Source organism: Thermosinus carboxydivorans Nor1 (genome assembly GCF_000169155.1).
Classification (GTDB): domain Bacteria; phylum Bacillota; class Negativicutes; order Sporomusales; family Thermosinaceae; genus Thermosinus; species Thermosinus carboxydivorans.
In genome coordinates this window covers 115068-172738 of the sequence record NZ_AAWL01000004.1, presented here as the reverse complement: position 1 = coordinate 172738, position 57671 = coordinate 115068, and the positions used below count along the sequence as shown (strand labels likewise).

Below are 57671 nucleotides of genomic sequence, written 5' to 3'. Positions count from 1 at the left end.
TCCACCCTAATACCGCGGTTGGCCAATACACCGTAAGCGCTCGCAATTTCCAGCGGTGTTACGCCACGGGTAAGGCCGCCTAAGGCCATCGCCAGGTTGCGGTCGTTGGGATTGCCATGCAAGACTAATGTAGAAATCCCCATCTGCTGGGCATAATACAGGGGTTTATCTACGCCGACCTGATGTGCCAGTTTGACGGCTACCACATTGAGTGATTGCTCAAGGGCGGTGCGCAATGAAACAGGTCCGTGGAACTTGCCGTCATAATTTACGGGAGACCAATTGCCAAAGGAAATAGGGCTATCATCTATAATCGAAGCGGCTGTAAAGCCATTTTCGAGGGCTGCTAGGTATACAAAAGGCTTAAAAGCTGAACCGGGTTGACGTTCTGCCATGATGGCCCGGTTAAATTGGTCGTTGCCCCTGCCGCCGACCATTGCTTTGATGTAGCCTGTGTGCGGATCTATCGCCACCAGCGCTCCCTGGGGCTGTTTAATTCCGTTTTTATCCGTATATGCGGTAGGAAGTTGTGCCATGGCGCGCTCTGCGGCTTGCTGCATATCCAGGTCGAGACTGGTATAAATTTTTAAACCGTCTTTATATACGGCATCGGCGCCGTATTTATCGATCAATTGCTGGACAACATAGTCAACAAAATAGGATGCTGTTGGTCTGTCTTTCGCGGAAGGTGATGCTAATTTAATTTCTTCTTTCTTAGCCTTTTCCTCTGTGGCTTCGTCAATGTATCCATACTTGACCATCTGGTTGAGGACAGTAAGTTGCCGTTCTTTGGCCGCTTTAAAGTTATTAGCCGGCGAGTAGTAATTGGGGCTTTTCGGAATACCGGCTAGCATTGCACATTCCGCTAAAGAGAGGTTCTCAACATTTTTGCCGAAATATACCTGCGCGGCAGCCTGGACGCCATATGCACCTTGTCCGAAATAAATCTGGTTAAGATACATTTCCAAAATCTCGGTTTTACTGTATTGTCGCTCAATTTGCAGTGCGAGTACGGCTTCCTGGATTTTCCGCTTTAGGGTACGTTCTTGCGACAGAAGGGCATTTTTGGCCAGTTGTTGCGTGATTGTGCTGCCACCTTCTGATACGCCCCGATCGGTAATATTCGCCCAAATGGCCCGTAAAATTCCCCGGGGATCAATGCCAATATGCTGGTAAAACCGGGCATCTTCAGCGGCGATGAAGGCGTTTTGCAAGTCTTTAGGAATTTTATTAATAGATACGGGAAGGCGGTTCTCGACAGAGTGGATAGTTGCGATCAATTTTCCGTTGCTATCGAAAACCTGCGACGATGCGGCAGGACGAATTTCCCCTTTCAGGCTTGGCATAGTATGAATACTTGCCGTTACAAAGCCTAGTCCTGCGCCTGCGACCATAACAGCAAAAACAATCAGCGCAATGGCGATCAGCCTTCCGATTTTGCCGCGGCGGCGTCGGTCGTGCTGACCTTGCTCGTTATGTTTTTTACTCATAATGCCTCCTTAACTTGCCAGCATACAAATTATTATATCATAAACAGCACCTTAAGCATAATTAGGTTAATTTGCAAATTACTTAATGTTATGTTATAATGCGGCTGAATGATACCAAAATAAGGTAAAAAGTTCATTTTGGCGTTTTGGGGAGGAAGGATATGCTACCTGTTGAACAACAGTTAAGAATAATTAAACGCGGGGTCGCCGAAATCCTGCCAGAACCGCTGTTGGTAGAAAAACTGAAGCGTTCTGTCAGCACGGGTGTACCTCTTAGGGTAAAGCTTGGGTTAGACCCTACCGCGCCGGATATTCATCTCGGACATACGGTGGTGCTCCGTAAGCTCAAGCAGTTTCAGGACCTGGGGCACCACATTATTATTATCATCGGCGATTTTACTGGTCGAATAGGCGACCCGACCGGTAAATCGGAGACTCGCAAACAGCTTACTGAAGAAGAAATTCGCATTAACGCCCGCACTTACGAGGAGCAAATTTTCCGGATTCTTGACAAAGAAAAAACAGAAGTAGTATTTAACAGCTCTTGGTTAGCGCCGCTGTCCTTTGCTGACGTTATCAAACTGGCCGCGCAATATACCGTTGCCCGGATGCTGGAAAGGGAGGATTTTTCCAAGCGGTTTAAAGAGGGGCGGCCAATCAGTATTCATGAGTTCTTTTATCCTCTTATGCAGGGCTATGACTCAGTAGCGCTAAAGGCGGACATTGAGTTTGGCGGCACTGACCAAAAATTTAACCTGCTGATGGGACGGCACCTGCAGGAACAGTTTGGCCAGGAACCGCAGGTGGCGATTATGATGCCTATCTTGGAGGGGCTTGATGGCGTCAATAAAATGAGCAAAAGCCTGGGTAACTATATTGGTATAAATGAACCGCCTGGTGAAATTTACGGGAAAGCCATGTCTATCCCCGATGACCTGATGGTCCGTTATTATGAACTGGTTACCGATGTAAGCCTGGAAGAATTGGAAGCTATCCGGCATGGCCTGAAGACAGGTGGGCTTCACCCCCGCGATGCCAAGATGCGTTTGGCTCATACACTGGTTAGGTTATATCATGGTATAGAAGCGGCTGACAATGCTCAAGCGGAATTTATTCGCGTTTTTCAGCAGCGTGACATTCCTACGAATATGCCGGAGATCAGCTTACCGGCCAGTGATGCTCCCGTGTGGCTGCCCAAGTTGCTCGTCCAACTTGGTCTGGCTGTCAGCAATAGCGAAGCCAAACGCGCCATTCAGCAGGGAGCGGTCAAAATTAACGGCGAAAAAATTACCAATGTAGATGAAGAAGTAACAATTGCCGATGGTATGGTAGTCCAAGTCGGCAAACGAAAATTTGCTAAGATAGTCTTATCAAAATAGCTTTCAACGACGAAAGGCTAGACCGATGTATAGCGGTCTAGCCTTTCTAATTTTTAAAATACGGCAAGGTCTTCGTCGCGGATGTCACAAATGAACATATGTCCGGGAGCGTGTGTAATCATTAATTCGGGCTTGACCGTCATGGCTACGGCCTGAGGGGTAACTCCACACGCCCAGAATACAGGAACTTCTCCAGGCTTTATGGTTACAGCATCGCCAAAATCGGGTGTACTAAGGTCTTTAATCCCTATGGCCGCCGGATCTCCAATATGAACGGGAGCGCCATGCACGGCGGGAAATCGTGATGTTACCTGCACTGCTTTGACTACTTGCTCTTGCGGGATGGGGCGCATGCTGACTACCATGGGACCGCGGAATACTCCCGCCGGGATGCATTGTCTATTTGTAATATACATGGGAACATTACAGTTTTCTTCAATATGTCGGACAGGTATTCCGGCATCCAACAGTCCTGTTTCAAACGTAAAACTGCAGCCTAGCAGAAAAGCAACAAGGTCTTTATTCCAATACCTCTCGAGATCCAGGACTTCTTCAACAAGCTGGCCTTTTACATAGACCCGGTACTTGGGGATATCATAGCGCAAATCGGAACCGGGTGCAACCAATGCCGGTTCAGGCGAACCTACTTCAGTAACATCGAGGATGGGGCAAGGTTTGGGATTGCGCTGGGCAAAAAGGAGAAAATCAAAAGCCAGGTCTTTGGGAAGAACGACTAGATTAGCCTGAGCGTATCCTTTGGCCATACCGGAAGTTGGCTGGACAAGCTGGTTTTGCCTGATCATGGCTTTAACGGCTTTCGGATGCATTTGTGACAAATCCAAACAAATCACCTTTCCTATTAAGAATTTTTATCTATTTATTATACAAAAAATGTTGCAATACCTTCCGTTAAAGAAGGATTTTTAACCAATTAATGGAACATTTATTATCGTATAAATACATTTGTTCCTGTTATAACAAAACTTTTTTGTATTATTGGGGAGGGGTTTAATGAAAAATCTGCTTGAGTTGACAGTCATTTATAAAAGTGGTGGCTGCGACAAAGTAGGAATGGTAGTTGAGAACATTTATAACGGTGGGTACGCTGGCCGCAATCAGGAACATGTAAGGGAGCATATTGAAGAATTGGCCAAGGTCGGCGTCCCCGCTCCGACTACTACGCCTACGCTTTATCCTTTAGCGAATTATAATTTAACAACGGGCGGACCGAATTCAAGTGCATAACAAGCGAAAACTTCTGGGGAAGTCGAATATGTTTTGCTGTGGCAGGCCGGCAGGACATATGTTACTGTTGGCAGCGATCATACTGACAGGGATTTGGAAAATTTCAGCGTTGCCAAATCCAAACAGGCTTGTCCCAACATCATAGCCAAAGAAGTGTGGCTGTACGAGGATGTAAAGGATCACTGGGATCAAATTCAGTTAAAATGTTGGGCGACAAAAGATGGCCAGCGGGTTCTTTATCAGGATGCCACGCTTGGCGCCCTCATGCGCTGGGAAGAATGGGAACCTATTTTTACAAAGTTGGGTATTACCAAACTGAACAACAGCGTCTTTTTCTCCGGGACGATTAATACGGTCGGCAAAGCGCTTATTTTTGCCGATAAATACGAACTGGAAATGATTGACCCGGTATTGGGCCGAGCACTTAGGCATGAATATACCGTGCAGGTATTGCCTGAGGGAATTAAGTAAATCTGTTTAGGCAAGCACAGACGGGATAAGTTTTTGAGGAGGTATATAATGGCAGAACCAGTAGTCACCAAACCGGCTTCCAAATCAAATTGGTCCGTATTGCTAGGGGCAGCATTTATCATGGCTACTTCGGCTATCGGCCCGGGTTTTTTGACCCAAACCACGGTGTTTACGGAAAAGTTTCGCGCTGACTTCGCCTTTGCCATTTTGGCGTCAATTATCATTGACATCGGGGCTCAGATGAACGTGTGGCGCGTCATTACGATGAGCCGCATGCGCGGCCAGGATGTGGCTAATAAGGTTTTTCCCGGTCTTGGTCATTTTATTGCACTGTTAATTGTCATGGGTGGTCTGGCTTTCAACATCGGCAATATTGCCGGTTGCGGTATGGGTTTTAACGTTCTGTTTGGCGTTACAGAGCAGACGGGGGCGATAATATCCTGTATAATAGCCTTGGCGATTTTTGCTTCTAAAGAAGCCGGCGCCGCCATGGACATGGTAGCCAAAGCCCTGGGGGCTGTCATGATCTTGCTTACGGCATATGTCATGCTCATTTCTAATCCACCGGTTGGGCAGGCGGTAGTTAAGGCTGTCTTCCCGTCCGACTACGGCAGCCTGCTGCTGCCGATGATTACCCTTGTCGGCGGTACCGTGGGCGGCTATATTACCTTTGCCGGCGGGCACCGGCTGCTTGACGCGGGCATTGTTGGCCATGAGAATCTTAAGGAAGTTAATAAAAGTTCCGTAACCGGCATTTTAATTACCGGTGTCATGCGCGTGATCTTGTTCCTGGCGGTTCTTGGCGTCGTTTCGGCCGGCGCTACCCTGGCCAAAAACAATCCTCCCGCTTCGGTATTCCAAATTGCCGCCGGTAATTTGGGCTATAAGTTCTTTGGCATCGTCCTTTGGTCAGCAGCCATTACCTCTGTTGTTGGCTGCGCCTACACGAGTGTTTCCTTCCTGCGGTCCATGTTTAAGGTGGTCGATAAATATAATTCCTATTTCATAATGTTATTTATCGTTTTTTCCACCCTTGTCTTTGTGTTTGTGGGCAGACCGGTAACAGTATTAGTCATTGTCGGCTCGCTTAATGGTCTTATTTTGCCGATTACACTTGGATCAATGTTGCTTGCTGCCCGTAATAAGAAGATTGTTGGCGATTACGAGCATCCGACCTGGCTGCTTGTGTTCGGAATTTTGGCTGCTCTCGTCTCGGCTTATGCCGGTGCCATGTCGCTTCAGGGTATTGCCGCACTTTGGAATAAATAAAAAATGAACGGAGGCGCCATGTAATTTACATGGTGCCTCACTCTTGAGGAGGTGCTACCTATGGACGGGGTAAGAATACTACCGGCTGGCGAGCAGGCTATAGTCGTTGAGTTCGGCCAGGCCATCGACCCCGACATCAACCGGCGGGTGCATCAACTTGGCCGCCAGCTTGCCGGACAGAAATTGCCGGGCATCATCGAAGTCGTACCCACCTATCGGTCGTTGTTAATTTATTTTGATCCATTAATTATTACGCGGCAAACGGTAGCCGAACAGGCAATGGCTTTGCTTGCCAGTGGAAACACTGCGGAAACAGGCGACAGTAAGGCGCGCATCATTCATATTCCGGTATGTTATGGCGGGGAGTTTGGTCCGGACATAGGGTTTGTGGCTAACCATAACGGTCTGACAGAAGCTGAAGTAATTGAGATTCATACTTCTGTTCCATACCTTATCTATATGCTGGGCTTCACTCCGGGATTTCCGTATTTGGGCGGAATGTCGCCGCGTATTGCCACACCCCGGTTGGAAAAGCCCCGGACAAGAATACCGGCCGGTTCTGTCGGTATTGCAGGAACGCAAACAGGTTTCTATCCCATAGAAAGCCCTGGTGGTTGGCAGTTAATCGGACGGACGCCCGTAAAAGCATTTGATCCGCAAGCGGCTACTCCGTTCTTGTTTGCTGCTGGTGATTATCTTAAGTTCTATGCCGTATCGGCCGAAGAATATGAGACGATCGCCAAAGATGTTGCGGCTGGTCGTTATGCACCAACAATTACCGAAATGGCGGTAGAAGGAGGGATTAAGTCGTGATTACCGTTCTTAATCCCGGGCTGTTTACGACCGTACAGGACTACGGACGTTGGGGGTATCAGGCTTTTGGGATGCCTGTCGCCGGCGCCATGGACCGGTATGCCTTTAGGCTTGCCAATATTCTGGCCGGTAATGCCGACAATGCTGCTGTATTGGAAATGACCCTGCGTGGAGGAAGCTTCCGGTTTGAACAGGACTGTCTGGTGGCGGTGTGCGGCGCTGATATGCAAGGTATGCTGAACGGGCAAAAGATTCGCAACTGGTCTTCCTTTTGGGTACCGGCTGGGAGCGAGTTGACTTTTGATTATGCCGTAACGGGCTGTCGTGCTTATCTGGCCGTTCATGGCGGTATTGACATACCTATTGTGCTTGGTAGTAGGTCTACTTACACGCGGGCCGGTGTTGGCGGCTATCAAGGCCGGCAATTGCAGACCGGAGATCAACTGCCGGTTGGCTGTGAGGGGAAGTATCTCGCTGTGCCGCGCCATCTCCCCGAACAATTTATTCCCCAATACGGCAATCACGTCCAGCTGCGCGTACTTTTGGGGCCGCAGGATGACCTTTTTACCACCAAAGGAATTGATACACTGTTCACGGCCGTTTATACCATATCGTCTGAGGCTGACCGGATGGGATACCGGTTAGAAGGAGAAAAAATTGAACACAGCGGCAAACCGGATATCGTTTCCGATGCGTTATGTCTGGGAGCTATTCAGGTGCCGGGGCACGGGATGCCCATTGTTATGATGGCCGACCGCCAGACAACGGGAGGATATGCCAAGATTGGCACGGTTATCGGACCTGATTTGCCCAAACTGGCGCAGGCAAAACCGGGCGATACGGTTTCGTTTGTCCGCTGTACCGATGAAGAAGCGGTTGCGGCCCTGCGGGTCGAACAACAGACTTACGCTCAGATTCAGGCTATTTGGGCGGCTGATTATGCATCCCGACCAACAAGGGTATTTAACGTCAAGATAGGCGAGCAGACCTATCGGGTAGAAATTACGGAGGTGTAGCGATATGATGACAATTGACTTAAACTGTGATATGGGGGAAAGCTTTGGCGTTTATAAACTGGGCTATGATGAAGAAGCAATGCCATATGTGACATCAATTAACGTCGCCTGCGGCTTCCACGCTTCAGATCCGATTAATATGCTTAAGACGGTGCGGTTGGCGAAGAAATATGATGTGGCCGTCGGAGCACATCCGTCTTTTCCAGACTTGGTAGGCTTCGGGCGCCGGGTTATGGCTGCTTCTATCGAAGAAATCAAAGCCGATGTTATGTACCAAATTGGCGCTTTGTGGGCGTTTTGTAAGGCTGAAGGTGTTAAATTGCAACATGTTAAACCTCACGGTGCGCTGTATAACGTTGCCGAAAAAGATGTGACCACGGCGGTTGCAATTGCGGAAGCCATTAAGGCCGTTGATCCTGACCTTTATATGGTTTGCTTAGGCAATTCCGCAATGGTAGAGGCTGCCAAAAAAGTAGGCGTCAAATATGTCGAGGAAGCCTTCGCAGACCGGGCGTATACGAGTCAGGGCACCCTAGTGCCGCGCAAGCAAGCGGGTGCCGTCATCCACGATGTCAATGCCGTCGCCGACAGAGTGTTGTCGATGGTGAAAAATAAGACGGTTACTGCCATCGACGGTACTGTTGTCCCAATTTCGGCACAAACGATTTGCGTCCACGGCGATACGCCGGGCGCGGTTGAAATGATAAAAGCGATCCGGGCAAAACTGGAACAAGAAAACATAATATTGAAAGCCTTTGGCCGGTAAAAAAATGCTAGACCGCGAATAAGCGGTCTAGCATTTTTAATGTCATTCATCGTTATTGTCAAGCAGTGCTTTTTTATCCACGGCTTCGTCCGCCACAGACGCCATTTGGGCTTCGGCCATAGTGATCAACTCTTTTACCATATTTCCGCCAATTTTTCCGCCCATATGGCCGCCGATTTTACCTACTTCTTTGGTGGTCATGTTTTCCCAGCCAACCTGCTCTATCTTGTCTTTTAGGCCTAGTTCTTCAGCTACTTCGTATTTTTTTTGATTTAGTACGCTATCATAGTTTTTCGCGGTTACTTGTTGTTCCATTTCACCGCCAAGCGTTTCGTTGGCCACTTTAATTTTCAGTTTTTCCAGGGCGTTCTTGGCTTTCGGTTCCAGAATCCTATGATCGTTTGCCATGGCCATCTACTCCTGTGTTGTTGTTTAAAACTAGTTTTTGCATTTTAGAAAAAATTAGACTGGAAAATTTCGAAAGCACGCCGCTGTATTGGCGCATATAATAATAAGCAACATTATTTGGGAGGGAGAACAATGAGGTTCTCCGTGCGGAAAAAATTTTCTGCGCCTTTGTTTGCTATTGTGGGTTTGTTGTTGTTCAGCTTGGCGGTCTATGTATTTTGGCGGGTCGAAGTTCATTTGAAACCAACGTTGATGGCGATTGCGGAAGCAAGGGCTACAGCTATTGCAACACAAACTATTAATAACGTCATCAACGATAAAGTAAGTCGCACCATTGATCCTCAAACTCTCGTAACAGTTCGTTTTGACAGTAAAGGACGCGTTGTTTTGATCCAGCCCAATACAATGGAATTTAATAAACTGGCCGCTGATACTACCATAAAAGTACAAGATGCTTTACATATTATTACGGAAGAAAAAATCTATATTCCCATTGGTCAGGTTTTAGGCAGTCAAATTTTGGCAAGCTGGGGGCCTAAAATTCTTGTTACAATTATCCCCGTTGGTACAGTACAGGTCAAAGTCGTCGACAAGTTTGAACAAGCCGGTATAAATCAGACGCGCCATATGGTTTATCTCATGGCCACTACCCAAATTCATATTGTTGTTCCTTTGGTTAGCAAAAGTATCAGTGTTCATACGCAGGTGCCGGTGGCTGAATATGTCGTAGTTGGCGAAGTACCTAATACTTATGTCCAGTTTCCTTTCCCTCTGCCGAATGACGCACACGGCGGAAACGGCAATGACCATAGTTAATGGCCATGGTTCATAGCCATAATTGACAGAAAGACTCCATGGAGCTTTACTGCAACCTAACATTGGATTTTAGTATCCACCTATTACCATACCGAACACAGAAGTTAAGCCTACAAACGCCGAAAGTACTTGGCTGGAGACGGCCTGGGGGGGGATAGGTAGAAGCCGGTTAACAAAGAGCGCCTGTAGCAGGGTGCTCTTTTTATATGGTGAAGTTATATGGGGAAGCTAAAGGCTGAACAAAAGTCAGACTTTACACATCATGACACCAGCAATAGGTGCCTTTTTTTTATTAGGCTGTTTCACCGCAGGGGAGAGCGGTTTTTAGACTTGAAGCTTTAAAATTTGGCAGGCGAAGCAGGGTTATTTTTAATGATAATTTGCAGAGAATAGAATTAGGTCGATTTCTTATGAAAGGGGGCAGCACATTGTCAACGTATAAAGGCAGGCTGACCTATGCCAAAGGTACTTATGTGGAATTTGTAGTTGCTCCTAATCAGGATGTTGACTTTGGCGATATTTTAGTGGTGCAAGGCAAAAACAGTGACCGTTTTTATATTCGCGCCTATGATTTCAAGGTGAAGTCCCGTTGGTCAGGGTTAAATGGCGTTGGCTATTTAATGAGCAAGTTGGACGAGAATGGACAGGTTGAAAACCAAGAAGAACTAGATTTTTATCTCGGCGGCAATCATGCGGTTAAAATTGGCATGGCAGAACAACTTTGCTACGTGGATTCCCAAGGGAATCTTCATAATCCGAAAACCTGTCCGGACTTTTTTTGCGAAGTCCGTGGGCTTAGCTCGGACGACGCGGCATTATTGTCGGAAATGAAAGGCGATTTGGAATTGGGTTTTTTAAAGAGTGGCCGAGGCGTGTTAGAACTCCCGGTTGGCATCTATGGATCTAAAGCGATTACAGAACATGTCGGTATTTTTGGGACGACGGGCTCCGGTAAGAGCAATCTTGTAAAAGTATTGGCCAGTTCGATGATTAATAATGGCAACTATGGCATGCTGATTTTTGATGTCCATAATGAATACTTTCGTGATTTGAGTCAGCATCCTAAGGCGGCTGAGCGGTTGGTTGTGTATAATACTTGTCCGTATGATAGTCATACGCGCAAACTAGCCGTAAATGCCCAAGAAATTGACCCTGAAGATATTATAGCCTGTGCCACTTTTACCGAACCCCAGCTTGACGCCATATATAAACTATATTCCGTTTGGCAGGAGAACTGGATACAGTATCTTCTTCAATACGATGTTGCGGAAATTATTGATGAGCTAGCGGGATGTACTGGACAAAAGTTTCAGTCCCGCACGATCAGCAAGATTAAGAGCATTTGCTGGAACTTGCAACAGGAATTGAATATCCAGGAATATCAGCAATCGGCAATTTACCAGCTGCTAGGGGAACTTGAACAAGGGAAAGTTGTACTGGTAGAGCTTAAAAATATTTCGCCTGTAGGGGAGCAGGCTGTGTCTACCCTATTGTCCAAGAAACTGCTGCAGAATTATGCTTTAAAACCCGATAACCAAAGAGCTGGATTGAAACCTATTATGATCGTGTTGGAAGAAGCCCATCGTTTCCTGGGTAAGAAGGAACACAATAGTAACAACGTTTTTGCCCGGCTAGTTAGCGAGGCCCGAAAATTTAATTTGGGCTTGTGCGTTGTCGATCAGCAGCCGCGCCTTTTAGCCGATAAGGTACTTTCGCAACTAAATACACTATTTATATTGGGCTTGGCATCTAAAGCCGATCGGAGCAAACTAGAATCGATGTGCCGTAAAGATATTCTGCAACAACGTAATGAAATCAAAAATCTTGATTGTGGAGAAATGATTTTAGCAACTAACTATATGCGGTTTGCAGCGCCGGTCAAAGTGCATAAGTTTGAGGACTTTCTGGCGCGTTGCCAATCGGCTGGCCCGGTTTTCATTGTCCCCAATAGCTAAACCGCCTTAACAACGTAGGACATAGGTCCTGCGCTTTTTTATGTTCTGGTCTAAACCCCTTGTTTGTGCATACATTTTGATATAAGGGGGAGTGTGCCATGCGCAGCAAGAAGAGAAGTTTGCAGACATTGGCAAGATTATTGGAAATACCGCAGGATATCATTCTTGATTTGCCGCGTATTACCATGTTGGGCAACAAACAGTTGTTGGTAGAAAACCACAAAGGCATTATCGAATACACTCCTACGACCGTTCGCGTGAAATTGAACCAGGGGGAACTCATTGTGCACGGCACCAATCTTACTTTAGGCAATTTGCAGGCAGAGCAGATTTTGGTAGAAGGCACGGTAGGGGTGGTCAGGTATGACGTATAAAATCGCTAACTACCTTAGTGGCACTGTTCGTGTTCGCATCCAGGGGACAATGCCGGAGAAGTTTATTAATTTGTGCTTGGCACAGCATATTTTTTTATGGGGGATCGCTACGAAAAACGACGAAATGTTCGCGTTTATGCGGCTGTCCGATTTTTTTTGCATCAGAGCGCTTGCAAGAAAAAGCCGTGTTCGTGTTCGCGTGGTGAGTCGTTATGGTTGGCCATTTATTGCCGATAGATTCAAGCGCCGTAAAATGCTCGTGGTTGGTGCGGTTCTGTATTTATTTTTACTAAACTTTCTTGTAAGTTTTATTTGGTTTGTGGATATTACAGGTATGAAAACCCTGAGCAGTTACCGCATCAAAGCTATTGTAAATAGTAACGGGCTGAGGCCCGGTGTACTTAAAGAAAAGGTAGATGTCAAGGCACTGGAAAACGCTATTTTGTTTGCTTTGCCTGAGGTCGCATGGGTGGGCATTCATGTCGCGGGAACACGTGTAGTTATTGAGGTGGTGGAAAAAACGCTGCCGCGCATAGAAGATAAGGCTCCCGCCCATATTGTTGCTGCCAAGGACGGGGTGATTACCGAAATAATCGCCCTTGCGGGTCAATTGGCTGTGAAAAAAGGTGATACCGTTAAAAAGGGTGATTTGCTGATTAAAGGGTTTGCCCCCGACAACACTGCACCGGTAATCCCGGGTCAGACACCAATTGTTTCCATTCCTTCGCAACTCATAAGAGCACAAGGAATTGTTAGAGCACGAGTATGGTACGAAGGCTACGGCGAGGCAAGTACCGTGCAGGTCGTTCGCCAGCGGACGGGAAAGCAAGATATGGCAATTACTGTGACTATTGGCAGTCGCCATATCCTCTTGAAACGTATTTCGGAACCGCCTTTTGAAAACTATGAAACAGAGGAAGTACATAAAAAGCTGGTCTGGTGGAGGAATAGCGAGCTGGCTGTCGAATCAACTATAAAAATCTACTATGAATTAGGGACGAGTTGGCGGGAAATAACTGTAGAACAGGCGCGCGACGATGCTACTAGCAAGGCATGGCACGGCGTTCAGCGGCTAATTCCGGAAAATGCACAAATTTTGTCCCGCAATGTAGAAACTTTAAAAACGGAAGAACCTAATTTGGTCCGGGTGAAAGTTAGCGTAGAAACCGTTGAGGATATTGGGCAAAGTGTTGCTATAGTCCGATAGATATTATTAAGGAGGCTAATCTTATTGGAAATCCAACCGGATATGGAGAAACGGCTTAGTTTGAGCGATACCCAGGAAGCTATTGCGATTTTGGGACGCAATGACGAACACCTTCGCATTATTACCGAGCAGTTTTCCAGCCGTATTGTGGCTCGGGGGAATGAAATCGTTATTACTGGGGAAACCGGCGAAGTTGAGCAATTGGATAAACTATTCCGGGAGCTGTTGTTCTTATACCGCGAAGGCAATGCGATTACGACCCATGATGTGCGTTACAGCATTCGCCTGGTAAAAGAAGGTCGGGAAAAGTCGCTCCACGAGATGTATGCCGAAACAGTTTTAGTCACTGCCCGGGGGCGCCAAATTAAACCGAAAACGATAGGACAACACCGATATCTGCAAGCCATTCGCCAGAATTATATTACATTAGGTATAGGACCTGCCGGGACGGGGAAAACTTATTTAGCCGTAGCTATGGCAGTTTTTTCCTTGCGTAACAAGGAGGTAGAGCGGATCATCCTGACACGTCCGGCGGTTGAGGCCGGTGAAAAGTTAGGCTTTTTACCTGGTGATTTGCAGGAAAAAGTCAACCCGTACCTTCGGCCGCTTTACGATGCCCTTTATGATATTCTCGGCATTGATACATTTCAAAAATATATGACTAAAAACATCATTGAGGTTGCGCCTTTAGCCTATATGCGCGGACGCACCCTGGATGATTCCTTTATCATCCTTGATGAAGCTCAAAATACGACTCCAGAGCAAATGAAGATGTTTCTAACCAGAATGGGATTTGGGTCCAAAATCGTTGTTACCGGGGATATTACTCAGGTTGACCTGCCGCCTGGCCTTTGCTCCGGCTTGAAGCACGCGCAGACTGTTTTAAGCGGGATTCCTGGCATCGAAATCGTGCATTTGAACGAAAACGACGTGGTCAGGCATGAAATCGTAGGCCGTATTATTCGGGCCTATGAGCGCTACGAGCAGGAAAAGTGAGTTGAATATTATGTTATTAGTAAATAAACGATTGCGGGAGCTATTTGTCCATCCGACAAGCATATATGCTAAGCCAGTTGTTCGTCGGATAATCCTGGGGCTGGCTTTCTTTTCCCTTTTTATGCTTATTTTATCGGCTGATTTTATTCCAGATAAGGTATCGTTACAGGTTGGACAGGTAAGCGACCGCGATGTCATTGCTCCGCGCACCATATCGTATGTCGATCCCGTCAAAACTAGACAACTAGAAGCGGAAGTACTGGCAAGCGTGCCAAATGTGTATGATTTAGATGTATCAGTCATGGCCAAGGCCGAGGAAAACTTGGCAGGTATATTTCGGGCCGCCCGTACGGTTATGGCGGATAAAAATTTAAACACTGCTGACCAGCGGGCTGACAAGTTGCATACGTTTTTGCCGGTACCATTATCAACCAGTGCTGTTACCGGCCTAGTTAGTCTTGATGAGACCGGCCTAGCAAAAACGGAGGAATATACACGCAATATTCTTCGCAAATATTTTCAGCGCGGTATTCGCGAAGACGATTTGGATATGGCGCGCAAACAAGTCGCTCTCGACGCCGAAGAATTGGGTTTGGGCGCCAATGCTGAAGCGGCTGTCGCCAGCATTGCCCAAACGCTGCTTCGTCCAAATTACATCCTGAACGTCCGGGAAACGGACAAGCGTAAGCAGGCGGCACTAGCCAGTATTGAGCCGGTGCGGGTAACAGTGAAAAAGGGCCAAGTTTTAGTCCGGCAGGGAGATATTGTAACTAGTGAACAAATTCATGCCATGGAAGAACTTGGCCTATACGCAGGGCATGTAAATGAGCTTCGGATTTTTGGTTTAGCTATATTTGTTATTACCGTGATGGTTATCGTTTTAGGCTATCTTTATAAATTTGCTCCGCGTATTTATCAAAACGATTTATATCTTGTTTTGCTAGGATTGATTGTTTTAGTTTCGCTTCTGCTGGGGAAAGCAGCCCATTATTACTCTGATTTTGCTGCACCATTGGCGGCAGGCGCTCTGTTGACGGCGATACTGATTGATACCAGATTGGGATTAATGGTCAGCATTGCTTTGTCCATGTTGTTCGGGGTAATTGTTGATCACGATTTGCGGGCCGTAGCCGTTGCGTTGATAGGTAGTATGGCGGGTGTTTACAGCGTATCAAAAATGCCCCATGGTTATAGCCTTGCCAGAACTGGACTGTGGATAGCCGCGATTAATTTTTTGGTTGTCAGCTCAACCGGCTTTATTCAACAGGTGGATAATATTCATGTGCTGACCCAGGGCCTTTTGGGCGTGATCAGCGGTATCGCTTCGGCTGTTATTACCACTGGACTATTGCCGTATTTGGAACATACCTTTAATATAACAACACCGATAAAACTCCTGGATCTGGCACGGCCTAACCATCCGCTCCTGCAGCGGCTACTACTTGATGCGCCGGGTACATATCATCACAGTATTCTCGTGGGAAATTTAGCCGAAACGGCGGCTGACCTGGTAGGAGCCGATGCGGTATTAGCCCGTGTTGGAGCTTATTACCATGATATTGGGAAAATCCGGCGGCCGTACTTCTTTGTTGAAAATCAGGTAGGGGCCGAAAACCCTCACGACAAGATTGCACCTACCCTAAGTACCCTCATTGTTACTTCTCACATCAAAGATGGTGTTGAACTATGTCGCGATTATAAGTTGCCACAGTGTGTCATTGATATTGTGCAGCAACACCATGGAACAACGCTGGTATCTTATTTTTATAAACGAGCTACGGAAAATGAGCACGGCGATTGTATTATCGAGGCTGATTTCCGGTATGAAGGACCGCGGCCGCAGACTAAGGAAGCAGCGCTGGTTATGCTTGCCGATGCTTGTGAGGCGGCGGTACGCTCTCTTTCAAAACCTAATGTCAACCGGATTGAGGCGACGGTCCGCAAGATCATCCGCGAGCGGCTTTATGACGGGCAACTTGATGAATGCAATCTTACCCTTAGAGAACTTAACGTTATCGGTGATGTTTTTATCCGCGTACTGTCTAGTGTTTTTCACAAGCGTATCGAGTACTCGGATGTAAAGGGACTTAGAGAGGAGAAAACTAAGAATGGAAATAATAATAAGCAATCTTCAAGAGAAGATGAGCTTTACCCCGCAGATGGAGCAAACGGTAATAGCTGTATTAAATAAAGCGGCTGAGGTTTATGGTCTCAGCGAGCAGACTGAGGTTAGCATTGTTTTGGTCGATGATGAATACATCTTCGAGCTAAATCGACAATACCGGGACAAAGACGTACCAACGGACGTATTGTCTTTTGCCCTTAACGAAGGGGATGAGCCCGCTATCATTAATGACCCGGCTGCGATGCTGCTTGGTGATATTGTGATTTCTTTGGAGACTGCTGCCCGCCAGGCGGAGGAATTTGGCCATGGTTTGGAGCGAGAATTGGCATATTTAACCCTTCACGGGATGCTCCATTTGCTGGGATATGATCATGAAACCGAAGAGGAGCGGGTAAAAATGCGGAATGAGGAAGAATATATCCTTTCACAGCTAGGCATTACCCGTGATTGACTTATGCGTAGCAAATCGCTTTTTGCTTCGTTTCGATATGCATTGGCCGGCGTATTATACTGTCTTGCCACTCAGCGCAACATGCGGATCCATTTTATTGCCGGGGCAGTGGTTTTGCTTTTGGCTTGGCGGCTTCAGTTTAGTGGTACGGAGATGATTTTACTGCTGTTGACGGTTGTTGCCGTATTGGTAGCAGAAATGTTTAACACTGCGGTGGAAAAAGTGGTTGATTTAGCTTCACCGCACCGCCATCCTTTGGCCAAGATGGCCAAGGATGTGGCCGCTGGCGCCGTTTTAGTAACGGCGCTTGCTTCGGTAGCAGTGGGATTTATCTTGTTTTATCCCAGATTATTCCGGTGAAGGAGGGGATACGCATGGATGAACTGATTGCAGCGGCCCAAAAAGCGCGGGAGCTGGCCTATACTCCCTATTCCCGGTTCCAGGTGGGCGCAGCGCTACTAACTAAAAGCGGTCGTGTGTATACGGGGTGTAATGTCGAAAATGCTTCTTATAGTTTGACCATTTGTGCCGAACGGACGGCTATATTCAAGGCTGTTTCCGAAGGGGAGCGTGACTTTATAGCGTTAGCAGTTGTTGCTAATGCGCCTGAGCCACTTGCTCCCTGTGGGGCATGCCGGCAAGTTATGGTTGAATTTGCTATAAACAGAGTGATTTTGTGCAATACTGACGGGCAACGGCGTGAACTGACGTTAGACGAACTGTTGCCTTATGCTTTTAATGAACGGTTTTTGATAGGAGATGATTCTTAATGCAAAAAGCTGGGGAGTATAAATCCGGTTTTGTCGCGGTAATTGGTCGGCCCAATGTCGGCAAATCTACTCTGGTGAATAGCCTGGTAGGCCAAAAAATCGCCATAATGTCGGATAAACCACAGACCACCCGTAACCGGATTTTATGTGTCCTTACCCTTGACGACGCGCAAATTTTGTTTATCGATACGCCAGGTATTCATAAGCCTAAACATCGCCTCGGCGAATATATGGTTCAAGCGGCGGAAACGACGCTCCGTGAGGTAGATGTCATTTTGTTTGTCGTAGATGCTACCGCTGAAAAAGGAGCGGGAGAACAATATATTTTGGAACGCCTGGCAAAGGTAGCGACACCGGTAATCCTGGTTGTGAACAAAGTGGATCAAATTCCCAAACCGCAGGTATTGCCGATTATTGACCAATATGCACGGTCGCGGGATTTTGCCGCGGTAGTGCCGATTTCCGCCCTGCAAAAAGTCAATTTAGACCGCCTGCTTGATGAAGTGAAAAAGCATCTTGCGCCTGGACCAAAGTATTATCCTGACGATATGGTCACCGACCAGCCCGAACGGCTAATTATCGCCGAGCTTATTCGGGAAAAGGCGCTGCATTTGACGCGGGAAGAAATTCCGCACGCAATTGCCGTAGACATTGAAGAAATAGTAAAACGGCCTAACGGGGACTTGTACATCCGGGCGGTCATTTATGTTGAGCGGGATTCCCAAAAAGGCATTATTATCGGCGCCGGGGGAAATATGTTGAAGGAAATTGGCCGTTTAGCGCGTGTCGATATCGAAAATCTCTTGGGTTCCAAAAGCTATTTGGATTTGTGGGTAAAGGTAAAAAGAGACTGGCGCAATCGAGAAAGTGTTCTGCGTTCTCTTGGTTATGAATAATAAACGCCGCCGTCTACCGCAGCGACGGCGCCGCAATTTTATTAAAATTTGCCTAAGAAAAAACATCTGCCCTCCGGGGCAGTTTTTTACTTTATTTTCGCTTTTTATGATTGGCGGCCTTTATTGACCGGCATATATTCTAGGTGGTATTATTTGTTAAGAGGGGTGAAACATGAAGTGGATTTCTAAGAATTTCATTCGCGGACTGATTGTCGTGGTTCCCATCGCCATTACAATTCTGGTCGTGTTGCAAATATTTAATTTAGCGGAAAAACTGCTTGGCCGGCATCTGCCAATCCATTTTCCCGGTCTGCCGCTCATTGCCGTTTTTTTATTGATAGTTCTTGTCGGTTGGTTATCGTCCTACTGGGCTTTAAAACGGCTCCTGGAATTAGGTGATCGCCTGCTGGGGGCTATCCCTATCGTGAAGTTTATATACAACAGCGTGAAGCAACTATCGACGGCAATGCTGGAGTCGCAGCAGCTTTTTAAGCAGGCTGTTCTTGTGCCCTATCCTCATCCTGGCGTTAAGGCTTTGGGTTTTATCATGCCAGAACTGTCTGAACCGCTCGTAGAAAAAGTCGGTACTGACAATGTCTGTGTTTTTGTGCCTATGAGCCTTAATCTGACTTCGGGTTTTAATATAATCGTGCCGAAGCGGGATATAATACTTTTAGACATAACAAGCGAAAGCGCTTTACAATATATATTAACCGCCGGCGCTGTCATGCCACGCCGGCCAGAAAACTAAATAGGGAGAGATGCGCTATCGAGTCGCCTTTATATAGTGCTATGAAATTACTGGCTGCTATTCTTCTGGTGCTCATTAACGGATTTTTTGTGGCAGCCGAGTTTTCGCTGGTAAAAATTCGGAAAACCCGCTTGGAAGAGCTTGCCCATCAAGGAAACGGGCGGGCAAAATTAGCGTTAAAAGTCGTTTCGGGATTTGACACTTATCTTGGCGCTACGCAACTGGGGATTACGCTGGCGTCACTTGCGCTTGGCTGGCTGGGGGAACCGGCAGTGGCTTCGCTGTTAGAACCTTTGGTATTTCGCTATTTCCCTGGTTCAACTTGGCTTTTGCATACGATAACCATCATGCTAGGGTTTACCATTATAACGTTTCTTCACATCGTACTAGGAGAGCTTGTGCCCAAATCGCTTGCTATTCAAAAGGTGGAGAGCATAGCTCTGTTTTCTGTTTGGCCGCTCTATATTTTTCATAAAATCGGCTATCCTATTATTATCCTGTTTAATAAAGCAGCCAAAGGCATTCTTGCCGTTATGGGCATCAGGGCGGCTAACGAGGCTGATTTGGCGCACTCGGAAGAAGAATTGCGCATGATCGTAAGTGCAAGTCACCGGGGCGGCGTCCTTGACCAAATGGAAAGCGAATTGATTGATAATGTCTTTGATTTCGCCGACCGGTTGGCACGCGAAGTAATGGTGCCGCGGCAGGACATGGTTTGCCTGTTTGTCGATGATACTTTTGAAGAAAACATGCGTATCGTGCGCGAAACAGGTCATACACGCTATCCTTTGTGCGTGGAAGACAAGGATCATGTCATTGGTATGGTGCATATTCGCGATCTTATGGATCTGGATATGAGCAGTACTGAGGAGAAGGACCTCAGGTCGATCATGCGGGAAATTCTCGTGGTTCCAGAAGGAATGTCGGTGGCCAAACTGCTCCAGTTTATGCGCCGCAAGCGTACCCATATGGCTGTTGTTATCGACGAATATGGCGGTACGGCTGGCTTAGTGGCGCTTGAGGATGTAATTGAAGAAATTGTCGGTGATATTCAAGATGAACATGATGACGAGGAGGATGTGGAAGTTCGTCGTTTGCCCCGATGGCACCTATGAATTTGACGGGCGGGTTTTTGTTGGACGATGTGACCGAGTTATTAAACATCCGCTTGGAAGAGCACGAAGAAGATACCATAGGGGGCTACATTTTCGGCATGTTGGGCCGCCGCCCGGAGGTAGGAGACAAAATCAATATAGGCGATTATAAGTTCGAAGTTCTGCAAGTAAACGGTTTTCGCGTTGTCCGCGTAAAGGCCGTGCCGCTCGATACCCAACAAATGGCTGTGGCTGATTAATTTTTTAGGAAAGGATGATGTCGAGTGTTGTTGCAGGAAGTAATGTGGGAAATCTTCCGGACTACCGGAGATATACGGGCATACTTAGTTTACCGCGAATGTCAGTCCCGTAGCACGTTAAATCCTGAAACATCACGCGACTAAAAAGATGACGCAAGAATATTCCGTTGAGGCCATCCTATTGACCGTCCGTGACTGCGGAACGGCCGACCGGATGGTCACGCTGTTTTCCCGGCAATATGGCAAAATAGCGGCAGTTGCATTTGGAGCTCGGCGACCGAAAAGCAGTTTCGCCGGATGCCTTCAGCCTTTTTCGCATGTTGACTTGTTATTAGTTCGCAACCGGGGAGGTGAATGCATTCGGCAGTGTGAAATAATTCGTGGGCACCGAAAACTGCGGGAAGAACTGCCGCGCATGGTTTACACCGCTCTTGTTGCTGAAATTGTAACCGAACTTTGGCCGGAGCACCAACCAGACCCAGAGGTTTTTGAACTACTGCTTGATGTATTGTCCGCTTTGGAAGAGCGTAATCCCCGGGTAGCCGCCATTGCCGCCGCCTGGCAGCTTTTGGCCTTGGCTGGGTTTGCTCCCGAGTATCGGCGATGTGTTGCCTGCGGTTCGGGTGTTTCCTTGCCCGCCCATTTCAATATTGGGGCCGGAGGGGTAATGTGTCCGGCCTGTGGCGGCTCACAGGCCAGCTTTACGGAAGGACAGGCTGATTTGCTAACCAAGTTTCTTACATTGGATTTTAGAAACCCCGGCCGGTTTACCGTAAATGCTGCTGCCTTGGCGGACTTGGAAAAATTGCTTGGGCAGTGCCTGGTTTATCACCTGGAAAAGGAATTAAAGACATGGAACTTTATTCGGCGGTTTGAACGACCAGGCACCGGATAAAATACCGGCTTCGGCAAAAAATAAACCAAACGAAAGAGGAGGTGTGTTGCGTGGAAATTACGCTTGAAAAAATTGACATCATTCGTGAACGGACTGGCGTTTCTTACCGCGAAGCCAAAGAAGTCCTGGAACGCAATGGTGGTAATGTCATCGAGGCTTTGATTGAATTGGAAAGCAAAAAAGAAAACACCTGGGCGGAGGAGTTTTCCGTCCGCTCGGCGGAAGTCATTGACAAAGTAAAAGAATAATTCATGAAGGCAATGTAACTAAAATTCGGATTAAGCATGACGGTCGCACGCTTGTTGATATTCCTGTTACTTTGGGGACCATCGGTGCTGTTGTTCTGCCGCAGCTTGCCGCTTTAGGCGTTCTCGTTGCCGTATTTAAGCGGTGTACCATTGAAGTTGTTCGCAACGATACTGATAGGGAGGCTACCGCTTCTTCCCGAACCGAAGCGCAGGACAATACTAATACTCAGACCGAACGTATCGATAAAGGTTTACTGTAAAATTTGACAAATCTTGTCGCTTTTGTTATAGTGAATATAAAAAATTACGGCAATGCGGGACACAAGTAGTTTTACACATGCAGCGAGCCGGGGAGGGTGTGAGCCTGGCGCCGTAAAACGAAGGCAGTCCCAAGCTGCGAGAGGAAATTCCGGTTTACTGCGGAAGAGTAAAGCTCGCCATAAAACCAAGGTGGGCCGATTCGGCCAATCAGGGTGGAACCGCGGGAAGATAAGCCTCCCGTCCCTGTAACAAAAACTGTTACTGCGGATGGTGAGGCTTTTTATTTTTACATAAAGAAGGAGGGCGTACGATGACGTTTCAAGACATTATATTAACCTTGCAAAACTTCTGGGCTGAGCAAAAGTGCATAATTCAACAACCTTATGATGTGGAAAAGGGGGCAGGAACCATGAATCCCGCCACCTTTCTTCGTGCACTCGGCCCTGAGCCATGGAATGTAGCGTATGTGGAACCGTCGCGCCGGCCGACTGATGGGCGTTACGGCGATAATCCTAACCGATTGTTTCAGCATCACCAGTACCAGGTTATCATGAAGCCGTCGCCGGCCAATATCCAGGAGTTATATCTTGAAAGCCTGGCCCGCCTCGGCATCGATCCGGACAAGCATGACATCCGCTTTGTCGAAGATAACTGGGAATCGCCCACCCTTGGAGCTTGGGGGCTGGGCTGGGAGGTTTGGCTTGACGGCATGGAAATTACCCAATTCACTTATTTCCAGCAAGTGGGAAGCATTGATGTCAAGCCGGTCTCGGTAGAAATTACGTATGGGCTTGAGCGTTTGGCCATGTATATCCAGGGCAAAGAAAATGTATTTGACATTGAATGGGTTGACGGCATTACTTATGGCGATGTCTTTCATCGCAATGAAGTTGAACACTCCCATTACAACTTTGAGCTTGCTGATACCAGTATGTTATTTCAGTTATTTGAGATGTACGAAAAAGAAGCAATTCGCATTATTGAAAAGGGCTTTGTACTGCCAGCTTACGACTATGTTCTGAAATGTTCGCATACATTTAACCTTTTAGATGCGCGCGGGGCAATCAGCGTCAGTGAACGGACGAGTTTTATCGGCCGGGTACGCAATATGGCGCGATTGTGCGCGCAGGCCTATCTGGAGCAGCGTGAAAAATTAGGTTATCCGCTCCTCAAAGGAGGATGTAATAATGGCTAAAGATTTATTATTGGAAATTGGCACCGAGGAAATACCTGCTAAATTTATGCCCGGCGCATTGGCACAACTGGAAAGCATCGCGAAAAGTAAACTGGAAACATATCGTGTTAGTTTTAGTAATGTCCGGGTGGTTGGTACCCCTCGCCGGCTGGCGCTGATCGTGTATCAGGTCGAGGAAAAACAAACTGACCGCAAGAGTGAGAACAAAGGGCCATCCCTGAAAATTGCTTATGACGAAAAAGGTCTACCTACGAAAGCGGCCTTGGGATTTGCTCGCAGTCAGGGCGTAGACGTCAGTCAATTAGTCGCCAAGGATGGCTATGTTTACGCGATTGTCGAGGAAGCAGGTCGTCCTGTTCAAGAAATCCTGCCAATTTTGCTGCCCGAAATTATTTTAGCGTTAAGTTTTCCCAAGAACATGCGCTGGGGCGATTTGGATGTGCGGTTTGCCCGGCCCATTCGCTGGCTGGTAGCGCTTTATGGTAATGAAGTAGTTCCCTTTACCTTAGCCGGGGTCGCGTCCGGCAATATGACGCAAGGGCACCGCTTTTTGAGCAAAGGGCCGGTAGTAATCTCTTCGCCGGATGACTATTTCGCCAAACTGGCCGAACATCATGTCATGGTTGATCAAGACGTGCGGCGGCGTGTTATTCGCGAGCAAGTCGAAAGCATTGCCGTTGACCAGGGAGGTGTAGTCAGTATCGATGAGGAACTGCTGGAAGAAGTAGTTTACCTGGTGGAATACCCTACTGCCCTTTATGGCCGGTTTGAAGAGAAATATTTATCCTTGCCGCCGGAGGTCGTTATTACGCCTATGCGAGAGCATCAGCGTTACTTCCCGGTCTTCGGCAAGGATGGAAAACTGTTACCGGTCTTTATAACCGTTCGTAACGGTGGTGCCGAGTATATTGATATTGTCCGTCATGGCAATGAGCGGGTGCTTAAAGCCCGTCTCGCCGACGCTCAATTTTTCTTTACTGAGGATCAAAAGACACCGCTTGCCGAGCGGGTGGAAAAACTCAAGACTATCGTTTTCCAGGAAGGTCTTGGCACCTTGTATGACAAAACATTACGGCTTGCGCGGTTGGCTGCCGTCATTGCCCGGAAAGCCGGCCTGCCGGAAAGCGAAATTCCAACCATTGAACGCAGTGCCTATCTGGCAAAGGCTGACCTTGTTACCGGCATGGTGTACGAATTTACCGAACTACAGGGCATTATGGGGCGGGAATACGCGCGGCTAAGCGGTGAGCCTGAGGCGGTCGCGCAGGCGATATTTGAACACTATTTACCCCGCTTTGCTGGCGATAAACTGCCGCAAAGCCCGGCCGGCAGGGTAGTTGGTATTGCCGATAAACTGGATAACATTGTCGCCACCTTTAGCCGTGGTCTCATTCCCACCGGTTCGCAGGATCCCTATGCGCTAAGGCGGCAGGCGTTGGGGATTGTAAATATTTTAATTGATGCAAAGTATCACTTGTCGCTGACCGAAATGGTGCAGCATACAATGGATCTGCTGGGCATTCATGACCCTGACCGGCGGACTAAACTAATCGACGAGATTGGCGATTTCTTCCGCTTGCGGATCAAGAACATTCTCACCGAGGAAGGTATGCGTCATGACATGATTGACGCCGTCATCGCTGCCGGCACTGATAACCTGTATGATACATGGCTGCGGGCCAAAGCGTTGGCGTTCGAAGGCGGCACCATGGCCATGCAACGGGCCGTTCAGGCCTTTACTCGTGCTGGTAATTTGGCGAAAAACGCAATAACGGAAACAATTGATCCGTCATTGTTTTCTACTGAAGCCGAACACAATCTCTATCAAGCATACCTGAGCGCCCGCCAAACGGTGGCAGAAAAGCTGCACGTTCGCGACTATGTTGGCGTACTTAAGGTCATGGCCGAAATGGCCGGCCCGATTGATGCATTCTTTGGGGCTGTGATGGTAATGGTTGAAGACATGGCAGTGCGCAACAACCGTTTGGCCTTGTTGAAAGCAATTACCGGTTTGACGGCAAACGTAGCCGATCTTAGCAAAATTGTTTAGAGCCATATTTTCAAAAACCTGTGCCTTCGGGTACAGGTTTTTGTATTACTATGCCGGCAAAATGGGAAGTTAAAAATAAAAATTATTGTCATGGCTGGCAAAGAAGGAAACGCATTTTAAATATAGTATATACTATATAAGGGGTTTTACTTTTAAAGTATAGCATAATTGGGAGGGTCTTATGGTAAATAAGGAAGAAAAATTAGTATTGTGGTTTGATGAGATTGGCAAAGAAGATGTAGCAATTGTCGGTGGCAAATCAGCTTCGTTGGGTGAGTTGACATCGCGCACTAAAGTGCCAGTACCTTTTGGCTTTGCCACAACGGCAGCGGCATACCGCTATTTTATTAAGCATAGTGGATTGGAAGCAAAAGTTGCTGAACTTTTGGGACAACTTGATGATGTTGAGGATAGCCGCAAATTGCGGGAAGTAAGTGCCGCTATCCGCAAGGCTATTATGGATGCCCCTATGCCTACTGAATTGGTCGGGGAAATTACGGCCGCCTATCTGGAATTAGGCAAGCGGGCAGGAGAGGTTGACCCCTTTGTTGCGGTGCGTTCCAGTGCAACCGCTGAAGACCTCCCTGACGCCAGTTTTGCCGGCCAGCAAGAAAGTTATCTCAATGTACGAGGCGCTGAACAGGTCGTGGAAAAGGTGAAGGAGTGCTATGCGTCCACTTTTACTGATCGGGCTGTGTATTATCGCGTGAAAAAGAATTTTGCCCATTTGGACGTAGCTCTTAGCGCCGTGGTGCAGATGATGGTCTTTTCCAGAGCGTCTGGTGTTATGTTTACCGTGGACGTAGCGACTGGGAATGATACCCATATTCTCATTGAAGGGGCCTGGGGATTGGGAGAATATATTGTTCAAGGCGTCGTTACTCCCGATAATTTTTTAGTGCGTAAGCAAGATTTGGCTATCGAAAAAAGTAATGTCCACGAAAAGCCGATTATGCTGGTGCGAAACCCGGTCGGTGGTTGCGAGGAGAAGCCTGTACCGCCTGAGATGGTCAATGCCCCTGTTCTCACCGACAGCCAAATCCGGGAATTGGCCCGGTATGCACTAGATATTGAGAAGCATTACGGTTCCTACATGGATATTGAATGGGGTATTGACGAGCGTAATAATAAAATTTGGATTTTACAGGCTCGCCCTGAGACCGTATGGTCGCGTCGAAATAAAGAAAAAGGTGCTGGCGTTGAACCAGCTCATGCAGTAGACGGCGCTAACCGTAAAATACTGACCAAAGGTCTGCCTGCCAGCCCGGGCCGGGTAGTGGGTAAAGCTCATGTCATTCTGGATCCTTCTATGATTGACACTTTCCGGGAGGGCGAAATTCTCATTACCGAAATGACGGCGCCCGACTGGGTCCCGGCTATGAAAAAAGCTCGCGCGATTATTACTAATGCCGGCGGTATGACTTGTCACGCTTCCATTGTCAGCCGTGAACTCGGTATTCCCTGTATAGTAGGGACCAAAAGCCGCGGGAATCCTGCTACGGCAGTCATTCCAGACGGGGCCGAAATTACTGTCGATGCCACTAATGGCATAGTATATGCCGGTACCATCAGTGACTTAGTCGCCTCCCAAACGGCGGTGGAGAGCATCCAAGCCATAACGGCTGCCGAAACTTTCCCTGTTACCGGTACGAAAGTATACATGAATCTTGGCGATCCCGATTTAGCCGAGCGTTATGCCATGTTGCCATGTGACGGTATTGGCTTGATGCGGGAGGAATTTATCTGGACGACCTATATTCACGAACACCCGCTGTATTTGATCGAAACTGGCCGCCCGGACAGGGTTGTGGACGGTTTGGCCGACGGTATGCGCAAGGTGTGCCAGGCGATGGCGCCCAGGCCGGTTGTGCTCAGGTTTAGCGATTTCAAGTCCAGTGAGTATCGCGAACTAAAAGGCGGCGACCGCTATGAGCCTTATGAACCCAGTGCCCTGCTGGGCTGGCGCGGTGCTTCGCGCTACTATGACCCCAAATATATTGAGGCGTTTAAGCTGGAAATTAAAGCGGTGCGCAAAGTGCGGGAAGAATACGGATTTAAGAATTTGTATGTTATGATACCTTTCTGTCGCACAGTTGAAGAGGCTGCCAAAGTGACGACCTTAATGGCCGCGGAAGGATTAAGACGCGGGCCGGATTTTAAAGTATGGCTTATGGCGGAAATCCCCACCAATATTATCCTTGCCGATCAATTCAATCAATTTGTCGACGGTTATTCTATCGGCTCTAACGACCTGACGATGCTTCTGCTTGGCTGTGACCGCGATAACGAAACAGTTGCTCATATTTTCGACGAGAGGGACTTGGCGGTGAAACGGGCAATCCGCCACCTGATTGAAGTAGCTCACCGTGACGGCAAAACGGTATCTATTTGTGGGCAGGCGCCCAGCGTGTATCCTGATTTTACTGAGTTTTTGGTTAAAAGCGGTATTGATTCTATTTCCGTTAATCCGGATGCGGTTAAAGCGACTAAAAAATTGGTGGCGCAGGTCGAGCAGCGGCTTATACTGGATAAACTGACCGGTCGTGGTTTGGTTGATAAAGAGGATTATACCTGGTAAATCAAACTTTATGTTGGCACGAAAAAGGAATTAGCCTACTTTTAGCGTATATATCCGAAATATCAGTAAGAAGGGGGGGTTCATCATCGCTTTAACACCCCGGCAAGAAAAGATTGCGGAAATTGTGCGCACCGAGGGACCCATTACCGGGGAACAAATCGCTGAACGCCTGAACGTTACCCGGGCGGCTTTGCGACCCGATCTGGCAATTTTGGTAATGGCCGGCATCATCGATGCACGTCCCAAAGTTGGATATTACTATACCGGTAAAAATGCCTTTAATATGCTAGTCGAGGAAATCAGTCGCATTAAGGTTCGGGACGTCCAGTCCGTACCTGTTGTCGTTCCTACCAATACAAGCGCCTACGATGTAATTGTCACCATGTTCCTGGAAGATGTGGGAACAGTATATGTGGTCGAGCAGGGCGGAATATTGGCAGGAGTGGTTTCCCGCAAAGACTTACTAAAAATTGCCATGGGTAGTGGCGATTTACACAAAGTGCCGGTCAAAGTTATTATGACGCCGATGACCAAGATTATTGTGACCACTGCGGATGAATCCGTGCTGGAGGCCGCGAAAAAGATTATTGACAACGAGGTTGACAGCTTGCCGGTCGTCCGTCCTTTGGCGGCGGATAAGACATATGAAGTGGTGGGACGCCTGACGAAAACGAATATTACCAGGCTATTTGTTGAACTCGGCGAAGGTAAAAGGAGGTAATGACTATTACGTCTTTACCAGTTATTTATGCGATTTCCGATTCAATTGGGGAAACGGCTGAAATGGTGGCCCGGGCGACTGCCAGTCAATTTAATTCCGGTAAGTTTGACATTATCCGTGTTCCCTATATCAACTCGGTGGAGCAAATTGAGGAGGTAGTGAGGGAAGCATCAACACAGCGCAGCGTCATCTGCCATACGCTTGTATCACCCGACCTGCGGGAAGCGTTAAAGGTGCAGGCAGAGCGCTTTGGAATTACAACTGTCGACATTATGGGGCCCATGATTACAGCCGTCCAAAAAATTGCGGGAACCGAACCCAAACTCAAACCGGGACTGGTGCATAAGCTGGACCAGGAGTATTTTAAACGGGTTGAGGCGGTAGAGTTTGCCGTAAAATATGATGATGGCAAAAACCCTTGGGGTTTGCACAAAGCCGACATGGTGATTATCGGTGTATCGCGCACGTCCAAGACACCGCTTAGCATGTATTTGGCCCACAAAAAACTAAAAGTGGCCAATGTACCGCTTGTGCCGGAAGTGCCGCCGCCGGAGGAATTATTTCAAATTCCGCCGCAAAAGATTGTCGGTTTAGTTATTGACCCGTTCAAACTGAATGAAATTCGCGCCGAACGCTTAAAGGCAATGGGCTTATCGGCTGATGCCAACTATGCCAATCTGGAGCGAATAACCGAAGAGTTGGAGTATGCCCGCGCTATCATGCGTAAGCTGCGTTGCCCAATCATTGACGTATCAAATAAGGCGATCGAGGAAACGGCCAATAAAGTACTTGAGATTGCGCAAAAGAACGCGAATGCAAGATGAATTAACCCCAGCCGCGCATGTCGCTGGCTGGGGTTTTCCCCTGTGAATTATAGAATGGTATTGGTTTTTACATTGTAGGTTACTGTTGCGGCTGACCAAACAGTCCCGTTTTGCGATACTTGTACATTACCCTTGAATACCGCCGTTTTAGTGCGCCAGTTGTAGTCTACGCTATCGGCCGAAATTTTGAGACCGTCGCGGGTCAGTACGACGCCGCCGCTTATTTCGGCGCTGTCTTTCGCATATACATAAACAGTGTCGCCGGTAAAATACAAGTCATTCTGCGTGACCGTTATTCCGCCGGAGGCCCAAACTTCCATAGTAGCCAGGTTTACCCTTGCCTCACCGGCGGTGATAGTCCGCGTTCCGATTTCAATCTGTACATTGCCACTGAGGACGTGCAAGCCGGTACTGAAATCAAAGTATTGGCGATCGGCCTTAAATGAAAGTTTCGCCGCCAGCGCCGTTGCGGTAAGGGCTACTAAAAGCAGAATAGTGAGTAGGATAATTCTTTTCCGCATGTGATCAACCTTCCTTCTAAACCAATTATAACAAATTTTGGACCTGTAAGTGTATAGTAAATATTTGGGATGATTTCGCAATATTTGCAAGAGGAATGATATAATGAGGTTGTAAAATCATGGTAAGAATGGAGGGGAGAGTATGAAGGTACGTGAGCGTCTGGAAGAAATTGAATACAAATTGCTGTCTCCTTATGCCGCCAAGAGCCGTGATGCTGTTCGGGACCGTGAGGAACAGCCGTGTGACTTTCGCACTTCTTTTCAACGGGACCGGGACCGCATTATTCACAGTAAAGCGTTTCGGCGCTTAAAACATAAAACACAGGTATATATTGCTCCGGGTGATCACTATCGCATGCGGATGACCCACAGTTTAGAAGTAGCACAAATATCGCGCACCATTGCCAGGGGACTTAGGCTCAATGAAGATTTGACCGAGGCCATTGCGCTTGGCCATGATGTCGGCCACACCCCTTTTGGCCATGCTGGCGAATATGCCTTGCGGGAAATCATCGGTCATTCAATCACAACGAACAGAGTTTGCGGGTCGTGGATTATCTGGAGCGTAACGGCCAGGGGCTTAATTTAACCCTTGAAGTCAAAGATGGCATTGTTAATCATACCGGTCCTAACAAACCGTTTACGCTTGAGGGCAACATTGTGCGGATTGGTGATCGTATCGCCTACCTTTGTCATGATTACGATGACGGCATTCGCGCCGGTATGCTTAGACCTACTGACCTCCCGGAAAGAGTATCCCGTATCCTTGGAACCAACCCGTCCAGTATGATTACGGTTATGGTGTCGGATATGATTCAGGCTTCGGACGGCCAAAGCGAAATTCGGATGTCGTCGGCAGTGCAAGAAGCTATGGACGAGTTTCGTGAGTTTATGTTCCAGAAAATTTATCACTCGGCCGAACTTGAACCGGATAGGACAAAAGCCAAATATGTCATCCATAAGCTCTATGATTATTTTATGGCTCATCCCGGCCGTCTGCCGCAGGAATTTCTTGACCGGGAAGAGCGTTGGGGGCTCCAAGTAACGGTAATAGATTATATTGCCGGTCTTACGGATTCTTACGCAATTAGTCTTTTTGAAAACTTGTTTATACCTTCCAAGTGGGGACTGGGATGATTATGTCTAAACTGCTTGGCGCTGGGTTCGTGATCTGCTTATGGACTGTCATACGTTGCAAAGGAACTGTCTGAGTACAGAAGCTATGCCCCGCTTGGACGGGGTTTTTGTCATCTTGTAATCATTAGCAAAAACTATTTAATTTGTCAAGGGGTTAAAGAGGATATTTGTTGTTCACATTGAATATTAATATATTAACAGGTATATTGCCCTAAGGGTAAAGGAGGATTTTGGCAATTAATGTAGAATAAAATCATTCTTGGGCAATTGCCTTTATTTAGCTATTAATCACGCATATTACAGGTATGTTATGAAAGATGCTAGGTTTGACGATTTCGTAGACCGCGTACGTTCTGAGTGCGATATTGTCAGCGTAATCTCCGACTATGTTCCTCTGAAGAAAAAAGGAAGAAATTATTGGGGTTGTTGCCCTTTTCACCATGAAAAGACACCGTCTTTTTCCGTCACCCCGGAAAAAGGATTTTTCTATTGCTTTGGTTGTCAGACAGGCGGTAATGTTTTTAATTTCCTAATGAAAATTGAAAACATCAGCTTCTTTGAAGCCGTTAAAAAATTAGCTGCCAGACTAAATATTCCGTTGCCCGAAAGAGAAAAATCACCGGCGGAAATAGCTAGGGAACGGGAATTGGCTTCGCTTTATTTGGCTAATGAATATGCCAGCGAATTTTTCCATGCTTGCCTTACCAAGACTAACATGGGAAGAGTCGCGAGAGAATACCTTGCCAGTCGAGGTATCAGTGACGACATTATCCGTAATTTTAAATTGGGATTTGCACCGCCTGCCTGGGACAAATTAGTTCAGGCTCTTACCCGGCGTGGGCTTTCGGAAGAATTGTTGCTTAAAGCCGGGTTGGTTTTGACACGTCCTAGGGGTGACGGTATTTACGACCGGTTCCGCAACCGTGTTATGTTTCCCATTCGCGATGCACGCGGGCGGGTAGTTGGGTTTGGTGGACGGGTATTAGACGACAGCAGCCCCAAATACCTTAATTCACCGGATACCTTACTCTTTAATAAACGCCATTTGCTTTACGGGCTTGATGCGGCTATCCGCTCAATCAAAGAATCCGGGCAAGTTATTGTTGTGGAAGGGTATATGGATGTTATTACAGCTCACCGCTTCGGGTTTACGAATGTGGTAGCCTCATTGGGTACAGCCTTTACCCCTGAACAGGCCGGACTATTGGAGCGGTGCTCCGTTTCGCAAGTGCTGTTTGCCTATGACAGCGACGCCGCTGGACAAAGTGCCACTTTTCGCGCTTTGGCAACAGTTCGTGAACGGGGATTTAACGTTAAAGTTGTTTCCATCCCGGAAGGCAAGGACCCTGATGAATTTCTGCGCCGGCACGGGCCAGAAGCTTTTGCCCGGGTTGTAGCGCAAGCAATGCCGTTTGTTGATTATCAGTTGCAGCAAGCTCTTGAAAGTATCGACTATTCAACCCTCGAAGGAAAAGTTGCGGTTGTTTCTAAAATCTTACCGGTTTTGGCTTCGGTTGGAAACGCTGTTGAAGTGAATGGTCATATTGCGCGCCTTGCGCAAAAGTTAAATATTGATGAAAGTGCTATAAGGACTGAATATGCTAAGTATATTCACCAGTATAAAAAGGATAAAATTGTAAATAAGGGAAACAATATAAATAGCCATCATAATTTTGTCAAGTTTGCTAAAGGGCCGGAAGCGGCCACTGTTGCCGCGGAGCGGCAGTTAATTCGTCTTATGTGCGACGATGGGGCAGTAATTCCTTATGTGCAGGTACAGCTCGCTGTCGAGGATTTCTCTGATAGCGCGCGCCAGGAGATTGTGCGTCGCATTTTCATGGTTAATGATGCTGGTGAAAAATTGGAGCCTGCTGCTTTAGCAATGGGACTCAGCGAAACAGCAAATGCCGAGTTGTCGCATATTATGTTAATAGATGAACAATGTGCCGATGTCACAAAAGTAGTCGATGACTGCTTAAAGACAATCCGGCTTGCGCGCCTTAAAGCCTTATATGAGCAACACCGGTTAAAAGCCGATGAATTAGAACGCATGGGGGATAGTCGCTTTCAGGAGGAATTGGCTGAAAGTAAGCGAATCAATGATGAGATTAAAAAACTGCTGCAGTGTTAGCTGCTATTTATTACAATTAGACCCAAACAGCCGACGGGAGGGGGGAGTAAAATGACAGACAAAAAGAACACTAACGAGCATGTAAACGAACTTCTGCATAAGGGCAAAAAACGCGGTGGTGTGCTGACATATTCGGAGATAATGGATACTCTCCAGGGTGAGGATTTAACTCCCGACGAAATAGACGATATGTATGAGGTTTTTAATAGTAAAGGCATCGAAATTGTCGATGAAATTCCCGATGTCGAAACCCTGGAAGACCCAGACATTACCGAAATCGAAGCAGCGCCCGAGGAAGTGGATATTGATCTTAGTATTCCGGAAGGCATCAGCATCGACGACCCGGTGCGCATGTACCTTAAGGAGATTGGCCGGGTTCCGCTTCTAACGGCTGAAGAAGAGATACAATTAGCCAAACGTATGGAGCAGGGTGATGAGGAAGCTAAACGCCGTCTTGCCGAAGCCAACCTCCGCCTGGTCGTAAGTATCGCGAAACGCTATGTCGGCCGTGGGATGCTGTTCCTGGATCTGATCCAGGAGGGCAATCTAGGATTAATCAAGGCCGTAGAAAAGTTTGATTATAATAAGGGGTATAAGTTTAGTACTTATGCGACTTGGTGGATACGCCAGGCGATTACGCGCGCCATTGCCGACCAGGCGCGTACTATTCGTATCCCTGTCCACATGGTTGAGACAATTAATAAATTAATTCGCGTTTCCCGCCAGCTTCTTCAGGAAAAAGGACGGGAGCCGACTCCCGAAGAGATTGCCCGTGAGATGGATATCAGCGTTGAGCGGGTGCGCGAGATCATGAAAATCGCGCAGGAGCCCGTATCCCTGGAGACTCCCATCGGTGAAGAAGAAGATTCGCATCTGGGAGATTTTATCGAGGACCAGGACGCGCCCGCTCCCGCCGAAGCGGCGTCGTTTATGCTGCTAAAGGAACAGTTGGAAGAGGTGCTTGAGACCCTCACACCCCGCGAAGAAAAAGTGCTGCGGCTCCGTTTCGGTTTGGACGATGGCCGTGCCCGTACTTTAGAAGAAGTGGGCCAATACTTTGGTGTAACGCGTGAACGTATTCGTCAAATCGAGGCCAAAGCGCTGCGCAAATTGCGCCATCCCAGCCGCAGCAAGAAACTCAAAGACTTCCTGGAATAATAGCGGCGGCAAAGGGCGGGCAAGATTAAAAAATAGTCTTGACGTAACGCGGAGCTTACTCTATAATATGATTTGTCGGTTATTCCTCGATAGCTCAATGGTAGAGCACTCGGCTGTTAACCGAGTGGTTGCAGGTTCGAGTCCTGCTCGAGGAGCCATTTGTTTGTTAAAAAAGCAGGCTTTCATTGAAAGACCTGTTTTCAATATCTTCGGGCCTATAGCTCAGCGGTAGAGCAGCCGGCTCATAACCGGCTGGTCCCTGGTTCGATCCCAGGTGGGCCCACCAATAATTTTATGTGGCCCGTTGGTCAAGTGGTTAAGACACCGCCCTTTCACGGCGGTAACAGGGGTTCGAATCCCCTACGGGTCACCATAATTGTTATGTACCGGGTTCTTCGAAGGACTGCGGAGAATATATATTTATTTGGTAAAAATAAAAAGCAAAGCGTAGGCTTTGCTTTTTATTTTTGCATATGGCGAGGAGATTTTTTAACACTATGCATAACTATATCTTTGCTGCTTGCGGAAAGGATAATTTAACCAGCCGACGAAATAATAACGGGGAGGATTTAGCTTGAGACTGGGTGCACGGTTGGCGGCCATCGCCAAATTGGTTCCGTCGGGAACTAGACTGGCCGATATTGGCACAGACCATGCGATGCTGCCTGTCTGCCTTGTTCGGGAGGGCGTGATTTCTTACGCCGTAGCGGGAGAAGTACATAAAGGACCTTTTGAAACCGCCCAGGCGGCTGTCACGCGGTTAGGTCTGGAGAACTTTATAACGGTGCGGTTTGGCAATGGCCTGGAAGTCCTTCGTCCTTATGAGGTTGAAACGGTTGTAATTGCCGGCATGGGCGGAGCGACAATTATTGAAATTTTGTCACAGCGGCCAGAGGTGACACAAACGCTAAAACTTTTGTTGCTGCAGCCGATGGTTGGCGCGGCGGCAGTACGGCGTTGGCTCAAAGAAAACGGTTGGCGCTTGAGTGCTGAAGACCTGGTGGAAGAGGAAGGGCGGCTTTATGAAATAATCGCTGCTGTGCAAGGCTCATCGCCTGAGTATGAAGATATATTGTATGATATAGGACCGCTACTGTGGGAAAGCCGCCACCGCTTGCTAAAACAACACATCGCTCACCTCATCGAACAAATCACGGCTGCGCTTATGGCGATGGCGGAAAGTCCACAAGCAAAGAGTTCCGTAAAATACCGGGATCTTACCCGGAAACTCGCGCAACTGGAGGCCAAGCGAAAATGGCTGTCAAGTGTCACGTTATCATAGAAGCCTTAGAAAATTTGGCTCCCCGGCATTTAGCTGCCGATTGGGATAATGTAGGGCTGCTCTTAGGCAGTGTCACGCAGGACATTGCCAAGATTTTCGTTACCTTGGACGTCACGCCCGCCGTGGCCCAATATGCAGCCGCCAATGGCATTGATTTGATTGTGTCTCACCATCCGATAATATTCAAGGGAATTAAGCATATCCGCACTGACTCGCCAACCGGGAGAGTGCTGCAAACACTCATTAAGCATGATGTTGCCGTCTATGCCGCCCACACCAATCTGGATACCGCAACAGGCGGGGTCAATGACGTTTTGGCCAAGCAGCTCAATCTTAATGATATTGCGCCGCTCCAGACGCAATATACGGAAAAGCTTGTCAAAATCGTCACATTTGTACCGGAGGGGCATGTGGAACGTGTTCGCAATGCCATGGCTGCGGCTGGGGCCGGCCATATTGGCAATTACAGTCATTGTTCTTTTCAAACGGCGGGGACGGGAACATTTTTACCTTTAGCCGGAACCACACCTTTTATTGGTGAGCAGGGTAAATTGGAATATGTACCAGAGTACCGTTTGGAGACTATTGCGCCGGAAAAAATTGTCCGGCGGGTTGTTGCCGCTATGCTTAAAGCCCACCCTTATGAAGAGGTAGCTTATGATCTTTTCCCACTTTTGAATAGCGGCTCTGCCTACGGTCTTGGCCGTGTGGGTACATTGGTCCAATCCTTGTCACTAGCGGACTTCGCTATAGTGGTTAAAGCCGCATTGGGACTGGAGCGGCTGAAAATCGCCGGTGACCCGGCGGCTAAAATCCGCAAAGTTGCCGTGTGCGGCGGAAGCGGCATTAGTGTAACGAGCGCGGCCATTGCCGCGGGCGCTGACGTTCTTATTACCGGCGACGTTAAATACCATGAAGCTCAGGAGGCTGTTGCAGCTGGGCTGGCTATCATTGATGCCGGTCATTTTGCCACCGAGCAGCCCGTTGTCGCCGCCATAGCAAGCTATCTTGAAGAATGCGCCGCTGCCAATAACTGGCATGTGGCCATTTATGCCGACACTATTAATACGGATGTATTTACTGTGTTGTAAAACAGGGTGCTTTTTTGCTCCCTGTTTTTTTATAGCTCGTTTAGGCAATTCCACAAGGAGGGATAACAGTGAGAGACCAATTAGAGCTTCTCTGGCAGCTCCAAGTGGTGGAAGAGCAGTGCCGTGCCATTGCCTGCAGAAGGGAAAGTATCAAAGCCGACAAGGTGCGCCAGCTTTGGCAGGAAATTCAACTGCTTTCGCAAAATTTGAGCGCCGATAAAGAGAAGCTAGAGTGCCAGCGCCGCGTTTGTGCCGCCCTGGAAAGCGACCTGACAAAGTTAATCCGTCAGCTGTGCTTACTTGAAGAACGGCTATACAAGAATAGCAGCGGGAGTGTCCGCGAATTGGAACAGTTGAGAATCAAGCAAGAAAGTCTGCAGCGGGAAATCCACGATCGGGAAGAGGAAATTTTCCAGTTATTGGAGAACTGTGAGCAACTGGCAGAAAGAATAGCTAACCAGGAAACGGACTTGCAGAATAAAAAACAGCGTCATAGTATAGGACAACGGCAAATTGCTCAGACAGTAGCCAAGCTTGACGGCGAGGAAAGGGGGCTTCGCGAACAGCAGAAGAGTCTGCGCTGCCGTATCGACGCCGGTTTATTGGCAACTTATCAAACACTTAATGCGAAATTGGCAATGCCGGTCGCTAAGGTTAGCCAGGGCGTGTGTAGCGGCTGCCGCCGGAGTATTCCAACTTGTCAAACATGCACCCGTCCGGGCGAAATCCAGTTTTGCGATAACTGCGGCCGGATTCTTTTCTTAGAGTAATATGGTCTTCCACAAATTGGATGTTGACGAAGCCGCAAAGTTATGGTATTGTATAATTCCTGACAACGACATATGGCTATGAGTACGAAAGATGGTCGCGAATGCCGGAGGGCATTCGAGGAAAGTCCGAGCTCCGCAGGGCAGGGTGCTGGATAACGTCCAGCGAGGGCGACCTCAGGGAAAGTGCCACAGAAATGTAGACCGCCGGGCGCTTTCGCGTTCGGTAAGGATGGAACGGTGCGGTAAGAGCGCACCAGCAGCCAGGCGACTGGCTGGCTAGGTAAACCCCACCCGGAGCAAGACCGAATAGGGAAGGAATGAGGCGGCCCGCTGACCTTCCGGGTTGTGTCGCTTGAGCCGTCAGGCAACTGGCGGCCTAGATAGATGACCATCACCGCGTGAGCGGAACAGAACTCGGCTTATTGACTACTCATAGCTGATAAAAAAAAGGCAACAAGTCGTTGCCTTTTTGCATTTTTCGCGGTAATGCGGCCGTTCGGCATGCGTCCGCAGGGTGGCGGGTATGCTACTGAAAGGAAGATGCGTGGCCTGTGCAGAATTTACATATATCACAATTAGTTAAGGAAGTGATTTAATGCAAAAAGCGGAAGAATTTGCGGTTGCTTATGTTGTGTACGAAGATGATGAATGGTTTATTGTTGGTAGACTGGCGGACATTCAGCGGCTAAGTGATGCCGGGTATGTCGAAAGAGCTTGGGATATCAGGCTTGATAATGGTCATCGTCCTTACGCGGTGGTTAAAAAGCGGGTTAACTTTGACATTACTGAACCGCCTACTGATGCGCCGAAAAATATTTTAACCGAGACAATAGCTGCTAAAACAGGCCTAAAATTCAGCGACAACCTGCATTTTTTGGAACACACCTATCTTTTTCGTCCCACTCCGGCCTTTTGGGGTGAGCTGCTAATTGATTTTGCCGGCGAGGACGGACGGCTTCACGGTGTTAACCTTACGGATTATTATGCTATTTACCGCGGCTATATTTTGCACAATATCAACGGAGCCAAGTTTGTGCGGCTCGAATCCGATACATTGGTTTAAATTAACGCCAAAACAGGATTTGCGGCGGTTTTTTCGGAATTGGGGCAACCGGACCTGCCGGATAACCCACGATGAGAGGGGCTACGGCCTGATATTCGGCGGGCACGCCGAGTTCGGTTTTAACTTCAGGAAGGTTGAGCAGTGGCCGGGCAAACCCGATCCAGCAGGTGCCGAGACCAAGGCCATGGGCGGCCAGCATGATATTTTGCGCCGCCAAGCAGCAATCTTCTTCCGGATGGGGGCCGTTAGGAACGGCGTAAACGATGAGCAGCGTGCCGGCATTATAAAAAATATTGAAATCGGGATTTGCCAGCGCCGCACGGTATTTGGTCAGCGAGGGATGCTGGTCCATTTGACTTAGTAAGAAAGCCTTCGCCCGGTCAGAATAATGGTTCAGCAGTTCACGGTCTTGGATTACGGCAAACGCCCATGGCTGAGAATTCATGGCGCTTGGCGCTTGGACGGCCGCTTCAAGGAGTTGGTGCAGCAAATCTTTGCTGACCTCCTGCGGGGAGTAGTTGCGGACAGAGCGGCGCGATTGAATAGCATTGAACAGTTCCAAAAGTATCACTCCTGTATAATGTTTTAGACTATGGTAAGTTTACCCTAAGGCCCAACAAAATAAGCCCTCGGTTGAGGACTTATTTGACAAAGCCAGTGATTAATCCTCCTCGCTTTCTTCGGGGAGCGGTTCGTTTGTCAGGCGGTAGAGGGCTGCGGTAAACTCGGCGATATGTTCCTTTTCTTCGTTCATGATGTGGCAAAAGAGAGCTTTGACTTCATCGTGCTGGGCCTGAACCATATAAGTCTGGTATTTATTGGTTGCTTCTAGTTCGCCGGCGAGCGACTTGGTCAGATAGTGAATTGTAGGCAGGTCTTTTTCTGCTGGCGGCGTAACGGCAACATCTTCCGGCTCCGGTACCCACATAGGGGGTGCTTTCCATTTAGCTGGCGGTCGAACCCTTGCCAGGGTGAGCGTCCCAAGGTTTTCCTCCTTCAACATGGTGGCCTGCACTGGGTCAAGGGAAGAAATAAGGCGCATCAATTCCATATAGTGATGCATTTCGTCCTCGGCGGCATCAAGAAAAAGGTCGGCCATAGGGGTCCGCAGCGCCGCTTCCAGGTACAGGTCTATAGCTTCGCGCTCGTCCTTCGCCGCATCCCGCAAACGTAGCAGATCGGGGTCATCCGGGCACATGGTATCTCTTGGCGGCTGGGCCTGTTTATAGGACGGGGTATAGTCGATGGGTTTCATTTTGGCCGGTTTTGCTCTTTTTTTGGACGTCATACCTACACCTCCACAGGTAAGTCACTATATCATATGTGTTGGCAGTCGGAATGGTGATGGGCTTGACATAGCGGCCGTGTTCTGGTAATATTTTCTGTGTCCTAGAGGGGAGTAGCTTGCAGAGGCAGAGTCAACATACTGGCAGTAGTTTGCCTGGTTCTGCCATTGGTGTATCCAATAAGCGAGACCTTTAGTATGACGCTATTTTTGGTCATACTAAAAATGTCTCGCTTTTTTATTTTATAAATACAAGGGGAGGAGTTTTAGTGACAGCATTTTTAGCATCTTTGGGGTTCGTAGTTCTGGCGGAAATGGGGGACAAAACCCAGCTTTTGGGGATGGCGTTTGCGACGCGATACAGATGGCAAACTGTTATGTGGGGTGTATTGGTCGCTACGGTTTTAAATCACTTATTCGCCGTGGTAGTAGGTAATTACATAACACGCGTTATCCCCCTCCATTATGTCCAGATTGCTGCTGCTGCATCGTTTATTATCTTCGGCTTGTGGACCATCCGCGGTGACGAACTGGGGGATGAAGCGAAGGCTAGCCGGTTTAGCCCCTTTTGGACGGTTACAATTGCCTTTTTCATTGCGGAAATGGGTGATAAGACACAGTTAGCTACAGTGGCCTTAGCCGCTCAATTTAAGGAAATTGTTCCCGTGTGGCTAGGTACGACGGCAGGTATGATGATTGCCAATGCGATTGGTATCATCGTCGGCATCGTTATGGGGCGGAAAATCCCCGAGCGAGCGGTAAAATGGTTTGCGGCGCTGATTTTTATTTTCTTTGGCTTATTTGGGTTGTACCAGGCGTTGCCGCGTCACCTCGTATCACCATCGGTCATTATAACCGCCGTCGTGATCGTTTGTGTCCTTGTTTATGTAGTGGCGAGGTGGGAAAACAACGGCAAAATGCCGCGCCAGCAAGAATAAAATGCACGGGGCATTTAATTTTTTTTGTCGAGTTATTAAAAAGTTAAATATAGCAAATGGCAAAATAAATTGACATGCTAAAAAAAGGCTATTAAAATGAGAATCACCACCCCCACCGTAGGGGGGACGGGAAAGGAGTTGGGAACAGTGAGTGTAATAAATATAACCAGCCGAGAGGAATTTGAGGAAAAGGTACTTAAAGCTGACAAACCAGTACTTGTTGATTTCTGGGCGCCTTGGTGCGGTCCTTGTAAGATGGTAGGGCCTGAAGTGGAAGCTGTCGCCGAAACTTTTGCCGGGCGGGCTTATGTGGTCAAAGTAAATGTTGATGACCAACCCGGTCTGGCCAATGACTATCAGGTTATGGGGGTACCGACACTGTTGGTTATTAAAAATGGCCAAGAGATGAACCGGATAGTTGGGTACCGGCCACGGCAGGAGCTTAGCGCTGCTCTGGAAAATGCACTGTAAAAAGCGACTCCCGGTTAACCGGGAGTTTTTTATTGATCGTAATTCACAAACTATTCACAAATGACTTTTGGCTTGGCTGTTTGTTCTTGCTATGGTCGTATAAAGCAATGGTTAAGGATGGTCTTATCTGTAAAAATATAGTTGTCTTAAAATTGAGTTTTTGTAATAATGTATTTAGGAAAGGGGGATGGCAATGTTTAATTTTAGCATGTCGGAGCTTGTTGTCATCTTAGCGACAGGAATGAAGGAGCGACAATGATATATTTAAAGTGAAAAATCACACAAAAAAACAAGGTATCGGCTTTGGCAAGCAAGTCTGAGATTCAATCAAAAAATTGCCGGATAATAAATCCAACCTAACTGGAATTTTACTATCCGGTAGATTTCAAAACTAATTATACGAGGAGGTAGAAAATGTGAATTTTAGTTCTCTATTATTTAATGAGTCATCTGTATTAGCTTTGTTTGGCGCGATAGTTATTTTGGTTGGTGAACTGATTGCGCTGAAGCAGATGAAAAATCTCATTCGCTTAATAACTATTTCCAGTATTGCAGAAATTGGATATGTTCTACTGGGACTTGGCCTTGGTACTTATGAAGGTATCTCGGGAGCTCTGTTGCATTTGGAATATCAAATAGTAATGCGAGCATTGGTCTTTGTTGCCGCGGCAGCACTTATTGCCCGAGGACAATCTGACAGTATTGAAAAGCTCAAAGGTATAGGTAAGGCCATGCCGGTTACAGCAACCTTGTTCGGTTTTGGTTTGTTCTCGGTAATGGGCTTATCACCATTTAAGGGTTCGATTAGTAAATTTTTAATTATTTATGCAGCCATTGCCAGCGGTCATTGGTTTTATGCTGCTCTGGCCACGTTAGGCAGTATCATTGAGGCAATGTATTTCCTTCTGGTCTTTCAAAAACTGTGTTTCGAAAAACCTGCTCAAGACGGGGTCTGGGCAGAAAAAGTCAGAGAAGTTTCTCCTGTTTTGCTGGTAGTTATACTGGCCCTTAGTGGGCTCACCGCTTTTATGGGCTTGTTACCGGAGCCTTTCATTCATAATGTTGAGCATATAACTGCTGTCTTATCAGGGAAATCTGCGCAACTACCTGCCTTTGAATCACCTTGGTCCATTCTGGTTCTCGTTCCCTATGTGGGCGGATTTATTGTTTATTTGGGCGGGCGTTTTTCGGTGGCCTTGCGTAATATTCTGGCGGTCGCCATTACCGGTACAGCGGTATACTTGACTTGGCAAAGTGGCGATTTTGACAGTCTGTCTAGATTTTTTGCTCTGATTATGGCTTTTATCGCTTTCCTGGTCACTGTTTACTCTGTGGGTTATTTAAAGAATAAGCCGTATACAAATCGTTACTTTTTCTTCTTGCTCTTAATGTTAGGCACTTTGCTGGGGTTGACAACTAGCAAGCACCTGGGGAATTTTTACGTCTACTGGGAATTAATGACCTGGACTTCTTACTTTTTGGTCATTCAGGAACAAACTGAAAAGGCGCTGCAAGCCGGTTTCAAATATTTTATCATGTGTACTTCCGGCGCTTATATTATGCATTTTGCAATTTTAACATTGCATGTAAAGATTGGAACCTTCGATATGGCGGCAATTTCTTCCAACTTAAAACTGTTATCCCCAAGCCTTATGCTAGCAGTTTTGGGAATGTTTATAATCGGTTTTGGTGTTAAAACAGGTTTAGTGCCGCTGCATAGTTGGTTGCCTGATGCTCACCCTGTAGCACCTTCATCCATTTCGGCACCTATGTCAGGGATTTTGACCAAAACCGGTGTTTACGGACTTGTACGTATTCTCTTTGTTGTTTTTGGTGCAGGTTTGCTGACTGAGTTGGGCACTACTGGTCAGTTTTCTACCATTGGATTTATCATTTCCGTGCTTGGGGCATTGACCCTTTTGTACGGTGAAATTATGGCCCTCCGGCAGACCGACATAAAAAAAATGTTGGCTTATTCAACTATGGCCCAGGTGGGCGAGATAGCGGTCACTTTGGGAATAGGCACTTATTTGAGCCTTGTTGGTGCTCTTTATCATGTTTTGAATCATGCTATTATGAAAAATCTCTTGTTTCTGGGTGTGGGTGCTTTAATTTATCGCTTGAAGAGTCAGGAAATTGCTAAATTCAAAGGTATCGGCCGGGTAATGCCTGTAACGTCATTGTGTTTTAGTATTGGCATATTGGCCATAATGGGCTTGCCGCCTTTCAACGGATTTATCAGCAAGTTTTTGATGCTTTACGCCAGTGTACAATCCGGTCATCTGGCAGTGGCGGGTTTAATTCTTCTAGGCAGTATTATTGGCGCTTTTTATTATCTGAAACTGGTTAGGGTTATTTTCTTTGAAAAGTATGAGGGCCCTGCTCTTAAGGAAGCTCCTATTACCATGTTGATTCCAGTTGGGATTCTAACGGGTCTGACTGTTTTTAATGGCTTGTATCCGCAAGCAGGTCTGGCTTTAGTTAAGCCGGTGGTCGATATGATTGCCGCCAATGGACATATGGCTATAACTGCTATTCCTAATGTTACTATCGCTTGGCCTCTGATGGCAGTAATCCCAATGGTAGGCGCTCTGGTTACTTACTTTTTGGGAAGAGTTTCGGCCAGGGTCAGCGGCTGGTTAGCAGTCGCGACAATGGTGGCAACATTGATAACATTGTTTGCTTATTCTTACGGTTTTGATATTTTTTCCCGAACCTTTGCATTACTCATCGCCTTTATTGGAGTTTTAAATATATTTTATTCCCTGGGTTATATGGATCACGGCCACGCTCAAAATCGCTTTTACGCTTTCTTCCTTTTAATGATCGGCGGCCTTCTGGGGGTGGCGATGAGCAAAGAGCTTTTCAGTTTCTTTGCTTTCTGGGAAATCATGAGCAGCTGGACTCTGTACTTTGTGATTATTCATGAGGAAACCAGGGAGGCATTACAGGAAGGTTTTAAATACTTCATTTTTAATTATGCTGGAGCCAGTTTGATGTTTTTAGGACTACTTGTATTAACAGCCAGCACTGGCACCTTTGCCATGAGTGAACTGGCAGAGCGGTTAAGTGCCGTGCCGACAGGTCTGGTGGCGTTTGGTTTAATCATGATGTTGATTGGCTTTGCCATGAAAGCGGCTATGTTACCTTTTCGCATCGACTATCAAATGCATCCACCAACAGCACCTACACCGGTCAGTGGCTATATTTCTTCCGTGCTTTTAAAAAGTGCACCATTTGGGATGATTAAATTATTTTATGTGTTTGGGGGCATTTCTCTTATAAGCAAGTTAGGCTTGTCAGGAGAGACGCCCAGCCTGATGTATATAGTTGCCTGGGTAAGCGGCTTAACAATCTTAATGGCTGCGGCACTGGCTCTGCTGCAAAGTGGTATGAAACGCCTGCTTATTTATCATACGGTAAGCCAAATGGGTTATATCATCTTAGGAGTCAGCTTGGGTTCTTCTTTAGGTATGGCTGGAGGATTATTGCATTTAGTTAACCATATGCTGTTTAAGAACCTGCTTTTCTTAGTTGCCGGTGCGATTATGGTGAAAACCGGTATTGAAAACCTGGACAGGTTAGGAGGAATTGGCAGGAAAATGCCGATAACTCTCGGGACCTTTGCGATTGGGGCATTTTCTATTGCCGGCATTCCGCCTTTTAATGGTTTTACCTCTAAATGGATAATCTATGAAGCTGCCATGGAGAAAGGATATGTGTTTTTAGCGTTATTCTCATTGTTAGCAAGTGTTTTGACCTTAGCTTCTTTTCTTAAATTTTTACATTCTGCCTTTTTCGGGCAATTACCGAAGGAGTTAGAGAATGTAACTGAAGCACCTTGGACAATGCAATTTCCTATGGTGATTTTGGCTGTTTTGTGTATAGTGTTTGGAATTTTCCCGGGGGTACCACTTACTACTATTGTTGCCATAGAGAGATGGTTGGGCCTTACACCGGTTTCAGTTTCGCTTTTCGGGATTGATTCTGGCCTGGGAACTTGGAATGCCGGAGTTATCGCTGCAGTATTGGCAATAGCCTTTATTGCAGGTGTTAGTGTCTACTTTATTAGCAATGGGAAAATCAGATATACAAAAATCTATACTTGTGGGGTAACTGATTTAACAGCCGAAGAGGTGCATGTTAATTCTCATAATCTTTATGAATCGCCAAAAGGCCTGGTTAAACAGTGCATTAAAGTTTTACACCGGATTACCGGTCTGGGTGAGGGGGTGTAATTGTGAACGATCTTGTACAACTAATCATTAATTTGTTGTTCTTTCCCGGAGGCTTGTTTGCAATAGTCGTTGGCTTGTTTCTTATGGGAATTGACCGTAAATTTGTTGCCCGCTTACAGAGGCGGGTTGGGCCCCCTCTTTACCAGCCCGTTATTGACCTGGTTAAACTAACCAGGAAGGAGATAGTTGTGCCGGAGACTGCGCATCTGCAGGCTTTCAGGTTAGCGCCATTGCTGGGGTTTGCAGGGATGATGGTAGCCGTGACTTTGATACCTATTGCTGGCGTATACCAAGGTTTTAAATTTTCGGGAGATTTGCTGGTTTTGCTTTATTTGCTGTCATTACCTGCCATTGCCTTGATGATCGGTGGTTCTGCTTCTAGTTCACCCTTTGGGGCTGTAGGCTTTTCCAGAGAAATGGTCATGATGATGTCCTATGAGCTGCCGTTACTGGTAGTACTGGTAACCGTTGCTTTAAAAGTTGGATTGGCAACGGGTGGAATTGCTACTTTTTCTTTAAGTGAAATTGTGAGGTACCAACTGGAAAACGGAGCATTGCTTTTTGATTACACCATGTTACCGGCTCTGTTGGCTTTTCTAGCCTTTATTCCAGGTAACATGGGGGTAGTTCCCTTTGATATTCCTGAGGCAGAAACGGAAATTGTCGAAGGTCCTATTTTGGAATATTCTGGAACCTCTTTGGCTTTATTTAAACTAACAAGCTCCTTAAAAATGGTTGTGGTACTGGGTTTAGCCATAGCGCTTTTTTTCCCGACACCTCTGGGTGAAAACATGTTGCTTAACCTATTGTGGTACATCTTAAAATATTTAATTTTAATGGTAATTTCTATTACAGTTGTTCGCGCCAGTACAGGAAGGGTTCGAATAGACCAGGCCTTTAAATTTTATCTAAAGTATCCTACAGCACTGGCGTTAATCAGCTTGGTTTTAACGTTGTTAAAAGGGTAAACAGGGAGGTGGCAGGATGAAAAAGCTATTGCCCAAAATCGCCAAAAAATCACCGTGGTTGTATCGCATAAATGCGGGCTCCTGTAACGGGTGTGATGTGGAGCTGGCTACTACGGCATGTATCCCTCGTTATGATGTTGAACGTTTAGGCTGTAAATATTGTGGAAGTCCAAAGCATGCTGATATCGTGTTGATTACCGGACCTCTTACTGTCCGGGTTAAGGAAAAGGTTTTGCGTCTTTACGAGGAAATTCCCGACCCTAAAGTGACGGTAGCCATAGGAGTATGCCCAATATCTGGAGGGGTGTTTAGAGACAGTTATGCTATTGCCGGGCCTATTGACAACTTTATTCCGGTAGATGTAAATGTGCCTGGCTGTCCGCCCAGACCACAGGCGATTATTGATGGGATAATTGAAGCCATCAAAATTTGGGAAACCAGGCTGTAAAGGAGAGTTACCCATGGCTTCTTTTTTAAAAATAGCTATTCGCAATTTGTTTAAGAGACCGTCTACTGACCCTTATCCCTTCGGTGAAACTTTTGTTCCCAAGGGACTGAGAGGGAAAGCCCAATATAATCCCAAGGCCTGTGTGGCCTGTAGAATGTGTGAGTACGTTTGTGCAGGGGGAGCAATTCAAATCAGGGAAGTCGCCGACAAAAGCGGCCTGGAGTTCATACTTTGGCATAATACATGTACTTTTTGCGGTCTATGCGAACATTACTGCCCTACTAAAGCAATTCGCTTGACTGAGGATTATCACACAACGCACAGGCAAGAGGACAAATACCGATATGTGGAAAAAGGTTTCATTAAATACGTAAATTGTGCCCGGTGTAATACACCTATGGTGCCGATAGCTCCTGAACTATTTAACGTAGCTTTTGAACAAGTTAACACGGAGATTGAAAAATTAAGGCATTTATGCCCCAAATGCCGCCAGGAACGGGCCCTTCAATAAAAGAGGAGGAAACAGGATGAAGCGGAACATTCAGGAGGAATTTACGGAAAAATTAACCGAGGCAATGGGTGATGGATTCTCCTTGCGGTGGGAGACAGATTCTAAAGGAGTTATTACTGGTTGGTGCAGGCTCCGTGACCACCACCATATTACAAATGTGGCTTGGATAGTGGCAAGCTTGGGCGGCCGGGTAATCACTATTACGGCTTATAAAACTAAAGATGTTCAACAGAGAGAAGTACATGAAATAGCATACCATTTTGATCTGGATGGTTGTACTTGTACAGTTACTATTGAAATTCCCCGTGATAGTGGCAAAGTTAATTCCATTACTCCGATTTTAAAGAGTGCTGATTGGACGGAACGCGAATTGCAAGAATTATATGGTATTAAAGTGGTCGGCCATCCCAATCCCAAGAGATTGTTCCTCGATGAAACTATTGATGAAGGAATAATGGATAAATTGATTCCTTTATCAGTTGCTATGAACGGAGCAACCACTAAAACTTTGTGGGAAAAGGTCCTTGCAGCTATTTCCCAGGAGGGGGATGTTAAATGAGCACATACACAATCCCCGTAGGCCCACTGCATGTGGCACTGGAAGAACCGATGTATTTCCGGGTACAGGTTGAAGGAGAGACTATCGTGGGCCTGGATGTAACGGCAGGTCATGTGCATCGCGGCATGGAGTATTTGGTAATGAAGCGCAATATATACCAAAATTTAACTTTAATTGAACGTGTTTGTTCTCTGTGTTCAAACAACCACCCATTTACCTACTGTATGGCCCTTGAGAAGATTGCCGGCATTAAAATCCCGGAAAGAGCTGAATATTTAAGGGTTATCGCTGATGAAATAAAACGAATAGCCTCCAACTTGTTTAATGCCGCTATGTTGGCGCATATCATTGGCTTTGATTCGTTATTTATGCATGTCATGGAGTTACGGGAGATAGTCCAGGATACTAAAGAGACTGTATATGGGAATCGGATGGACTTGGCCGCCAATTGTATTGGCGGGGTAAAATATGACCTTTCTGATGAAAAAATTAAATATATGATGAAACAGATGGACATGTTGAAGAAGCCATTGGAAGAAATTGTTGATATTTATATGAACAATAAATTTGTTCGCGCTCGGACTGAAGGAGCAGGGATTTTACCTAAAGAGGAAGCTATCAGGTATGGAGTGGTTGGTCCTGTAGCTAGAGGGTCCGGTATAGATTATGATGTGCGGGTCAAGAGTCCTTATGCTGCTTATGACAAGATTAAATTTAATGTTGCTGTAGAGAATGGTTGTGATGTTAGAGCAAGAGCCATGGTCAGGTTGAGGGAAATTCAGGAAGCTATCAATATCATTCAACAATGTCTAAAAGATTTGCCTGACGGTCCAACTTGTATAGATTATTTGCCGGAAATACCTGCCGGGGAGGCTATAGCCAAGTCAGAAGCGCCGCGGGGTGAATTGATTTATTATCTACGCACAAACGGTTCTGACAAACCGGAACGAATCAAGTGGCGAGTGCCTACGTATATGAACTGGGAAGCGCTCAATGTTATGATGCCGGGGAATAAGGTCTCTGATATTTCGCTTATTATTTGCAGTATTGATCCCTGTATCTCCTGTACCGAAAGATAATGAAAGGATGCGGCGCCATGCATGAAATGGCGATAGTGGATAGTCTTTTTCAGATTATCAATGTCAAAGTGAAAGAGCATCAAATTAGAAAAGTCTTAAAAGTGAAACTTAAGGTGGGCGAGATGACAGCGGTGGAAGATATGACTTTAACTGCCTGTTTTGAGGTTTATGCCCAAAATACTGTTGTCGAGGGCGCAGAGCTGGTTATTGAGCGGGTACCCTTGCAGGGAAAATGTCGGCAGTGTACCAAAGTGTTCCAGGTTCATAATTACAATTTTCAATGCCCGCAATGTGAGAGCAGATCTGTAGAGATCGTTGCCGGTAGGGAGTTGTACATTGAGAACCTGGAAGTAGAAAAATAACACTAACCGAAAGGAGGTGAACATCAATGGCGAGAGCTAAAGAGAATTTCTTTATTTACGCCGATCCCCAAAAGTGTCTGGGATGCAAAAATTGTGAGATAGCCTGTGCCGTGGCTCATGCAGATTGTGATTTGCAAACTGCCGTAACCCAGGGCTTGCAATTACAGCCAAGAAACTCGGTGGTTCAAGTTGATGACATGGTTATGCCGATTCAATGCAGACAATGCGAAGATGCGCCTTGTGCCCACGCCTGTCCTACAGGAGCAATCTACGAAGAGGATAGGTTTGTTAAAATTAATGAAAGTAATTGTATTGGCTGTAAAGTGTGCACTATGGTTTGCCCCTTTGGAGCTATTATTGTAGCTAAAGACATAACAGATGAAGGCACTCACAGAACCCAAAAAGGTAAAGCCAGAAAATGTGATCTTTGTTTTAGCAGGACGCAGGACAGCCATGAATTTGCCTGTGCCTGTGTAGAGGCCTGTCCTACCAAAGCAATAATGCTGGTAGATTACGAGAGTTATCGTAAGAAACTTATTGAAGATAGAGGGAAGGAACTGGTAAGGGCTCATGCTCATTCAAAGAACCACGGCCTGATGCGGAAATAAGCAGGGGGGGAGATTATGAGTAAGATGAAAAACACCATAGATCCTGCTGTCAATTATTTGCTACCTTTAGCAAAAAAGGCGGGAATTGAAACTGTTTGGGATCGTTTTGCAGCTATGAAGCCCCAATGTGGTTTCGGAGAGTTGGGCGTCTGCTGCCGCATTTGCTGGAAGGGACCTTGTCGTATTGATCCTTTTGGCAATGGTCCACAGAGAGGTATTTGTGGAGCTGATGCCAACACCATAGTGGCGCGTAACTTGGTCAGAATGATGGCTGCAGGTGCTGCTGCCCATTCCGATCACGGTCGCCACATTGCTTTAACCTTATTAGAAGTTGGCGAAGGACATGCACCTGCGTACCGGATTAAAGACGAGCAAAAGTTAAGAAATATAGCGGAAAAATTAAACCTGGCACCGGCAGGCAAAGATATAAGACAAGTAGCAAAAGAAGTGGCTCTGGCTTCTCTGGATGATTACTCGCGGCAAAAGCGCAGCATACCCTGTAACTGGGCCAAAGTGACCCTGACTGCTGAACGGGTCGATAAATTGGTAGATCTGGGGGTTATGCCCCATAATATTGATGCTGTTATCGCCGAGATTATGGCCCGAACTCATGTGGGTTGTGATGCTGATGCAGTCAACGTTTTGCTCGGCGGATTAAAGGGAGCACTGGCTGATTATACCGGTATGTGTTTGTCAACTGAGCTGTCTGATGTCCTATTTGGTACCCCTGAACCGGTAGTTACAAAAGCCAACCTTGGCGTGCTGAAGGAAGATGCTGTTAACATTGCGATTCACGGTCATAACCCGTTACTTAGTGAAATTATTTGTGATGTCGCTTTGAAGATGAATGAAGAAGCTAAGAAAGCCGGGGCCAAAGAAGGTATTAACATAGTGGGTATTTGTTGTACGGGTAATGAGGTGATGATGCGACGGGGAATTCCGCTGGCTACTAACTATCTATCCCAGGAAATGGCCATAATAACAGGCGCTGTAGATGCTATGGTCGTAGATGTGCAGTGCATTATGCCTGCTCTTACCAGCGTAGCTGAATGCTTCCATACTGAAATAATTACCACAATGCCTGAAAATAAAATCACTGGCGCCACTCACGTAGAGTTTCGTGAAGATTCGGCCGTAGACAGTGCTAAGAAAATTGTTGAAGTGGCAATAGAGGCCTTTAAAAAACGGGATAAGCGAAAAGTCAACATTCCTGACTACAAGCAAACAGCCATTGCAGGTTTCAGTGCTGAGGCAATCGTGGCGGCCTTAAGCAAGCTAGATGCTAAAGACCCGTTAAAGCCATTGATAGATAATATCGTTAACGGTAACATTCAGGGTATTGCTTTGTTTGCAGGATGTAACAATACTAAGGCAACCCAGGACGATAACTTTATAACCATTGCGAAAGAGCTGGCTAAAAATAACGTCCTGATGCTAGCTACTGGTTGTGGAGCCGGTACCTTTGCTAAAACCGGTCTAATGACTCAGGAGGCAACCGAGGCTTATGCCGGTGAATCCTTGAAAGCCGTACTCACTGCCATTGGCAAGGCAGCCGGATTAAATGGACCTTTGCCTTTAGTATTGCATATGGGATCTTGTGTTGATAATTCCAGGGCAGTTAATGTAGCCGTAGCCATTGCTAACAAGCTGGGGGTAGATTTAGATAAACTACCTCTTGTCGCTTCTGCTCCTGAGTTAATGTCGGAGAAGGCAGTGGCCATAGGGACTTGGGCAGTAACTTTAGGAATACCAACCCATATTGGAATTGTACCGCAAATTATGGGTTCCTCTGTAGTGGCTGAATTTTTAACTGAAAAAGCAAAAGATTTGCTGGGCGGTTACTTTATCGTAGAAACCAATCCGGAACAGGCTGCTGCTAAACTGGTTGCAGTTATTAAGGAAAGACGTAAGGGTTTGGGGATTTAAATTTTGGCTGATGGGGCAGGATTAGAGCTCTGTGGAGCTCTAATCCTGTTCTGAAAAAGTCAAAAGAGTATGAGTTCTAATTTTCAACAAAGAGAAATTAAAAGAGAAATTGGAGGAAAAATAAAAAAGTCCAAGGCGAATGCCTTGAACAATAAACACTCTCGGGTTCCCGAGAGTGTACTTCTGAATATAGAGAGGAAGATCAATTATGAAAATAGCTGTTACGGGTAAAGGCGGAGTGGGAAAAACTACAATTTCCGGGGTTTTAGCCAGGCTTTTTGCCGCTGAAGGCTATCGGGTTTTAGCTGTAGATGCTGACCCGGACGCAAACCTTGCTTCAGCTCTGGGCATACCTGAGTCGCTATACAAAACAATAACCCCCTTTTCTAAAATGAAAAAGTTAGCGGAAGAACGTACCGGAGCAAATGGGGACTATGGTTCCTTTTTCATTTTAAACCCCAAAGTAGATGACTTGCCTGAGAAATATTGTGTGGAACACCAGGGGGTTAAATTACTGGTTATGGGCACTGTTGAACAGGGTGGCAGCGGCTGTGTTTGTCCGGAGCATGCGTTAATTAAGAGATTAATGAAGCATCTCTTGCTCGAAAGAGACGATGTGGTAATTATGGATATGGAAGCCGGAATTGAGCATCTTGGTCGAGGTACTGCTGAGTCGGTCGATGCTTTGTTAGTCGTAGTAGAACCAGGTCAAAGAAGTATTCAAACCGCTAAGCAGATCAGGAAATTGGTTGAAGATCTTGGAATCAAAAGGGTCTTTGCTATAGGTAGTAAAATATCTGATGAGGCGGATATTCGATTTATTAGGGACAGTTTGACTGATTTTGAGCTGCTGGGTTTTGTTTCTTTAAGTGAAGATGTCAAACAGGCTGATTTGGAAGGGGTTTCTCCTTATGATATCGGCGGCACGATAGTCGAGGAAATTAGATCAATCAAGGACCAGTTGCTGGTAAGATTGAACAGTTGAAGTCGGCCGTAGTGCCAGGTAAAAGAATATCCATTATGTCGAAACTTGCTGGGATATTTGATAATTAATTACTGTAATCGTGCCGAATAAACTTCCCTGTGAGAAAAGAGAAAATGTCAGTTACTCGTCCCGGTCACAATGGTGATGTTTTCTTTTTTTGTTTACCCAAAATCTTACAGTAATTTTACACTAACTTAGCGGAGTGATACCGAAACCACCGGGCAACAATATTAATGGAGGTGGTCACATGTTTCGCAAATTGAAGCGCCGCAAGTCCATGATGCAAAAAATGATGGACATGGATATGGATGTGGACGTCATGTCAGTGGTAAAAATAATGGCGGCCGGCGCATTGCTCTACGGTACTGCAAAGTATATGTGGAATGAATTAATGGATTAGCTGCCCCTCCTGGCTGGGAACAGCCACCCGCGAGGCTTATGTGCCTCGCCTTTTTTATCTTTGATTAAGCGAGTGTAGCAGGTCTTTGTTAATAGGAAAGAGAAAGGAAGCGAAAAGAATATTTCGCGTAGCGTATAAGAAGGAGAGGGTATTTATGCCACAAACAGGACAAACCCGCACCGTACTGGTCACCGGGGGCGGCCAAGGGATTGGCGCCGCCGTGGCCGAGGCCTTTGCCGCCAAGGGCGACCGGGTCATAATCTGGGAGAAAGACGGGGAGGCTGCTGCCGAACGGGTTGAGTTAATTCGCAACCGGGGTGGAGAATGTCAGGTTATGGTGGTGGACATATCCCGGGAAGACGAGGTTAAGGTTGGCGTTCAGCGTCTGATTGAGCAAGGGATAACTATTCAGGTTATTGTCAACAATGCGGGCGTTTCCCGCCCAACGCCGCTGGCTGCGCCAATGAGCGACTGGGACGCGGTGGTTAATACCAACCTGCGCGGCCAATATCTGGTGGTAAAATATGCCGCGCCGCTGATGAGCAGCGGCGCGGCGATCATCAACATTGCTTCCACGCGAGCCCTAATGTCCGAACCTGATTGGCATGCCTACGCCGCCGCCAAGGGCGGGCTGCTGGCCCTTACGCATTCTCTCGCCGTCACGCTGGGCCCGCAGGGGATACGGGTTAACGCTATCAGCCCGGGCTGGATTGATGTATCGCCTTGGCAAAAGCGGACTAACCGCCAGCCGGCCCAGCTACGGGACATCGATCATGCCCAACACCCGGCCGGACGGGTCGGCCGGCCGGAAGATATCGCCGCCGCCTGTCTGTTTCTGGCTTCGCCCGAAGCCGGGTTTATTACCGGCGCCAACCTGGTAGTGGATGGTGGCATGACCGTGAAAATGATTTATGCTGAATAGGCAGGAAGTCGGACGAAAGAGAATTAAGCCTTCAGGTGTTTAGGTTGTTTAGTGGAGGCTGGTTTTTAATCGGTTTTGTGACTTAGATCACATGAAACAACATGGTAATTTGCTACCATTAAATTGTAATTAAATTGTAAATCGAATAAAGATCAGGCGGCAAGATTGCTTCAAAGAAACAGTAAAGGCCAGGGGCTGATGGGTATGAATATCTGGCAATGGTTTTGCCAACTTGGAACGCATAACTTCAATAACGGCTGGTTACCTTTTGAAGCCAGGCAAACTGGTTACCGCGCTGGTTCGCCTGATGATAAGACAGGAGTGACAAGCGTTTGTACGCGTTTATGCGGCTATCCCGGCTGCCGGTGCGGCAGTACCATCAGAGGACTACACTGTATTTGGTCCCATTACCGTTTGGAAAGATGAAATAATGTCAACCGGAAGAGAGGTTAAAGTTGTGGCAAGTTTTGCTGGCGCCGTAATCGCCAAGATGGTCCTGTATTTTGACGGTGATGTGAAAAGAATTAATCACGCATTAAAGGTTTACGGACTGGCCAAAAGTATTGGAGAAGCGGAAGGCTTGTCAAAGGAAGAACAGGATGTTTTAGAGATAGCAGCTATCTTACATGACATCGGCATAAAAGAAAGCGAACGGAAGTACAATTCCTCCGCCGGAACGTATCAAGAAATCGAAGGCCCCCCGATAGCCCGCAAATTGTTGCAAGAATTTGCTTTTTCTGTGCAGCAGATAGACCGAATTTGTTATCTAATTGGCCATCACCATACCTATTCCCAAATTGACGGAGTTGATTTTCAAATTCTGGTCGAAGCCGACTTTTTGGTAAATATTTTTGAGGATGGTATCGACAGTAGTGCAATTGAAAAAATAAAAGAAAAATATTTTAAAACGGCAACGGGACGGGCTTATCTGGAAAGCATGTTTAAAAATAAGAGTGACGCTACCAATTAATTCAGGCCTAAAATGGTGGCTGTTAAGCGGGTAATTGACGTCATTAAAGTGCGGGTTGGCTCAAATACTTATTGCCCTGAGACCGTAACTTGGTTTCAGGGCGAAAATTTGGGTACTGTCGGACAAACGTCATTAAGTTATATTAATTAGCAAGATTAATTTGAGGTGCAACCGATGTCTGTTAAGGATACTAAAGAAGCAGAACATATTTGTGCCAGTTTGGTACCTATTTTTGCAACTCTGAATGATGATGAATTAGAGAAAGTTAATCGTTTAATTCAGAAAAGGGACTACCTAAAGGGATCTACCTTTATATTAGCTACATGCCCCAACGGTCTGGCTTGTATTTAGACTTGACAGTTGAAGAAAATATCAATTAATGATCAGCCCGCGGATGGAGCAGGGTTTTGAACTTAAGCAGGTGGCACGGCCGTATATGGTCAAGCTGAAGCGATGACGCTATCAGGCAAGTGTTGCGTGATGCCCAAAAAGACGAACGCCGTTCAGGAAAGTTGCTGCGGCTATAAGCATCGGGCCCTGTCCTTTTTTACATGTTTAGCAAAGCCAAAGTAAAACAAAAATCATCATCACAAAGACAAAGACGCTAATTTTTACAAAACAGATTTTGCTAAGAAGATATTGACGTAGGTAGATACGATCTTTATAATTTTAAATAAAATTAATGTTTGTATACAGAGTACATAAAGTAACGAGTGTACCTAGGGATCCGCGGCTTCAGAGCCGGTCTGAACCAAGCGGTACAGGCGCACAAGGGAGTGCGTTACACCGTGGGAGTAAAAGCCCCAGCGGAAGGTCGTTTACAGCCGACTTTCTGCTGGGTTTTTCTATTTTTTACAAATTAAAATGGTCAAGGGGCTTGAACAAAAGCGAAGGAAGGGGGAAGAGAGGGATTGTAAGTAGGATGGTAGGATGGCAAAAATAACAAAAAGCTAGACGAAAACAAGCGAAAAGGAGGAATAAGAAAATGGAAACGGTCCATTCTGTGTCAGGTGCGAGTCTTGAAGCAGTGAAACCTACCCGGCAACGGCTGGTGCTAGTGGCGATTCTCCTGTTCACTTTATTGGTTGCCTATCTGGATAGGGTGAATGTTTCCGTGTTATTGGCTGATAACGCGTTTTTAACCGATATGGGCATCAAAGGGCAACCAGTGCAAATGGGACTACTTATGACTTTATTTTTGATTGCTTACGGCGTAGCCAATGTCGTCTTAAGCCCTCTTGGCGATTACATTGGCCCACGCAAGGCTATGTCCATATCCATCTTTCTTTGGACGATATCGGTCCTTATCGGTGGTTTTGCCACCACTTTTTACGGACCCCATGCTAGTAGCCCGCGTTATTTTGGGCATCGGCGAGGGTATGCATTGGCCGATGCAGAGCACCTTTGTCAAGAACTGGTTCCCACCGCATGAGCGCGGCAAAGCCAATGCCGTGTGGCTCATTGGGCTGATGGTTGGGCCGGCCATCGCTATGCCTTTCTTTACTTGGATCGTGTCCACCTGGGGCTGGCGACCGAGCTTTTTCGTTCTCGCCGCCATGGGGCTGGTACCACTATTCCTTTTGTGGTTTTATGTTACCGACCATCCGCGCCAGCATAAGCGGGTTAATCAAGCCGAACTGGAATACATCGAAAGGGCTCTGAAAGCCGAGGCTGAGGAAGAAGCATGCCTGAAGACCGAGACTCTTGCGGAGCGGCTTAAGTCGTTTGCTTTAAACTACCGTTTCTGGCTCTTGACCATCAACTATTTCTGTATTGCGTCGGTATGGTGGGGCATGATGGCGTGGCTGCCGTCTTATTTGAAAGCGGCGCGCGGCTTTTCCTGGGCGCAAATGGGCGCCTTTTCTTCGCTACCTTATATTTTAGGCGCTGTCAGTATCCTCTTCTTCGGCCATCTGGCTGATAAACTGGGCCGGCGGGCGCCTTTCGTGGCTGTTGCGCACCTCGGTTCCGCCCTGGGGATTTATTTCGGCGCCATGGCGCCGGATAATATGACGGCGGCCTTGATGATTTCGGCCGGCATCGCGTCCATTGCTATCGGCTTGCCATCGTCTTGGGCGATCTTGCAGCGTATTGTCCCTGGCAAGGCGGTCGGCGCAGGCGCTGGCATGATGAACGGCGTGGCCAACGGCGGATCGGCTTTTTCGCCAGTGCTGATTGGCTTCTTTATCGCCTGGACGGGCAGCTATGTGGGCGGTTTGATGTTTTTGGTGGGCCTAGCCGTCGTCGGGTGCTTGTGTATGACGGTACTGACGCTGCAGAAATATTAGTCGCGGCTGCCAATTGTATTTTTAGTCCGGTAAGCAGGAATGAGGCAGGACACTGCCGAAAAAGGAATTTAATGGTATTTGACACTGCGGCTTAATGCCATTATGCCACACAAGGGGGAGTTTGCGTGTTAAAAGAGTTTTCGCTGGGGTTTGGCGACAACCAGATTAAAGTCGCCCTGCCGGAGGAAAAAATTATCAACGTTGTAGAGGGGAAGCAGGTCGCCCCGATTACCGAT

At 47.0% G+C, this 57671-nt stretch carries 57 protein-coding genes, 3 tRNA genes, 1 other RNA gene and 2 pseudogenes (2 of these 63 cut by a window edge); 57 read left to right on the top strand and 6 right to left on the bottom strand.

Going from position 1 to position 57671, the window contains the following annotated elements:
- Positions 1–1490, bottom strand: partial view of a transglycosylase domain-containing protein gene (locus TCARDRAFT_RS04900; protein WP_007288907.1) — the 5' portion only. 685 nt of this gene lie to the left of the window's left edge; only the first 1490 of its 2175 coding nucleotides appear in the window; its start codon is at positions 1488–1490; its stop codon lies off the left edge, out of view.
- Positions 1491–1651: 161 nt separating this feature from the next.
- Here TCARDRAFT_RS04900 and tyrS point away from each other — a divergent pair, with 161 nt between their 5' ends.
- Positions 1652–2869 carry a tyrosine--tRNA ligase gene (tyrS, locus tag TCARDRAFT_RS04895; protein WP_007288906.1) on the top strand — a complete coding sequence of 406 codons (1218 nt, stop codon included), beginning with the start codon at positions 1652–1654 and terminating at the stop codon, positions 2867–2869.
- 53 nt (positions 2870–2922) lie between these two features.
- On the opposite strand, the gene TCARDRAFT_RS04890 is transcribed toward tyrS, so the two are convergent.
- Entirely contained in the window at positions 2923–3696 is a 774-nt protein-coding gene (locus TCARDRAFT_RS04890) for a putative hydro-lyase (RefSeq protein WP_040683074.1), read from the bottom strand.
- Positions 3697–3880: 184 nt separating this feature from the next.
- Here TCARDRAFT_RS04890 and TCARDRAFT_RS15730 point away from each other — a divergent pair.
- From TCARDRAFT_RS15730 to TCARDRAFT_RS04865, 5 genes and pseudogenes are all read left to right on the top strand, one after another.
- A pseudogene (locus tag TCARDRAFT_RS15730) lies at positions 3881–4585 on the top strand (DUF2848 family protein).
- Positions 4586–4633: 48 nt separating this feature from the next.
- The gene (locus tag TCARDRAFT_RS04880) at positions 4634–5854 is read left to right on the top strand and encodes an NRAMP family divalent metal transporter (RefSeq protein ID WP_007288903.1); all 1221 of its coding nucleotides are present in this window, start codon (positions 4634–4636) and stop codon (positions 5852–5854) included.
- A gap of 60 nt (positions 5855–5914) precedes the next feature.
- Positions 5915–6667, top strand: a complete 753-nt coding sequence (gene pxpB / locus TCARDRAFT_RS04875) for a 5-oxoprolinase subunit PxpB (RefSeq protein WP_007288902.1) — start codon at positions 5915–5917, stop codon at positions 6665–6667.
- On the top strand, positions 6664–7683 hold the full coding sequence (locus TCARDRAFT_RS04870) for a 5-oxoprolinase subunit C family protein (RefSeq protein WP_007288901.1): 1020 nt from the start codon (positions 6664–6666) through the stop codon (positions 7681–7683). Before pxpB ends, TCARDRAFT_RS04870 begins: the two co-directional genes overlap by 4 nt.
- 4 nt (positions 7684–7687) lie before the next feature.
- On the top strand, positions 7688–8449 hold the full coding sequence (locus tag TCARDRAFT_RS04865) for a LamB/YcsF family protein (protein WP_007288900.1): 762 nt from the start codon (positions 7688–7690) through the stop codon (positions 8447–8449).
- 42 nt (positions 8450–8491) lie between these two features.
- Here TCARDRAFT_RS04865 and TCARDRAFT_RS04860 read toward each other — a convergent pair whose 3' ends face one another.
- Positions 8492–8857 carry a small, acid-soluble spore protein, alpha/beta type gene (locus tag TCARDRAFT_RS04860; protein WP_007288899.1) on the bottom strand — a complete coding sequence of 122 codons (366 nt, stop codon included), beginning with the start codon at positions 8855–8857 and terminating at the stop codon, positions 8492–8494.
- A 144-nt stretch (positions 8858–9001) separates the two neighbouring features.
- On the opposite strand from TCARDRAFT_RS04860, the gene yunB reads away from it, so the two are divergent.
- The 22 genes from yunB (at position 9002) to TCARDRAFT_RS04755 (ending at position 29324) form a co-directional block, all read left to right on the top strand.
- On the top strand, positions 9002–9673 hold the full coding sequence (gene yunB / locus TCARDRAFT_RS04855; protein WP_232199094.1) for a sporulation protein YunB: 672 nt from the start codon (positions 9002–9004) through the stop codon (positions 9671–9673).
- A 428-nt stretch (positions 9674–10101) separates the two neighbouring features.
- Complete coding sequence (locus tag TCARDRAFT_RS04845) at positions 10102–11628, top strand: ATP-binding protein (RefSeq protein ID WP_232199093.1); 1527 nt, start codon at positions 10102–10104, stop codon at positions 11626–11628.
- A gap of 98 nt (positions 11629–11726) precedes the next feature.
- The gene (gene yqfC / locus TCARDRAFT_RS04840; protein WP_007288896.1) at positions 11727–12002 is read left to right on the top strand and encodes a sporulation protein YqfC; all 276 of its coding nucleotides are present in this window, start codon (positions 11727–11729) and stop codon (positions 12000–12002) included.
- Positions 11992–13209, top strand: a complete 1218-nt coding sequence (gene yqfD / locus TCARDRAFT_RS04835) for a sporulation protein YqfD (protein WP_007288895.1) — start codon at positions 11992–11994, stop codon at positions 13207–13209. Before yqfC ends, yqfD begins: the two co-directional genes overlap by 11 nt.
- A gap of 24 nt (positions 13210–13233) precedes the next feature.
- Positions 13234–14205, top strand: coding sequence for a PhoH family protein (locus TCARDRAFT_RS04830; protein WP_007288894.1), 972 nt, complete (start codon positions 13234–13236; stop codon positions 14203–14205).
- Positions 14206–14215: 10 nt separating this feature from the next.
- Positions 14216–16396 (top strand): HD family phosphohydrolase, encoded by a 2181-nt coding sequence (locus TCARDRAFT_RS04825; RefSeq protein ID WP_050769582.1) that lies wholly within the window; start codon positions 14216–14218, stop codon positions 16394–16396.
- Entirely contained in the window at positions 16314–16781 is a 468-nt protein-coding gene (ybeY, locus tag TCARDRAFT_RS04820) for an rRNA maturation RNase YbeY (protein WP_007288892.1), read from the top strand. The genes TCARDRAFT_RS04825 and ybeY overlap by 83 nt, the downstream gene beginning before the upstream one ends.
- Positions 16782–16784: 3 nt before the next feature.
- Complete coding sequence (locus TCARDRAFT_RS04815; RefSeq protein ID WP_007288891.1) at positions 16785–17141, top strand: diacylglycerol kinase family protein; 357 nt, start codon at positions 16785–16787, stop codon at positions 17139–17141.
- A 14-nt stretch (positions 17142–17155) separates the two neighbouring features.
- Positions 17156–17551: a cytidine deaminase gene (locus TCARDRAFT_RS04810; protein ID WP_007288890.1), complete on the top strand. Its 396-nt coding sequence runs from the start codon at positions 17156–17158 to the stop codon at positions 17549–17551.
- The gene (gene era / locus TCARDRAFT_RS04805) at positions 17551–18447 is read left to right on the top strand and encodes a GTPase Era (RefSeq protein ID WP_007288889.1); all 897 of its coding nucleotides are present in this window, start codon (positions 17551–17553) and stop codon (positions 18445–18447) included. Before TCARDRAFT_RS04810 ends, era begins: the two co-directional genes overlap by 1 nt.
- A 172-nt stretch (positions 18448–18619) precedes the next feature.
- Positions 18620–19198, top strand: a complete 579-nt coding sequence (locus tag TCARDRAFT_RS04800) for a DUF502 domain-containing protein (protein WP_007288888.1) — start codon at positions 18620–18622, stop codon at positions 19196–19198.
- 41 nt (positions 19199–19239) lie between these two features.
- Positions 19240–20313, top strand: coding sequence for a hemolysin family protein (locus TCARDRAFT_RS04795; protein WP_007288887.1), 1074 nt, complete (start codon positions 19240–19242; stop codon positions 20311–20313).
- Between the two features lie 29 nt (positions 20314–20342).
- Positions 20343–20552, top strand: coding sequence for a transporter associated domain-containing protein (locus tag TCARDRAFT_RS15975; protein WP_232199098.1), 210 nt, complete (start codon positions 20343–20345; stop codon positions 20550–20552).
- Between the two features lie 42 nt (positions 20553–20594).
- Complete coding sequence (locus tag TCARDRAFT_RS16365) at positions 20595–20696, top strand: YqzL family protein (RefSeq protein ID WP_071934013.1); 102 nt, start codon at positions 20595–20597, stop codon at positions 20694–20696.
- A 4-nt stretch (positions 20697–20700) separates the two neighbouring features.
- Entirely contained in the window at positions 20701–21447 is a 747-nt protein-coding gene (recO, locus tag TCARDRAFT_RS04785; protein ID WP_007288885.1) for a DNA repair protein RecO, read from the top strand.
- Between the two features lie 50 nt (positions 21448–21497).
- Positions 21498–21695 carry a UBA domain-containing protein gene (locus tag TCARDRAFT_RS15970; RefSeq protein WP_007288884.1) on the top strand — a complete coding sequence of 66 codons (198 nt, stop codon included), beginning with the start codon at positions 21498–21500 and terminating at the stop codon, positions 21693–21695.
- Complete coding sequence (locus TCARDRAFT_RS15965; protein WP_332248962.1) at positions 21692–21955, top strand: DUF4342 domain-containing protein; 264 nt, start codon at positions 21692–21694, stop codon at positions 21953–21955. The genes TCARDRAFT_RS15970 and TCARDRAFT_RS15965 overlap by 4 nt, the downstream gene beginning before the upstream one ends.
- A gap of 311 nt (positions 21956–22266) precedes the next feature.
- Positions 22267–23151 (top strand): glycine--tRNA ligase subunit alpha, encoded by an 885-nt coding sequence (gene glyQ, locus TCARDRAFT_RS04775; RefSeq protein WP_007288882.1) that lies wholly within the window; start codon positions 22267–22269, stop codon positions 23149–23151.
- Positions 23144–25201, top strand: coding sequence for a glycine--tRNA ligase subunit beta (gene glyS, locus TCARDRAFT_RS04770; RefSeq protein WP_007288881.1), 2058 nt, complete (start codon positions 23144–23146; stop codon positions 25199–25201). The genes glyQ and glyS overlap by 8 nt, the downstream gene beginning before the upstream one ends.
- A gap of 181 nt (positions 25202–25382) precedes the next feature.
- Positions 25383–27779 (top strand): phosphoenolpyruvate synthase, encoded by a 2397-nt coding sequence (gene ppsA, locus TCARDRAFT_RS04765; protein ID WP_007288880.1) that lies wholly within the window; start codon positions 25383–25385, stop codon positions 27777–27779.
- A gap of 52 nt (positions 27780–27831) precedes the next feature.
- Positions 27832–28500, top strand: coding sequence for a helix-turn-helix transcriptional regulator (locus TCARDRAFT_RS04760; protein WP_332248961.1), 669 nt, complete (start codon positions 27832–27834; stop codon positions 28498–28500).
- A complete protein-coding gene (locus tag TCARDRAFT_RS04755) occupies positions 28500–29324 on the top strand; it encodes a pyruvate, water dikinase regulatory protein (RefSeq protein ID WP_007288878.1) in 825 nt (274 codons plus the stop codon). Before TCARDRAFT_RS04760 ends, TCARDRAFT_RS04755 begins: the two co-directional genes overlap by 1 nt.
- A 47-nt stretch (positions 29325–29371) precedes the next feature.
- On the opposite strand, the gene TCARDRAFT_RS04750 is transcribed toward TCARDRAFT_RS04755, so the two are convergent.
- Positions 29372–29845 (bottom strand): LptA/OstA family protein, encoded by a 474-nt coding sequence (locus tag TCARDRAFT_RS04750; protein WP_007288877.1) that lies wholly within the window; start codon positions 29843–29845, stop codon positions 29372–29374.
- Positions 29846–29987: 142 nt separating this feature from the next.
- Here TCARDRAFT_RS04750 and TCARDRAFT_RS04745 point away from each other — a divergent pair.
- From TCARDRAFT_RS04745 to TCARDRAFT_RS04700, 11 genes and pseudogenes are all read left to right on the top strand, one after another.
- Positions 29988–30982, top strand: a pseudogene (locus tag TCARDRAFT_RS04745) (deoxyguanosinetriphosphate triphosphohydrolase).
- A 259-nt stretch (positions 30983–31241) separates the two neighbouring features.
- Positions 31242–33113 carry a DNA primase gene (dnaG, locus tag TCARDRAFT_RS04740; protein ID WP_232199092.1) on the top strand — a complete coding sequence of 624 codons (1872 nt, stop codon included), beginning with the start codon at positions 31242–31244 and terminating at the stop codon, positions 33111–33113.
- 51 nt (positions 33114–33164) lie between these two features.
- Positions 33165–34271: an RNA polymerase sigma factor RpoD gene (gene rpoD, locus TCARDRAFT_RS04735; RefSeq protein WP_007288873.1), complete on the top strand. Its 1107-nt coding sequence runs from the start codon at positions 33165–33167 to the stop codon at positions 34269–34271.
- An 83-nt stretch (positions 34272–34354) separates the two neighbouring features.
- Positions 34355–34429, top strand: a tRNA-Asn gene (locus TCARDRAFT_RS04730).
- 53 nt (positions 34430–34482) lie between these two features.
- A tRNA-Ile gene (locus tag TCARDRAFT_RS04725) sits at positions 34483–34557 on the top strand.
- A 12-nt stretch (positions 34558–34569) separates the two neighbouring features.
- Positions 34570–34644: transfer RNA gene (locus tag TCARDRAFT_RS04720), tRNA-Glu, on the top strand.
- 201 nt (positions 34645–34845) lie between these two features.
- Positions 34846–35553, top strand: coding sequence for a tRNA (adenine(22)-N(1))-methyltransferase (locus TCARDRAFT_RS04715; protein WP_007288872.1), 708 nt, complete (start codon positions 34846–34848; stop codon positions 35551–35553).
- Positions 35526–36644 carry a Nif3-like dinuclear metal center hexameric protein gene (locus tag TCARDRAFT_RS04710; protein ID WP_007288871.1) on the top strand — a complete coding sequence of 373 codons (1119 nt, stop codon included), beginning with the start codon at positions 35526–35528 and terminating at the stop codon, positions 36642–36644. Before TCARDRAFT_RS04715 ends, TCARDRAFT_RS04710 begins: the two co-directional genes overlap by 28 nt.
- Before the next feature lie 68 nt (positions 36645–36712).
- Positions 36713–37414 (top strand): zinc ribbon domain-containing protein, encoded by a 702-nt coding sequence (locus tag TCARDRAFT_RS04705; protein WP_007288870.1) that lies wholly within the window; start codon positions 36713–36715, stop codon positions 37412–37414.
- A 79-nt stretch (positions 37415–37493) separates the two neighbouring features.
- Positions 37494–37851: RNase P RNA component class A (rnpB, locus tag TCARDRAFT_RS14535), an RNA gene on the top strand.
- A 158-nt stretch (positions 37852–38009) separates the two neighbouring features.
- Positions 38010–38477: a hypothetical protein gene (locus TCARDRAFT_RS04700; protein ID WP_007288869.1), complete on the top strand. Its 468-nt coding sequence runs from the start codon at positions 38010–38012 to the stop codon at positions 38475–38477.
- A 1-nt stretch (position 38478) separates the two neighbouring features.
- On the opposite strand, the gene TCARDRAFT_RS04695 is transcribed toward TCARDRAFT_RS04700, so the two are convergent.
- Entirely contained in the window at positions 38479–39048 is a 570-nt protein-coding gene (locus TCARDRAFT_RS04695; RefSeq protein WP_040683055.1) for a nitroreductase family protein, read from the bottom strand.
- A gap of 90 nt (positions 39049–39138) precedes the next feature.
- A complete protein-coding gene (locus TCARDRAFT_RS14520; protein ID WP_007288867.1) occupies positions 39139–39765 on the bottom strand; it encodes a ferritin-like domain-containing protein in 627 nt (208 codons plus the stop codon).
- A 266-nt stretch (positions 39766–40031) separates the two neighbouring features.
- On the opposite strand from TCARDRAFT_RS14520, the gene TCARDRAFT_RS04685 reads away from it, so the two are divergent.
- The 18 genes from TCARDRAFT_RS04685 to larAH10 all read left to right on the top strand — a co-directional run.
- Positions 40032–40700: a TMEM165/GDT1 family protein gene (locus TCARDRAFT_RS04685; protein WP_007288866.1), complete on the top strand. Its 669-nt coding sequence runs from the start codon at positions 40032–40034 to the stop codon at positions 40698–40700.
- A gap of 147 nt (positions 40701–40847) precedes the next feature.
- Entirely contained in the window at positions 40848–41171 is a 324-nt protein-coding gene (trxA, locus tag TCARDRAFT_RS04680) for a thioredoxin (protein ID WP_007288865.1), read from the top strand.
- A gap of 416 nt (positions 41172–41587) precedes the next feature.
- Positions 41588–45409, top strand: coding sequence for a proton-conducting transporter transmembrane domain-containing protein (locus TCARDRAFT_RS04675; protein ID WP_007288864.1), 3822 nt, complete (start codon positions 41588–41590; stop codon positions 45407–45409).
- Between the two features lie 2 nt (positions 45410–45411).
- Positions 45412–46377: a respiratory chain complex I subunit 1 family protein gene (locus TCARDRAFT_RS04670; RefSeq protein ID WP_007288863.1), complete on the top strand. Its 966-nt coding sequence runs from the start codon at positions 45412–45414 to the stop codon at positions 46375–46377.
- Positions 46378–46393: 16 nt separating this feature from the next.
- A complete protein-coding gene (locus TCARDRAFT_RS04665; protein ID WP_007288862.1) occupies positions 46394–46825 on the top strand; it encodes an NADH-quinone oxidoreductase subunit B family protein in 432 nt (143 codons plus the stop codon).
- Between the two features lie 13 nt (positions 46826–46838).
- Positions 46839–47336, top strand: a complete 498-nt coding sequence (locus tag TCARDRAFT_RS16360; RefSeq protein ID WP_007288861.1) for a 4Fe-4S dicluster domain-containing protein — start codon at positions 46839–46841, stop codon at positions 47334–47336.
- 16 nt (positions 47337–47352) lie between these two features.
- Positions 47353–47895 (top strand): NADH-quinone oxidoreductase subunit C, encoded by a 543-nt coding sequence (locus tag TCARDRAFT_RS04655; protein ID WP_007288860.1) that lies wholly within the window; start codon positions 47353–47355, stop codon positions 47893–47895.
- Positions 47892–48974 carry a hydrogenase large subunit gene (locus tag TCARDRAFT_RS04650; RefSeq protein ID WP_007288859.1) on the top strand — a complete coding sequence of 361 codons (1083 nt, stop codon included), beginning with the start codon at positions 47892–47894 and terminating at the stop codon, positions 48972–48974. Before TCARDRAFT_RS04655 ends, TCARDRAFT_RS04650 begins: the two co-directional genes overlap by 4 nt.
- Before the next feature lie 17 nt (positions 48975–48991).
- Entirely contained in the window at positions 48992–49336 is a 345-nt protein-coding gene (hypA, locus tag TCARDRAFT_RS04645) for a hydrogenase maturation nickel metallochaperone HypA (RefSeq protein WP_007288858.1), read from the top strand.
- 26 nt (positions 49337–49362) lie between these two features.
- Positions 49363–49944, top strand: coding sequence for a 4Fe-4S dicluster domain-containing protein (locus tag TCARDRAFT_RS04640; RefSeq protein ID WP_007288857.1), 582 nt, complete (start codon positions 49363–49365; stop codon positions 49942–49944).
- 15 nt (positions 49945–49959) lie between these two features.
- Positions 49960–51870 (top strand): anaerobic carbon-monoxide dehydrogenase catalytic subunit, encoded by a 1911-nt coding sequence (gene cooS, locus TCARDRAFT_RS04635; protein WP_007288856.1) that lies wholly within the window; start codon positions 49960–49962, stop codon positions 51868–51870.
- 208 nt (positions 51871–52078) lie between these two features.
- A complete protein-coding gene (locus tag TCARDRAFT_RS04630) occupies positions 52079–52855 on the top strand; it encodes an ATP-binding protein (protein ID WP_007288855.1) in 777 nt (258 codons plus the stop codon).
- A gap of 247 nt (positions 52856–53102) precedes the next feature.
- The gene (locus tag TCARDRAFT_RS15455; protein ID WP_156784637.1) at positions 53103–53255 is read left to right on the top strand and encodes a hypothetical protein; all 153 of its coding nucleotides are present in this window, start codon (positions 53103–53105) and stop codon (positions 53253–53255) included.
- A gap of 154 nt (positions 53256–53409) precedes the next feature.
- Entirely contained in the window at positions 53410–54177 is a 768-nt protein-coding gene (locus TCARDRAFT_RS04625; RefSeq protein WP_007288854.1) for an SDR family NAD(P)-dependent oxidoreductase, read from the top strand.
- Positions 54178–54634: 457 nt separating this feature from the next.
- A complete protein-coding gene (locus TCARDRAFT_RS04620; protein ID WP_007288853.1) occupies positions 54635–55147 on the top strand; it encodes an HD domain-containing protein in 513 nt (170 codons plus the stop codon).
- A 985-nt stretch (positions 55148–56132) separates the two neighbouring features.
- Positions 56133–56579, top strand: coding sequence for an MFS transporter (locus TCARDRAFT_RS15960; protein ID WP_007288921.1), 447 nt, complete (start codon positions 56133–56135; stop codon positions 56577–56579).
- Positions 56539–57435: an MFS transporter gene (locus tag TCARDRAFT_RS04615; RefSeq protein WP_408643041.1), complete on the top strand. Its 897-nt coding sequence runs from the start codon at positions 56539–56541 to the stop codon at positions 57433–57435. Before TCARDRAFT_RS15960 ends, TCARDRAFT_RS04615 begins: the two co-directional genes overlap by 41 nt.
- A 125-nt stretch (positions 57436–57560) precedes the next feature.
- A protein-coding gene (gene larAH10 / locus TCARDRAFT_RS04610) for an NPN-dependent 2-hydroxyacid racemase, LarAH10 family (protein ID WP_007288851.1) crosses the window boundary here: on the top strand, positions 57561–57671 show its 5' portion. The gene runs 1185 nt beyond the window's last position; only the first 111 of its 1296 coding nucleotides appear in the window; it begins with the start codon at positions 57561–57563; its stop codon lies beyond the right edge, outside the window.

Coding starts and splice junctions, on each gene's coding strand:
- TCARDRAFT_RS04640 (WP_007288857.1), top strand. CDS start 49,363: ATGGCGAGAGCTAAAGAGAATTTCTTTATTTACGCCGATCCCCAAAAG.
- TCARDRAFT_RS15455 (WP_156784637.1), top strand. CDS start 53,103: ATGTTTCGCAAATTGAAGCGCCGCAAGTCCATGATGCAAAAAATGATG.
- cooS (WP_007288856.1), top strand. CDS start 49,960: ATGAGTAAGATGAAAAACACCATAGATCCTGCTGTCAATTATTTGCTA.
- TCARDRAFT_RS14520 (WP_007288867.1), bottom strand. CDS start 39,765: ATGACGTCCAAAAAAAGAGCAAAACCGGCCAAAATGAAACCCATCGAC.
- TCARDRAFT_RS04630 (WP_007288855.1), top strand. CDS start 52,079: ATGAAAATAGCTGTTACGGGTAAAGGCGGAGTGGGAAAAACTACAATT.
- pxpB (WP_007288902.1), top strand. CDS start 5,915: ATGGACGGGGTAAGAATACTACCGGCTGGCGAGCAGGCTATAGTCGTT.
- ppsA (WP_007288880.1), top strand. CDS start 25,383: ATGGTAAATAAGGAAGAAAAATTAGTATTGTGGTTTGATGAGATTGGC.
- TCARDRAFT_RS04615 (WP_408643041.1), top strand. CDS start 56,539: ATGCAGAGCACCTTTGTCAAGAACTGGTTCCCACCGCATGAGCGCGGC.
- TCARDRAFT_RS04755 (WP_007288878.1), top strand. CDS start 28,500: ATGACTATTACGTCTTTACCAGTTATTTATGCGATTTCCGATTCAATT.
- TCARDRAFT_RS04750 (WP_007288877.1), bottom strand. CDS start 29,845: ATGCGGAAAAGAATTATCCTACTCACTATTCTGCTTTTAGTAGCCCTT.
- TCARDRAFT_RS04800 (WP_007288888.1), top strand. CDS start 18,620: ATGAAGTGGATTTCTAAGAATTTCATTCGCGGACTGATTGTCGTGGTT.
- tyrS (WP_007288906.1), top strand. CDS start 1,652: ATGCTACCTGTTGAACAACAGTTAAGAATAATTAAACGCGGGGTCGCC.
- TCARDRAFT_RS04650 (WP_007288859.1), top strand. CDS start 47,892: ATGAGCACATACACAATCCCCGTAGGCCCACTGCATGTGGCACTGGAA.
- TCARDRAFT_RS04665 (WP_007288862.1), top strand. CDS start 46,394: ATGAAAAAGCTATTGCCCAAAATCGCCAAAAAATCACCGTGGTTGTAT.
- TCARDRAFT_RS04710 (WP_007288871.1), top strand. CDS start 35,526: ATGGCTGTCAAGTGTCACGTTATCATAGAAGCCTTAGAAAATTTGGCT.
- TCARDRAFT_RS04655 (WP_007288860.1), top strand. CDS start 47,353: ATGAAGCGGAACATTCAGGAGGAATTTACGGAAAAATTAACCGAGGCA.
- TCARDRAFT_RS04860 (WP_007288899.1), bottom strand. CDS start 8,857: ATGGCAAACGATCATAGGATTCTGGAACCGAAAGCCAAGAACGCCCTG.
- TCARDRAFT_RS04700 (WP_007288869.1), top strand. CDS start 38,010: ATGCAAAAAGCGGAAGAATTTGCGGTTGCTTATGTTGTGTACGAAGAT.
- TCARDRAFT_RS04625 (WP_007288854.1), top strand. CDS start 53,410: ATGCCACAAACAGGACAAACCCGCACCGTACTGGTCACCGGGGGCGGC.
- glyS (WP_007288881.1), top strand. CDS start 23,144: ATGGCTAAAGATTTATTATTGGAAATTGGCACCGAGGAAATACCTGCT.
- era (WP_007288889.1), top strand. CDS start 17,551: ATGCAAAAAGCTGGGGAGTATAAATCCGGTTTTGTCGCGGTAATTGGT.
- glyQ (WP_007288882.1), top strand. CDS start 22,267: ATGACGTTTCAAGACATTATATTAACCTTGCAAAACTTCTGGGCTGAG.
- rpoD (WP_007288873.1), top strand. CDS start 33,165: ATGACAGACAAAAAGAACACTAACGAGCATGTAAACGAACTTCTGCAT.
- TCARDRAFT_RS04795 (WP_007288887.1), top strand. CDS start 19,240: ATGAAATTACTGGCTGCTATTCTTCTGGTGCTCATTAACGGATTTTTT.
- TCARDRAFT_RS04825 (WP_050769582.1), top strand. CDS start 14,216: ATGTTATTAGTAAATAAACGATTGCGGGAGCTATTTGTCCATCCGACA.
- TCARDRAFT_RS04810 (WP_007288890.1), top strand. CDS start 17,156: ATGGATGAACTGATTGCAGCGGCCCAAAAAGCGCGGGAGCTGGCCTAT.
- ybeY (WP_007288892.1), top strand. CDS start 16,314: ATGGAAATAATAATAAGCAATCTTCAAGAGAAGATGAGCTTTACCCCG.
- TCARDRAFT_RS04865 (WP_007288900.1), top strand. CDS start 7,688: ATGATGACAATTGACTTAAACTGTGATATGGGGGAAAGCTTTGGCGTT.
- TCARDRAFT_RS04880 (WP_007288903.1), top strand. CDS start 4,634: ATGGCAGAACCAGTAGTCACCAAACCGGCTTCCAAATCAAATTGGTCC.
- TCARDRAFT_RS16360 (WP_007288861.1), top strand. CDS start 46,839: ATGGCTTCTTTTTTAAAAATAGCTATTCGCAATTTGTTTAAGAGACCG.
- recO (WP_007288885.1), top strand. CDS start 20,701: ATGACGCAAGAATATTCCGTTGAGGCCATCCTATTGACCGTCCGTGAC.
- hypA (WP_007288858.1), top strand. CDS start 48,992: ATGCATGAAATGGCGATAGTGGATAGTCTTTTTCAGATTATCAATGTC.
- TCARDRAFT_RS04815 (WP_007288891.1), top strand. CDS start 16,785: ATGCGTAGCAAATCGCTTTTTGCTTCGTTTCGATATGCATTGGCCGGC.
- TCARDRAFT_RS16365 (WP_071934013.1), top strand. CDS start 20,595: ATGTGGGAAATCTTCCGGACTACCGGAGATATACGGGCATACTTAGTT.
- TCARDRAFT_RS04890 (WP_040683074.1), bottom strand. CDS start 3,696: ATGCATCCGAAAGCCGTTAAAGCCATGATCAGGCAAAACCAGCTTGTC.
- yqfC (WP_007288896.1), top strand. CDS start 11,727: ATGCGCAGCAAGAAGAGAAGTTTGCAGACATTGGCAAGATTATTGGAA.
- yqfD (WP_007288895.1), top strand. CDS start 11,992: ATGACGTATAAAATCGCTAACTACCTTAGTGGCACTGTTCGTGTTCGC.
- TCARDRAFT_RS15960 (WP_007288921.1), top strand. CDS start 56,133: ATGGAAACGGTCCATTCTGTGTCAGGTGCGAGTCTTGAAGCAGTGAAA.